Genomic DNA, 57,671 nt, shown 5'->3' on the forward strand with positions numbered 1-57,671 from the left:
GCGGGCGAGCAGGACAGCGATGAGCGCGGAGACGGCGACGACGAGCGCCACGGTGACGTAGCCGGTGGCGATGCCGGTGGCCCGGCGCAGTTCGTAGCGCAGGGGGCGCAAGGGGCCGCGTGCGGGGCGGACTGTGATGGGGGGTGGCAGCGCCGCGGCGGACGCCGGAGGGCTGCCCGCACCCTCTTCCCTGCGTTCGCCGACGGTCGCCGCGGTCTCGGTGCTCGGGGACGGCGCTTTCGTGTCGACGAGCGGCACGAAGGTGCTGGTGGTTCCGGCGGTGGCGTGGGACGGCTCGGTCGCGGGAGTGAGGGGGCGGTCGTGCACGCGGGTCTTGCCCTCGACCTCGGCCTCCTGACCGAAAGATGCGGGCGGGGTGCGATGCGTCGGGCCGCCGACGGCGCCATCGGCATCGGCATCGGCATCGGCATCGGCATCGGCATCGGCATCGGCAAGGGGAGACAACGCCACCAGGGGGCCCGCGTCGCCGGTCTCGTCGGCGAGTTGGTGTACGAGGATGTTGTGCCGGAACGCGGTCTCGCCCACGTCCGCGCAACTGCTGCCGTAGACCGACAGCCGGCTGCCGTCCTCGGTGACGACCTCGACGGAGCGTTTCGCGGTGCGGGCCTCCTTCGCCAGCAGGACGCCGAGCCGCGCGGCGTGCGGGCTGCGGACGGCGACCCGGGGCCGCAGCCTCGTGCGCGCGAAGGCGGCGACGTCCTGGTCCGCGATCACCTTGCCGTCGTCGAGCGTGACGACCCGGTCGGCGGTCCGCGCCGCCTCCTTGGCGTCGTCGGTGGTGAACAGCACCGTGCCGCCGACGGTCGCGTGCGCCCGCAGGATCCCGTGCAGCCACTTGCCCTCACGGATCGACAGACCGTCCGCCGGGCCGTCGAGGACCAGTGTGTGCGGATCGGCGAGCAGCGCGCAGGCCAGGCCGAGCCGCCGGTCCATGCCGCGCGACAGGGTGCCGAGCCGTAGATCGCGCAGGCTGACGAGCCCCACGACCTCCAGCACCTCGTCCGCACGCTGGACGGGGACGCCGGCCGCGGAGCAGAGCATGCGCAGTTGGCCGCGGACGGTACGGGCCGGATGCCCCGGCACATCGCCGAGAAGCACCCCCACTTCGCGGGCCGGGTGGTTGATGCGGTGCAGGGGGCGCCCTCTGAAGTAGGTGATGCCACGGCCGTGTTGGAGTTCGAGCATCAGCCGCACCACGGTCGTCTTGCCCGCACCTCGGGCGCCGAGCAGGGCTGTCACACGGCCCGTGGCGGCCTCGAAGGACACGTCGTAGACCGCGGGCGGACTCTCCTTGCGGGCGGTGCTGGTCAGTCCGATGGCCTGGATCATCGCTTCTCTCGCAGGATGGGCGACCGCTCGGCGGCCGGGGCCCGTCCGCCGGTTCCCTGGCAGGCGAGACCCGTGGGTACCACAGCAAGATAACGCGACATTTCTGTCATTTAGGGCAGGATGACGGCTCAGGTGCCCGAAAAAACGACGCCCAGAATCCCGCCCCCGCCCTCGCGGTATCGACCCGTCACCGAACAAGGTTGCCGAGCCAGCGAGTTGGTCAGACCTCGGGTCGCAGCATCGGCGGATTGAGCAGCGTGGCACCGCCCGCGCGGAAGAGCTGCGCGGGACGACCGCCCTGGCGCGTCGTCGTACCGCCGGTGGGCACCAGGAAGCCGGGCGTCCCCGTCACCTTGCGATGGAAGTTGCGCGGGTCGAGCGCGACGCCCCACACCGCTTCATAGACCCGGCGCAGCTCGCCGACGGTGAACTCCGGCGGACAGAAGGCCGTGGCGAGCGAGGAGTACTCGATCTTGGAGCGAGCCCGCTCCACCCCGTCGGCCAGGATCCGGGCATGGTCGAAGGCGAGCGGCTCGGTCTGCTCGCCCTCGCGCCCGTACCCACTCTGGTGCAGCAGTGCCTCGACCGGCGCCCAACGGGCGCTGTGCGCGTCTCCGCCGGCCCGCGGCGCCGGCAGGTCGGGCGCGAGCGCCAAGTGGGCGACACTGACCACACGCATCCGCGGGTCCCGCTTGGGATCGCCGTAGGTGGCCAGTTGCTCAAGGTGCGCGCCGTTGTCCTGCGCGGGCACGTCCGGGTCGTGGGCGCGCAGGCCCGTCTCCTCGGACAGCTCACGCGCGGCCGCCGCGGTCAGATCCTCGTCGTCCCTCACGAATCCGCCGGGCAGGGCCCAGCGCCCCTGAAACGGCGGCTCCCCACGCCGCACCGCCAGCGCGCACAGGGCGTGACGGCGCACGGTCAGCACGACCAGGTCGACGGTGACTGCGAAAGGCGGGAAGGCCGACGGGTCGTAGGGCGACATGGAACGATCATAGTCGTCTGCCTGACGATAAACACTCCCTTCGCCTGTGGTTCCCCGCCAAGTCGGCGCCCGCTGTAGGACGTGGCCTTCAGGGGTGCCTGAGGCGCCCCCGGAGTCGTCACACCCCCAATTGCAGACTTTCCGCCGCCTCCTCGACCATCCCGAGGCCCAGTCGGCTGACCCGCGCGGAAAAGGCGTGTCCACCGACGCTCAGCCCCGTCAGGCCCAGCTCACCGAGCGGGGCCCCACGCACGGGCGACAGCGCCACCGTCCCGGCGGGCACATCCGGACGGATGCCGACGAGAGTGGCCAGCAGATGGACGCCCGCGGCCGCAGCGACGGCGGCCGGTCTGCAGGCGGCGGGGTGCGCCAGCGGGGCACCGCCGTCCACCCGCTGCTCCCCCGCGTACATCTCGGGCAGTCGGAGAGCGAACGCCTCCGCCGCCGCCAAGGTGCCGATCAACAGGGACGCGGCCTCCTTCTCGTATCCGGCAGCGGACAGTCCCGCGACCGCCACGGCGGTCTCGTGCACCCGTACGGCGCCGGTCCGGTGCCCGAACGGGTTGTACAGCGGCTCCTTGACCTCAAGGGTGCGCAGTCCCCATCCCGAGTCGAGTCCGGGGCTGCCGAACAGCCGCGCGACCTGCTCGGTCTGCACCTTGTCCAGGAGGCCGGGTGCGTAGGTGCCCGCGCCGAGCAGTCCGGTGTCCAGCAGATGCGCGGCGCCGCTGCCGAGGTGCGGGATCGGACTGCCGGAGCCGGTGCGGGCCGCCGCCGGCCGACCGCCGCCCCGGTCGTCCACCCAGAAGTCCTCTCTGAACCGCCGTCTCAGCTCCTCCGCCCACTGCCGCAGCTCCCCGGCTCCGGGTCTGCCGTACGCGTCGAGCAGCTCCGCGCCGAGCAGCGCGGCACGATGCGCGTGCGCCTGCGTCTCACAGCGCAGCGGTCCGCCCGGGCCCGGGTCCGGCACGTACAGCCCTTGGCGGGTGCTGGTGCGCAGCCACTCCAGGCACCGCTCGGCGGCGGGCAGCAACTCGGCCGTCTCCTGCTCGGCGAGGCCCCATCGTCTGGCCTCCGCGAGGAGCACCGGGAACAGCAGAGTGGCTTCGATACCGGTGCAGCTGGGCGGGATCCGGGGGCCTGCCTGCCGCAACGGGCCGGGAAGGCGGCCGAATTCCGGTCCGGGCCGGGTCAGTTGCGTGCGGGCGAGTGCGCGCAGCGTGCCGGCGGCCAGTCGGGTGCCCAGTGGGAGCGCCATCCTGGCGGCGGCCAGCGATTCCGCGGGAGCCGGGCCGCACCGCCAGGGCGCACCCGCGGCGAGGTGGACGTCCGACGGATGTGCTGGATCGCGCACGAGGAGTGCCTGAAGGTCGTCGACACAGGTCCGCAGCAGCGGCTCCACCCGTGGGTCGTCGCCGTGTGCCTTGGCTGCGGCGAACGGCCGCACCGTGCTGTGGCCCGGGCTCCTGCCGCTGTCCGCGCCGTCTGCACGAATCCGCAGTTCCACGGTGCGGGAGCCGCCGGGTGGCAGTTCGAATTCCCAGCGGAGCAGGCCTGCGGAGGCGAGGGCGTCCGTGGGTGCCGGTGCCGCGGTGACCACGGCGTGGCCGGTGGGCGAGGACCAACGCAGGCCGGCGTCGTGGACCGTCGCGGGCAGCTCGCGTCCGGGCTGCCCGACGGCCACCGCTCCGAGTTCCGCCAGGTCTGTGCCGAGCGACACCTCCAAGGGGATCCGCAGGGGCCGCAGCGACGAGCTGTGCAGTGTGATCCGCTCGGTGCCGTCGGCGTGCCGGATCCGCTGCACGACGATGTCCGGGTCGGGTCCGGCGTCGGGGGACGCCCGCACCACGGCCACGAAGCGAGCGCGATCGGCCGAGACCATGCGGGCCTGAACGGCCACCGGCTCACGGCCGCACACGCGGATCTGGCAGCGGGACAGGAGTCGACGTCCCGCGCGGTAGAAGCCCTCCAGTCCCTGTGCGGTCAGTTGGCCCTGTTCCGACGAGATCGCGAGCCCGGGCAGGGACACGCAAATCAACGACCGGTGCGTGGGCGGCAGTTCACCGCTGCGACGCGGGGCGGATGTGGAAGCGGGCGCCGGAGACGGCGGCCGCGCGGGTCCGCACGGGACCGCGTCCGGCCTGGCATGGGCCTGAGACTGGGGCACTGCGCGCGCCTCGGCAAGGCGGTCGAGGCGGTGATCGTCGTCCGGTGCCGAGCCCGTGAGCGGCCGTGCCGCGTCGGACGTCACCGCCTGCCTCCCCCTGCTTCCGGCTTCCCACGTGCCGGTCTGCCGCCGTCCGAGGGATGTGCCGCAGCACCCACCGAACCGGGAACGTCTCCGGACGCGGCGGTGAACACGGCTCGGAATATGGGGCTGTCGCCGGGGGTGATGGGCCATGGCTTCAACTCCCGCATGGGGCGCCTCCTTTCGCGCGCGGCCGCGCGAGGCGCCGGCATGCTGCCGAGCGACTGAACCTGAGGAGAGAAGCGGTGCGGCCCGGCCGTCGCTCCCGCTCCTCAAGTGAACGGAGCGCCCCCACCCCAAGTAACGCCACAGCGCCATGAACCACCGCCGCCCACCCGCGGCCGCGGCCCTCTTCATCCGTCGCCCCTGGTATGCGGACGTCCCGTGCGACGCCTGGAGGGCCGCCGTGACGCCCGCGTCCCCGCCCGGGCGGGTCGGGTGCCCGCGCCCGAACGTCGCTCACCCCTGCGGCGCAGCGCCGCCGCCAGGCCACGGGCCGCCCGGGAGATCCCCGGGTCCGCCGCACCGCCCGGCACCACGACAGCCGGGTCCCCGGCCTCCTCGCCCTCGTTCTCCGGAACAGGACAGGGGGCTACCGCATCGTCGGTCCCGCCTTCCACGGACGTGAGGTCGTCGGCAGCAGCGCCGACCGTCACATCCTCGGCCTCGCGATCCGCCCGGACCCGGCGCAAAGACCGCCGCACCGGTTCCGGGTCGACGCCCTCGGAGCGGGCCTGGTTGAGCAGTCGGGCGAACTTGTAGTGCGGATCGACGCCGAGCGCCATCTCCAGCGCATGATCCGCCTCGACGGTGTCGCCGAGCGACCAGGCCACCCAGCCCGCCAAGGTCAGCGGCGCCGCCGCGTGCTCGCCGTACCCTCCGACACACCGCCTGGCCAGGGCCCGCCACAGGCGCAGCGCCGCGGGAGCCTCCTCGCCCTCCATCCACTCGGCCGCGCGATCCCTGGTCTGCCTGTCCTGGAGGCCCAGGATCAGGGCGGCGGCCTCGTCGTGCGCCAGCAGCTCGTCGTCCCTGAGATCTGCGTCCAACGTGTCGTCGTCGACACCCGGGGCCTCCGCGAAGCGGCGCAGGACGAGCCGGGCGAGGCCCAGGGTCTGCGTCTCCACCTCCTCACGAGGGGTGCCCGCGAGGATCCGCGGTACGAGATCCATCGCCGCCGCATCCAAGGCGCGGATCTGCTCCGGGACGAGGGCCGTCTCCAGGGGCGCCAGCCGCGCCCTCAGCTCGGCCACGGACTGGCGCACGTGGATGCCCGCATAGGCGGCCGTCGCCGCCATCACCGACGTGCCGTCGGCCGCGATGGCGTTCCCCTGGGGCGGACAGCAGTCGGGGCGTGGGCAGCAGTAGCTCCAGTACCGTCCGTCGGAGAGGCACAGCGCCTCGGTGACCGGTACGTCCAGCACACCGCACTCGGTCCGCAGGAGCTGGGCTAGCGGTCGCAGGCGCTCCACGACCGGCGGTCCGGACGCTCCGATGCGAGCCGACGCGTCCTGGCAGAGGAACGCGACGACGCTGTCCGGCCTCCCGTCCCTTCGCTCGCATCCGCCGACCAGACAGCGGGCCAGCTGCTGCGCGACCGAGGGCCAGTCCTCGGAACGCTCGGGGATCCCCAGTCGCACCCGGCCGCCGAAGCGCCCCTTGTTGAGGGCGACGAGAACGATGCTGTCGTCGGGCCGGAACCCGAGCAGGTAGGGCAGCGCCTCCGCCAGTTCGCCGGCAGTGCGCAGGGTGATCTTGGCCGCGCCGGAAGTTCCGACGGGCTCGATGTGATTCGTCATGCGACGACCATGCACCGGATCTCAAGATTCCGTTTTGGCCTGTGGATAACCTCGATCAGGGACACGACACGAGTTGTCCACAGGTCGCCGGACTCATTCGCGCGATGTCAGTGCCATCGGGTTGCATGGGGGCATGAGCAACGAAGATCTGCGGACGGCGGCCGACACCGTGCTCGCCCGCCTCGTCGGCGACCCGAGCGGTACGGCCCGGCTGCGCGAGGACCAGTGGCGGGCGATCGAGGCGCTGGTCGCCGACCACAGACGCGCTCTGGTCGTGCAGCGCACGGGCTGGGGCAAGTCCGCCGTGTACTTCGTCGCGACGGCTCTGCTGCGCGAGCGGGGCAGCGGTCCGACGGTGATCGTCTCCCCGCTGCTCGCCCTGATGCGCAACCAGGTGGAAGCCGCGGAACGGGCCGGCATCCGCGCCCGGACGATCAACTCGTCCAACACGGAGGAGTGGGACTCCGTGCGGACCGAGGTAGCGGCGGGCGAGGTGGACGTGCTCCTCGTCAGCCCGGAGCGGTTGAACAACCCCGACTTCCGGGACAACGTGCTGCCTCAGCTGGCCGCGGCGACCGGCCTGCTGGTCGTCGACGAGGCGCACTGCATCTCCGACTGGGGTCACGACTTCCGCCCCGACTACCGACGGCTGCGCACGATGCTCGCCGACCTGCCGCAGGGCGTTCCCGTACTGGCGACGACCGCGACGGCGAACGCGCGGGTGACGGCCGACGTAGCCGACCAGCTCGGCACGGGCGGCGGCTCGGACGCGCTCGTGCTGCGCGGTCCGCTCGACCGCGAGAGCCTCAGCCTCGGAGTGCTGCAACTGCCCGACGCCGCGCACCGGCTGGCCTGGCTCGCCGATCATCTGAACGATCTGCCGGGGTCCGGGATCATCTACACCCTTACGGTCGCCGCCGCCGAGGAGGTCACCGCCTATCTGCGTCAGTGCGGGCACGTCGTGACCTCGTACACGGGAAAGACCGAGAACGCGGACCGGCAGCAGGCGGAGGAGGACCTGCTGGCGAACAGGGTGAAGGCACTGGTCGCGACCTCCGCGCTCGGCATGGGATTCGACAAGCCGGACCTCGGCTTCGTCGTTCATCTCGGTTCCCCGTCGTCGCCCATCGCGTACTACCAGCAGGTCGGACGCGCCGGGCGCGGGGTCGAGCACGCCGAGGTGCTGCTGCTGCCCGGCAAGGAGGACGAGGCGATCTGGCGCTACTTCGCCTCCCTCGCGTTCCCGCCGGAGGAGCAGGTGCGCCGCACGCTGGACGTGCTGGCCCAGTCCGACCGGCCGCTCTCACTGCCGGCCCTCGAACCTCTGGTGGAGCTGCGCCGCTCGCGTCTGGAGACCATGCTCAAGGTCCTGGACGTGGACGGCGCAGTGCATCGCGTGAAGGGCGGCTGGATCGCCACGGGACAGCCCTGGGTGTACGACACCGAGCGCTACGCGTGGGTCGCCAAGCAGCGTGAGGCCGAGCAGCAGGCGATGCGTGAGTACGCGACGGCGACCGGCTGCCGGATGGAGTTCCTGCGCCGGCAGTTGGACGACGAGGAGGCGGCTCCCTGCGGCCGCTGCGACAACTGCGCGGGGGCCCGGTTCACGGCCTCGGTCTCGTCGGCGGCGCTGGACTCGGCGCGCGGCGAACTCGGGCGCCCCGGCGTGGAGGTGGAGCCCCGCAAGATGTGGCCCACAGGGCTCGCCGCGGTCGGCATCGACCTCAAGGGACGTATCCCCGCGGGCGAACAGGCGGGGCCCGGCCGGGCCCTCGGCCGCCTGTCGGACATCGGCTGGGGCAACCGGCTGCGGCCCATGCTCACGCCGCAGGCCCCGGACGGGCCGGTCCCCGACGACGTGGCGCGGGCCGTGGTGGAAGTACTGGCCGACTGGGCCAAGGGCCCCGGCGGCTGGGCATCGGGCACCGCGGACGCACCACCGCGCCCGGTGGGAGTCGTCACCATGGCATCGCACACCCGACCGCAGCTCATCGACTCCCTCGGCGCGGGCATCGCCCAGGTCGGCCGGATGCCGTTGCTGGGGCGCATCGAATACGCACCGGGCAGCGACACCGCACACATCCCCCGGAGCAACAGCGCACAGCGGCTGCGCGCTCTCGACGGCACACTGACGCTCCCGCCCGAGCTGGCCGAAGCCCTGGCACGCGCGGGCGGCCCGGTGCTGCTCGTGGACGACTTCATGGAGACCGGCTGGACGTTGGCGATGGCCACAAGGCTGCTGCGCCGGGCCGGTGCGGAGGGGGTGTTGCCGCTGGTCCTCGCGGTACAGGGCTGACACAGGCATCCATGGCACCACCTTTGGGCAGGGATATTGGCGACGCATCGCCAAATACCGGTCTCGAGCCCTAATTGCTCGTTGCCGTGCGCCAGTACGACGGGAAGAATTGGAGCTGCTCCCCGCGCGGCTCCCCCGTGGCCCGGATAGAGCTGTGCCGCGGTGCGCTCCCCCAGTCCGACCCCGCCTGCCCTCACGGGTGGCGTGTAGCCGAAGGGAGGATCGTGACCTTCGGATTCGCTCCGTCCTCGGCGACATCGATGCCCGCGTCCTCGATGCGCGCCGAGAGGTCCGCAGATTCCATCGACCGACCGACCAGGCTGCTGGAACCCGCGGAGTGGGCGGCGGCCGGAATCCCCCTGCTGCGCAATCCGCGCGAGGTTGTCAGCGGACTGCACGCCCGCCACCGACCGAACCCCCGCACCGCCGTCGTGGCGGTGCTCGATCCGGAGGAGCGACTGCGCGCCAGCGCGTCGTTCACCAGACGCGAGAACGGCACCGACGGCTGGACGTTCCGCAACGCCCTGCTGTCACAGCTGCGCCGGGTCATCCCGCACGATCTGCGCCGCCGCACCCCGGTCCGGACAGCCGTCCTGCTCTACTGCCGCGAAGGCGACATCCACTGGACGGAGGAGGACGGTGCGTGGATGTGGGGGCTGCGCGACGCCTGCACGCTGCACGGCCTGCGCTGTGGCGCGTACATCACGATGACACGTGACGGCTGGCAGGTCCTAGGCGAGGGCCGCGGCGGACGCCGCCCCGGCATCGGGTCCGTGGCCGAGGCGCTCGGCGGCAACGAGCAGTCCGCGCCGCGCACCGGAGGCGCCGCGACGGAGATGCTCCGCCGCGCCGCGGCACGCTAGAACCGCACGGCCGAGACCGCGCATAGGCCTGCCGGGCTCCCCGGTCACCGCCGAGCGGTGCGGGCAGCCGGCAAGCCGCGCGTCAGACTCCGGCGCCGAGCAGCGAGTTGATGCGCTGCGGGTCGCCACAGACGACCAGCAGGGCACCGGCCCGGCCGAGCGCGAGCGGCAGTGCCGTCGCGGCCGTCTCGTCGACGCCACCGTTCAGTGCGACCACGACCACGGGGCGCGCGGTGGCACGGCTCAGGGCAGCGGCATCGGCGTAGAAGACGTCGTCTCCCGCGTCGTGCTGCGCCCAGTAGGCGGCCTCGCCGAACGACAGCTCGTGCGCGGCCCACGGGTGCGGGTCACCCGTGGTGATCACCAGCACCTCGCCCGGCGCGCGACCGGTGTCGAGCAGCAGGTCGACAGCTTCCTCAGCGGCATCCAACGCACCCTCGACCGAGGCCGGAATGAGCTGGATCTGCGGCTGGGCGGCCGAAGTCGAAGGGACGGCGGGGACCTTCGGCCCCGACGTCGGGGACCCGGCCGACTCGCGCGAGGTGCGCTGCGCGGGCGGTGCGGGCCTTGCGGGACCCGGACGACCGGGTCGCGACGGCACCGCGGGACGCGGGCCGGGAACAGGACGGGGGGTCGGCGCGGTGCGGCTGCTGGCCGGCGTGGCGCGGGGACCCTGGGCGCTCTCGTGAATCTGAGGCTCCTCGGGAATGAGAGGCATGAGTTGATATCTATCAAACGTGGGTGTGGTTCGCGCCAGCGGGTGGCACATCAGTGCGAACGCAAGGGTCAGAAGTCGAAGCCGAGCTGACCTTCGATCTCCGGAGCGCTTGCCTCCGCCCAGCTGCGGGCCTTCTTGAGGTGCCGCCACTGGGGCAGCGCATCAAGATACGCCCACGAAAGCCGGTGGTACGGGGTGGGGCCCCGCTCCTCCAGCGCGGCGCGATGCACCGGCGACGGGTATCCGGCGTTGGCCGCAAACCCGAAGTCTGCATGGTCGAGACCCAGTTCGGCCATCATTTTGTCGCGACGAACCTTGGCGATCACCGACGCCGCGGCGACGGAGATGCAGGAACGGTCCCCCTTGATCACCGTCCGGACCTGCCAGGGAGCACCGAGATAGTCGTGCTTCCCGTCGAGGATGACGGCGTCGGGTCGCACCGGCAGGCTCTCGAGAGCACGCACGGCGGCGAGGCGGAGGGCCGCCGTCATCCCGAGTTCGTCGATCTCGCCATGGGACGCGTGCCCCAGGGCGTGCGCGGTGACCCAGCCCTCCAGCTCGTCCGCGAGCGCTTCACGGCGCTTCGGACTGATCAGCTTGGAGTCGGTGAGTCCTTCCGGCGGGCGACGCAACCCCGTGACGGCGGCGCAGACGGTGACCGGTCCGGCCCAGGCTCCGCGGCCGACCTCGTCGACACCGGCAATGATCTTGGCACCGGTAGTGGCGCGCAATGAGCGCTCGACGGTGTGGGTGGGGGCTTCGTACGGCATGGCGCCAGACAGCGTACGCCGCCGAGCCTCCGGCGCGACACCCGGCTCGCCTCAGTCCGCGTGCCGCACCAGGAGCGGGACCATGACCTGGTCGATCAGCTCCACCAGGTCCTCGTCCCGCCATTCGCTTCCGCACACCTTGGACCGGTACATCATCATCGCCGGGATGACATCGCAGACCGCGGCGTCGGTGGCATCCTGCCGCACATCCCCGCGCTTGATTCCGCGGCCGACAACCTCTTTGATCAGCTCCACGCCAGGCTCGATCACCCCTTGGATGATCACGCCGTGGAAGCGTTCCGCGGTGAGGGTGTCGCATTCGTGAATGACGGAGAGGAGGGCAGAGCCGGGGCGCGAGAACATGGCGTCGCGCATCTGCCGGCACAGTTCCAACAGGTCCTCGCGCACGCTGCCGAGATCCGGCACGGAGTCCACCTGCGGGAGCCCGGCCTGGAGGGCGTCGATCACGAGGTCCTCCTTGGAGGGCCAGCGTCGGTACACCGCGGCCTTGCCGGTCTGCGCGCCGGCGGCGACTCCCTCCATGGTGAGGCCGTTCCACCCGACCGTGCTGAGCTGGTCGAGCGTGGCTTCGAGGATGGCCCGCTCCAGCACGGGGCCACGCCTGCGCAGGGAGGCGGACGACCGGGAGGGGTCGGCAGTCCAGCGCGAAGTAACCATCTTCTTCTCTCCGTTGAGCGGTTCGGGAGCGGTCCGGACGCGGGTGGCGGGTTCGGCGAACGATCAAGTCCGGCGAAGGGGACCCACCACCGTCGAGGCGCAACGGACGGGCACGTTCAGCAGCGCTCCCGTGGGGGATCCATGGTGACAACCTCTCCGTCGACACGAGATCACTGGGCCCGGCCGAGCCTCGCCCTGCCACCAGGATGTCAGGCGAGGGAGCTTCTTTCGACGGCCCGGGCATGGAAATCACCAGGCCGCACCACCGGCCCGAGCAAGCCTGCATCAGACATCCAGCGAGCCCCTCAACCCCGGACCACTCATGGGAGTCAACTCCGTTAGAGAACGCTTGTGTTCACACGGGGCGGCTCGCTATGGTCTCGATTAGTGAACGGTCACGTTCACTACTTCGCCTCTGGGGGACATCCTGTGACGCACGATCAAATCCAGACGCACGACCCCATGCCCACCACGCCGAAGCCGACCGCACGCTCACCACGGCCCGGCATCGCCCTCGCGGTGATCGCCGCCTGCCAGCTCATGGTGGTGCTCGACGCGACCATCGTGAACATCGCCCTCCCGCACATCCAGACCGCACTCAACTTCTCGACCACCAACCTGACGTGGGTGGTCAGCGCCTACACCCTCACCTTCGGCGGAATGCTGTTGCTGGGCGGCCGGGCCGGAGACATCCTGGGGCGCCGCCGGGTCTTCATCACCGGCATCCTGCTCTTCACCTTCGCCTCACTGCTCGGCGGACTGGCCCAGGAACCCTGGCAGTTGCTCGCGGCGCGCGTGCTCCAGGGCGTCGGCGGCGCGATCGCCTCGCCGACCTCGCTCGCCCTCATCACCACGACCTTCCCCGAAGGCCCCGAGCGCAACAGGGCGTTCGGCATCTTCGCCGCCGTCTCCGCGGGCGGCGGTGCCGTGGGACTGCTGGCCGGCGGTGTCCTCACGGACTGGCTGGACTGGCGCTGGGTGCTGTTCGTGAACGTGCCGATCGGCATACTGATCGCCGCCCTCGCCCCGCGCTACATCAAGGAGTCCGAGCGCCACCCCGGCCGCTTCGATCTCACCGGCGCGCTGACCTCGACCCTCGGCATGGTCGCGCTCGTCTACGGGTTCATCAGGGCCGCTTCCGACGGCTGGCGCGACGGGCTCACCCTGGGCGCGTTCGCCGCGGCCGTGGTGTTCCTCGTCGCCTTCGTCCTCGTCGAGTCCCGCGCCAAGGAGCCGATCACCCCGCTGCGGATGTTCGCCGACCGCAATCGCTCCGGCACCTACGTGATCATGATCAGCCTCGCCGCGGCGATGTTCGGCATGTTCTTCTACATCGTGCTCTTCGTGCAGAACGTACTGGGGTACTCCCCCATCCGCGCCGGCCTGGCCTTCCTGCCGGTCACCGTCGTGATCGCCCTGGGTGCGGGGATATCCCAGCGGCTGCTGCCGACGCTCGGTCCGAAGCCGTTCCTGATCACCGGCGCCACGATGGTCACCATCGGGCTGGCGTGGCAGTCGATGGTCGACTCGGGCAGCTCGTACGTGGGCGGTGTGCTCGGGCCGATGCTGGTCTTCGGCTTCGGCATGGGACTCAACTTCGTCACCGTCACGGTCACAGCCGTCTCGGGAGTGGCGCCGCACGAGGCGGGCGCGGCTTCCGCCCTGCTCAACACGACGCAGCAGGTCGGCGGCTCGCTCGGGCTGTCCATCCTGACCACGGTCTTCGGCACCGCCAGTCGCGACGAGGCGACCAAGCAGGTCGCGACGTTCATGTCCCAGGCGAGCCCTGAGCAGAAGGCCGCGTTCGCCAAGACGCATCAGGTGCCGGCCCCGTGGAGCCACGAAGTGCTCTCCCACGGGATATCGACGGCCTTCATCCCCGCTGCCGCCATGGGTGTGCTCGCCCTGGTGGTCGCCACGGTCGTCATCCGCGTACGCAAGAGCGACATGGAGTCGCTCAGCGGCGTTCCGGCCCTGTAGGCATAGGCGGCGGCACGTCCCCCGATCACGGCCGCAAGGTCCGGTCCCGCTCCTGTCATCGGGGGCGGGACCGGCCCCGTGGTCACCGTGACGCAGGTCGCTGAATGCGTGGGAGAGGGCCGCTCACCGGGAGGGCGCGGCGAGAGTCCACTGCGGCAGCGACTCCGTGCGCTCGATCCACTCGGGCGAGGGCTCCCCGCCCTGGCCCGAGGCGACGATTCCGCCCACGATCGCACAGGTCGTGTCCAGGTCTCCGCCCACCTGGGCGGTGCTCCAGAAGGCGTTCTCGAAGTCTCCGAGCCCACGCGCCGCCGACCAGAGGGCGAACGGCACGGTGTCGTGCGCGGTCGTCCGCCGCCCGCAGCCGAGCACCGCGGCGACCGTGCCCGGATCGCCGTAGTCGAGCATGTCCCTGGCACGGCGCAGACCGGCCTGCACCGCGCTGCGCGGCACCAGCGCGATCACTCCGTCGAGCAGGTCGTGCGGGGTGGCCGGCGGCCCCTGTGGGGCAGCCGCCAACGCCGCCGCGGCAGCCACGGCCATCGCGCCGACGACGGCCTCACGGTGCTGGTGCGTCGGGTACGCCGAGATCTCGGCCTGATGAGTGGCCTGCTCGGGGTCGTCGGCGTAGTAGGCGCCGAGCGGGGCGATCCGCATCGACGCGCCGTTCCCCCACGACCCCTGTCCGTTGAACAGGGCGGACGCCAGCGCTCGCCAGTCGCCGCCCTCCCGGACCTGTCGCAGCAGCCGGTTCACCGCGGGGCCGTAGCCACGGTCGAAGTCATGGTGTTCGGCGAAGGAGCGCGCCAGGTCGTCCTGGTCGATCCGGCCGTGGGCAGCGAGGACGGCGACCACGGAACACGCCATCTCGGTGTCGTCGGTCCATTGCCAGGTGCCGTCCGGCAGGGCGCGGCGCTTGAGCAGCGGATAGTTCGCGGGGACAAAGAACTGGGACCCCAGCGCGTCTCCCACGGAGAGTCCACGCAGGCTGGCCAGGGCGCGGTCCATGCGCCGGTCGGGAGAGGAGTCAGCGATCATCGCTCCACCACTCTATCCGGTGACCCCGTAGGGCCGCGGTTCGCACCAGCGCTCGAATTCTCTGTCGAGTGCGTACTTACCGTTCTCCCCGAGAACGAGCGACCGGGTCTCACCGTTCCCCGGATTGGACAGCGACTCGAAGTCCTGGACGGTCCAGTGGAACCACCGCATGCAGAAGAGCCGCATGGTCAGGCCGTGCGTCACGAGGAGCACGTTCGGCGGATGGTCGGGTTCCTCGAAGCTGCGGTAGAGGCTCTCCAGGAAGGCGCCGACCCGGTCGTACACGTCCGCTCCGGACTCGCCCTGCGCGAAGCGGTAGAAGAAGTGCCCGTAAGCGTCGCGGTACACCTTCTGGAGCCGCACGTCCTCGCGGTCCTGCCAGTTTCCCCAGTCCTGCTCCCGCAGGCGCGGCTCTTCCCGCACCCGCACCAGATCGGGGTCGAGGCGGAAGGCCCGGAACGTCTCGTGCGTGCGCCTGTAGGGCGACACGTAGACGCTCACCCGCTCACGGCCGAACAGGTCACGCAGTTCCTTTCCGGTCTCCTCGGCCTGCCGCCAGCCGGTCTCGGTGAGCGCCAGAGCGTGGTCCGGCTCGCGCTCGTAGACGGTGTCGTCGGCGTTCCCCTCGGATTCGCCGTGCCGGACAAGAACGATGCGCCGCGGTCGTGCCATACCTCGACCCTAGATCGGATCCGTCCGGTTCGAGCACTCGTACGGCCCGTCCGGCGTAGATCGTGCGGCACGCGCGCGTGGCGGCACGTTCAGACCGTCCAGGCCGGCTCCAGTCGCACGATGTCGCCGGAGACCGCGGAGACGTCGGCGTCCGTCTCGGCCCGCAGGGACAGCCGCTCCACTCCGCCCACCTGGTATTTGCCGCGCTCGGCCGCCGACTGCCACATGGACAGGACCAGGAACTCCTCGTCGGACGCCGCGCCGAAGAGCCCCCGGACCATACCGGGCGAGCCGGCCATCGCCGGGTTCCACACCTTCTGCTGCATCAAGGTGTAGTGCTCAGCCCGCTCGGCATGGACTCTGCAGTGCGCCACCCGCACCACGTCCGCGTCCGTGAAGTGCGGTTCGAAACCGGTCTTCACATCGAAGCGGTAGTCGAAGAGCCTCACCTGCATGTCCTTGTACGTGCCGGACTGGCCGGCCGCGAGCCGGTCGTGGGCGCGCGCCATGAAGGAGTCGTAGAAGGCGCGGCTCTCCCAGAAGCCGAAGACATGGGCCACATCCGGCCGCTGCCTGCTCCATCCCCCGCCCTGCCCCCGGAACCCCGGCTCCCCGAGGAGCCCCGCCCATTTCCGCTGCCCCCGCTCGAACCCCCGACGGTCCACCACAGTGCAGCGAATCCACTTGACCAGCACCGCGCCATCGTACGGCGCGGTACGTGACATGGGGTCACTCTCTGCTGCAGTGCTTTTTCTTGGCCCAGGGACGAGCGGTTTGAGGCGACGGAGCATCGAACCCACGACCGATCACAGAGCGGAACTCGCTTGTCTGAACGTCTCGTTCGCGACGGGCCTCGTGGACGGAGACCGGCTCACTGTTGTCGGTGGGACGACGTAGCGTATGAGGAGCACTCAATATCGCACCGTGAAGGGGGAGTTCGGTGAGCAGTCTCCGCAAGGGGATCGAGAAGGTCGAGATCGGTCTGAAGTGGGACCCGAGCCCGATCGGCTCGCCACCCGACGACCTGGACCTGGTCGCGGCCACGTACACCCGTGAGGATCCGCGCGGCACCCCGGCCTATGTCGTCCACTTCGACAGTCGTTCCCCGGACGGGACGATCGTCCTGAACCGGGACAGCCGGAACGGTCAGGGGTTCGGGTTCGACGAGGTCATGACGCTCGAACTGGACCGCCTGGGCTCGCAGTACACGCGCGTGGTGGTGGGGGTCGCCCTCCAGCAGAACGAGCAGCCGTCCGGCAGGCCGAAGACGTTCTGGAACGTGGCGAGCACGGCCGTGCGCATACGCGAGGGGTACACCGATCTGTCGGAGCACGATCTCTCCGCGGTGGCAGCACACTCGGCGACCACCGTTGCGGAGTTCACCCGGGACGCCGACGGCGAGTGGACGTTCCAGGAGGTCGTCCACGGCTTCGACGGTGACCTGAACGCCTTCGCCTCGGCGATGGGCGCCCTGTAGCGCGGTCGCAGGCCACTCATGCCTGAGGGCGGCGGAACCACCGGGGTTCCACCGCCCTCAGATAAGGCGACCGGTCCGGCCTCTCGGTCGGACCGGGTCCTCAGATCAGCTGCAGCCGCTGGTCGAGCCGCAGCCCTCGCAGATGTAGCAGGAGCCGGCGCGCTGCATCTTCGTACCGCAGGAGAAGCAGAGCGGGGCGTCGGCCTGGATGCCCAGCTGCATCTCCACGAGCTCGGCGCTGGTGTGCGCCTGCTGCGGAGCGGGCACCACGGCGGCGGCCTCGGCCTTCGGCGTCTCGACAGCCTTCAGCTCCTGGGCGAGCGGCGCCGACTGGGCCAGGCCCTCGACGTCGACCTCTTCCTCGGACGGCTCGTACGAACCCGTCTCCAGGTGGCGCTGACGCTCGTCGGCCGAGTGGATGCCGAGCGCGGAGCGCGTCTCGAAGGGCAGGAAGTCGAGCGCCAGGCGGCGGAAGATGTAGTCGACGATCGACTGCGCCATCCGCACGTCCGGGTCGTCCGTCATACCGGCCGGCTCGAAGCGCATGTTGGTGAACTTCGAGACGTAGGTCTCCAGCGGCACACCGTACTGGAGGCCGACCGAGACGGCGATGGAGAAGGCGTCCATCATGCCCGCGAGGGTGGAGCCCTGCTTGGACATCTTCAGGAAGACCTCGCCCAGACCGTCGTCCGGGTAGGAGTTGGCGGTCATGTAGCCCTCGGCGCCGCCCACCGTGAAGGAGGTGGTGATGCCGGGACGGCCCTTGGGGAGGCGCTTGCGGACCGGGCGGTACTCGACGACCTTCTCGACGGCCTCGCGGATCGTCGCCTCGGTCTTCGCGGTCACCTCGGTCTTCTCCTGCTCCTTCTTCTTCGCGGAGAGGGGCTGACCGACCTTGCAGTTGTCGCGGTAGATGGCGAGTGCCTTGACGCCCATCTTCCACGCCTCGAAGTAGACCTCTTCGACGTCCTCGACCGTCGCCGTCTCCGGCAGGTTGACGGTCTTGGAGAGGGCGCCGGAGATCCAGGGCTGGATCGCGGCCATCATGCGCACGTGGCCCATCGCGGAGATGGAGCGCTCGCCCATCGCGCAGTCGAAGACCTCGTAGTGCTCGGGCTTGAGGCCGGGGGCGTCGATGACGTTCCCGTTCTCGGCGATGTGCGCGACGATCGCCTCGATCTGCTCCTCCTGGTAACCCAGGCGGCGCAGGGCCTGCGGGACGGTGCCGTTGACGATCTGCATCGAGCCGCCGCCGACCAGCTTCTTGAACTTGACCAGGGCGAGGTCGGGCTCGAGGCCGGTGGTGTCGCAGGACATCGCGAGACCGATGGTGCCGGTCGGCGCGATGACGGACGCCTGGGCGTTACGGAAACCGTTCTTCTCACCGAGGCGGACGACGTCCTGCCAGGTCTCCGTGGCGGCGGCCCAGATCGGGTTGTCCAGGTCGTCCATGCGGACGGCCGTGGTGTTGGCGTCGGCGTGCTGCTTCATGACGCGCTGGTGCGGGGTGGCGTTCTTGGCGTAGCCGTCGTACGGGCCGACGACCGCGGCCAGCTCGGCGGAGCGCTTGTACGACGTACCCGTCATCAGCGACGTGATGGCGCCGGCGAGGGCGCGGCCACCGTCGGAGTCGTAGGCGTGGCCGGTCGCCATGAGCAGGGCGCCCAGGTTCGCGTAGCCGATGCCGAGCTGACGGAAGGCGCGGGTGTTCTCACCGATCTTCTCGGTGGGGAAGTCCGCGAAGCAGATCGAGATGTCCATCGCGGTGATGACCAGCTCGACGACCTTGGCGAAGCGGTCGACGTCGAAGGACTGGTTGCCCTTGCCGTCGTCCTTGAGGAACTTCATCAGGTTCAGCGAGGCGAGGTTGCAGGACGTGTTGTCCAGGTGCATGTACTCGCTGCACGGGTTCGAGCCGTTGATGCGGCCGGACTCCGGGCACGTGTGCCAGTGGTTGATGGTGTCGTCGTACTGGATGCCGGGGTCGGCACAGGCCCAGGCAGCCTCGGCCATCTTGCGGAAGAGCGACTTGGCGTCGACCTCCTCGATGGTCTCGCCGGTCATGCGCGAGGTGAGGCCGAACTTGCCGCCCGCCTCGACCGCCTTCATGAACGTGTCGTTCACGCGGACCGAGTTGTTGGCGTTCTGGTACTGGACGGACGTGATGTCGTCGCCGCCCAGGTCCATGTCGAAGCCCGCGTCGCGCAGGGCGCGGATCTTCTCCTCTTCCTTCACCTTGGTCTCGATGAAGTCCTCGATGTCGGGGTGGTCGACATCCAGGATGACCATCTTGGCCGCGCGGCGCGTGGCGCCACCCGACTTGATCGTTCCTGCAGAGGCGTCGGCACCGCGCATGAAGGAGACCGGCCCCGAGGCGTTGCCGCCCGAGGACAGCAGTTCCTTGGAGGAGCGGATACGGGAGAGGTTCAGGCCGGCGCCGGAGCCGCCCTTGAAGATCATGCCCTCTTCCTTGTACCAGTCGAGGATCGACTCCATGGAGTCGTCGACGGCAAGGATGAAGCAGGCGGAGACCTGCTGGGGCTGCGGCGTGCCGACGTTGAACCACACCGGGGAGTTGAAGCTGAAGATCTGGTGCAGGAGCGCGTACGCCAGCTCGTGCTCGAAGATCTCGGCATCGGCGGGCGACGCGAAGTACTTGTAGTCCTCGCCGGCCTTCCGATACGTCTTCACGATGCGGTCGATGAGCTGCTTGAGGCTCACCTCACGCTGCGGAGTACCCACAGCACCGCGGAAGTACTTGCTGGTGACGATGTTGACCGCGTTCACCGACCAGAACTCGGGGAACTCGACGCCACGCTGCTCGAAGTTGATCGAGCCGTCGCGCCAATTGGTCATGACGACGTCGCGATGCGCCCACTCCACCTCGTCGTACGGGTGCACGCCGGGGGTGGTGTGGATGCGCTCGATCCGCAGACCCTTGGTCGCCTTGGATCCCTTGGTACGGGAACCTCGTGCCGGGCCGCTCGCCGTCTCTGTCATGCCGCCTCCCATATCAGGCTAAAACGCCTTAAAGTGCCTCGATCTTCCCGTGGCACTGTGTGTGTCTTGTGCTGCGGACGCCGCTCTTGCCGCCCGCAACAGGTCTGTGGTTCGCCGCCGCCCGGCCCCTGCCGGTCAGTCGGCGGCGTGCGCGGGCACTGGGACCACGGGGACACCGCCAGTCCCTCCGGGTCCGCCGTCACCCTCTGCGCACTCTCCGCCCGGGCCGTCCGCTCCCGCGCCGGGCGTATGTTCCCTCAGTTCCGCGATCGCCGACTCGAAGTCCTCCAGCGAGTCGAACGTCCGGTACACGGACGCGAAACGCAGATAGGCGACGAGATCGAGCTCCTGAAGCGGGCCCAGTATGGCGAGGCCCACGTCATGAGTGGTCAGTTCGGCGCTGCCGGTGGCCCGCACCGCTTCCTCGACCCGCTGGCCGAGCAGGGCGAGGGCGTCCTCGGTCACCGGCCGGCCCTGGCACGCCTTGCGTACGCCGTTGATGACCTTGGTGCGGCTGAAGGGTTCGGTCACGCCACTCCGCTTGACCACCATCAGTGAGCAGGTCTCCACCGTCGTGAAACGACGGGAGCAGTCCGGGCACTGACGGCGCCGGCGGATCGATGTGCCGTCGTCGGTGGTGCGGCTGTCGACGACACGGCTGTCGGGATGCCTACAGAAGGGGCAGTGCATTACTCCCAACCCTCCTTCAACGGCACGACGCGATAGCCCCAAGAGGCTGGTCCCGCCTCTCGAAGCAGCCCCCAGCATAGGTGATGGCCACGGCCTCGGAAGACCAGGGACCACAACTTCTGGGCTGCTGCCGCAATCCAACCACTACATCTGGGGTTTGGCCGCTTTTCCGGCCCTAGCGCGTGTCGTGGGCCTCAAGGCTCCTGGCGCGCCACGGGCCCATCCCGCAGAACACAGGCCCCAGCGGTGCGACGCACGCGAAAACAGGGGCGGTGCCCGATCGGCGGGGCGGTGAATGGCAGACTGGGCGAGCCCGCTCGGCGGGTCTCGGTCCCGGCGGAGAATCGTACCGGATTAAACCGAATTGCCGCTCTCCCGCGAGGGCAGCCATACACCTATGCGCATGATCACAACAAGTAATCTGCGATTTTTCACTCGAACGTGTGTTTGGCGCAACCTTTCGAAAGGAACTACCGTTGGCTAGCTAGGGAGACATTCTCGAGAGGGGCCGACCGACGTGACCACGACCGCAGACAGTGCCACCATCACTGCCCAGGGCCGCGCCCAGGGCCGACTCGAGCCGGTGCATGCCATGAATGACGCAGCCATGAGCCAGGAGGGGCCCAAGCCGGGTCGCTCCCTGCCCGGCCGACCTCCAGGAATCCGCGCGGACAGTTCGGGACTCACGGACCGCCAGCGCCGCGTGATCGAGGTCATCCGGGACTCGGTGCAGCGCAGGGGGTACCCGCCGTCCATGCGCGAGATCGGCCAGGCGGTGGGCCTGTCCAGCACGTCGTCGGTCGCTCACCAGCTGATGGCGCTCGAGCGCAAGGGCTTCCTGCGCCGTGACCCGCACCGCCCCCGGGCGTACGAGGTCCGCGGCTCGGACCAGCCCAGCGCGCAGCCGACGGACACGACCGGTAAGCCGGCCGCTTCGTACGTGCCCCTGGTCGGCCGGATCGCCGCCGGTGGGCCGATCCTCGCCGAGGAGTCGGTCGAGGACGTCTTCCCGCTCCCCCGGCAGCTGGTCGGGGACGGCGAGCTGTTCGTGCTCAAGGTCGTCGGCGACTCGATGATCGAGGCCGCGATCTGCGACGGCGACTGGGTCACGGTCCGCCGCCAGCCGGTCGCGGAGAACGGGGACATCGTCGCGGCGATGCTCGACGGCGAGGCCACCGTCAAGCGGTTCAAGCGCGAGGACGGCCACGTCTGGCTGCTCCCGCACAACTCCGCGTACCAGCCGATTCCCGGTGACGAGGCGACCATCCTGGGCAAGGTGGTGGCCGTTCTGCGGCGCGTGTGACGCTCCTCCCTGACCGGGCCCCGGAACCAACTGCGCCGGTTCCGGGGCCCAGCGCTGTCCGCGCCGGGCCCCGGATCGTGGGTCACTTCTCGTCGGTCTTGGCGACCGCGTCGATCGCAGCCAGGGAGCGGCGCACCTGATTGCGGTCCGTCGTGTACCAGAAGTTCGGCATGGAGGCCCGCAGATAGCTGCCGTAGCGGGCCGTCGCCAGACGGGGATCGAGGACCGCGACGACACCCCGGTCGCCCGTCGCACGGACCAGACGTCCCGCGCCCTGGGCCATCAGCAAGGCAGAGTGGGTCGCCGCCACCGCCATGAACCCATTGCCGCCGGCGTCCTCCACAGCCTTCTGGCGAGCGCTCATCAGCGGATCGTCGGGACGGGGGAACGGGATCTTGTCCATGACCACCAGCTGACAGCTGGCGCCCGGCACGTCCACGCCCTGCCACAGGGAGAGCGTGCCGAAGAGACAGGTCTTCGGATCCGCGGCGAAGGCCTTGATCAGCTCTCCGAGGGTGTCCTCGCCCTGGAGCAGGATCGGGAATTCCGGAATCCTGCTGCGCAGTTCCTCGGCAGCGGCCTGCGCGCCCCTCATGGACGAGAAGAGCCCGAGGGTGCGGCCGCCAGCGGCCTGCATCAGCTCGGTCAGCTCGTCCATCATGTCGCTGCGGGTGCCCTCGCGCGCGGGGCGGGCCAGGTGCTTGGCGACGTAGAGGATGCCCTGCTTCGGGTAGTCGAACGGCGAGCCGACGTCGACGCCCTTCCATACGGGCAGGTCGTCACCCGTGGTGCCCTCGGGGGCGAGGCCGAGCGAGGCCCCCACCCCGTTGAAGTCCCCGCCGAGTTTCAGGGTCGCCGAGGTCAGCACCACCGAGCGGTCCGTGAAGAGCTTCTCGCGCAGCAGTCCCGATACGGACATGGGGGCGACGCGCAGCGAGGCGCCGAAGCGGTCGTGGCGCTCGTACCAGACGACGTCCCACTCCGAGCCGTTCGTCACCCGCTCCGCCACGTCGTGGATCGTCTCGACCGACGCGAGGGCCTGCTTGCGCACCGCGTCCTCGTCCTGCACGGACTTGTCCCGGGTGGTGCCGAGGGCTGTGATCACGGTGCGGGCCGCGTCGCGCAGGGCCATCAGCGCGTATCCCAGGTCCTCGGGGATCTCTTCGAGGCGGCCCGGCAGAGCCAGCTCCATGATCCGCTCGAAGCCTTCGGCAGCGGTCTGGAGCTGGTCGGCGGCCTTCTCGTTCACGAGCTTGGCGGCGCGGCGCACCGCACGGTTGACCTGCCCGGGTGTCAGCTCGCCTGTGGCGACACCGGTGACCCGGGAGACCAGCTCATGGGCCTCGTCCACGATCAGCACCTCGTGCTGGGGCAGCACCGGGGCGCCCTCGATCGCGTCGATCGCAAGGAGCGCGTGGTTGGTGACGATGACATCGGCGAGCTTGGCGCGCTCGCGGGCCGCCTCGGCGAAGCACTCCTGCCCGTACGCGCACTTCGACGCCCCGAGGCACTCGCGCGAGGAGACGGACACCTGCGACCACGCCTTGTCGGAGACGCCAGGGGTGAGATTGTCGCGGTCCCCCGTCTCCGTCTCGTCCGCCCAGTCGCGCATCCGCAGCAGGTCCTGGCCCAGCTTGCTGGTCGGCGCGGCCGCCTCGAACTGGTCGAACAGGCCCTCTTCCTCTTCCTGCGGCGCACCCTCGTGGAGCCGGTGCAGGCACAGATAGTTCGACCGGCCCTTGAGCATGGCGAAGTCGGGGCGGCGCCGCAGCAGGGGATGCAGGGACTCGACCGTGCGTGGCAGGTCCCGCTCCACGAGCTGGCGCTGCAGTGCCAGGGTGGCGGTCGCCACCACGACGCGCTCCCCGTGAGCCAGGGCCGGCACCAGATAGCCGAGCGACTTTCCGGTGCCGGTGCCCGCCTGGACGAGGAGATGGGAACCGTCGTCGATCGCCTCGGCGACGGTCTCGGCCATGGTGACCTGGCCAGGCCGCTCGGTGCCGCCGACAGCGGTCACGGCGGCGTGCAGGAGATCGGGGAGAGAGGGCTTCGTCATAGCTCGACCACCCTAAGGGGCCCCACTGACAATCCTGCGATCACAGCTGGTGCAGGGGATTGTCGACGGTGCCCTCCACGGCGGCGTGCGGGCGGTGGGCGCGGTCGCGGTATCCGTCGAGGTGCAGCCGGTTGCGGTTGAGACACAGGCGCTCGATCTGCGGGGTGAGCAGGTCGAACATCTCGTAGCGGTCCTTGAGCTCGGGGAAGCGGGCGTGATGGTGGAGGATCTCGGCACGCAGCAACGACCAGAACTCGTCTTCCGGCACGCCGAGTTGCTCCTCGTACAGCGGAGCAAGGTAGCGGAAGACGCCCACGAACAGACCGGAATGGATGAACTGCGTGAGGAAGTCGGGACGCTCCGTGAGCAACACATCGCGAACCTCTTGCGGCATGGCGTCGTGCTCCGGGAGGGGGACCGCGCTGATGTTCACGTCGTCCACGAAGTCCTTGACCGCGAGCCGCTCGGGGACGTCCTGGTCGTCGAAGACGACGATGGCGTTCTCCCCGTGGGGCGAGAACACCGTTCCGTAGCGGTAGAGGAAGCGCAGCAGGGGTGGCAGCAGGGCCGCGAAGAGCCTGCGCAGCCAGGTCCTCGGGTCGAGGCCGGAGCGGGTGACCAGTTCCGCGGTGAACGCGCGCCCCTCGGAGTCGGTGTGCAGCAAGGAGGCGAGCGTCCGCGCGCGTTCCCCCGGGGCGAGCTGCCGGGACACCGGCTCCCGCCAGATCGCGCCCAGCAATTCCTTGTACTGGTAGGGAACTTCGTCGAGTCCGTCGTAGAGGGGATGGCTGACGGCCACCGAGGCCACTTCTCCGAGCAGGACGACCCGGCATTCGTCCCGCAGGAAGGGATCCGCGTCGCGCAGTGCGTGCATCCAGGTGGTGACGGCGGGTGCCGCGAGGGTGCGTTCGGTGGGAAGCCCGCGCCAGACAAGGGTGTTGAGAATGGACAGGGGCAGCTTCACCGTCAGCCGCTCGGGGTGGGTGGCGTTGAGGAACGTACGGATCGACTGCTGCGGAAGGCGCAGGTCGCCGTCGGCGGGAAGTGGGACGATCTCGCCCGCCGCGACGGCCGACGCAAACAGCGGCAGCACGACGTCGTCCCACTGCCAGGGATGAACGGGGAGATAGAGGTACGACGTCGGGTCCAGGCCCCGCTCGCGCAGTGTCGCGGCGAACAGTTCCCGTGTCTCCGCGTCCAGTTCACGGGCGTAGAGGACGTCGGAGGACTCCAGACCCGCGCCCGTCGCACCGCGGTAGGCGGCCAGGTCGGTGTGGACGGCGATCCACGGGAGCCTGGTGGGGCGGCGGGCCTCGGGGGCCCAGAGCGCGGTGTCGGTCGCCGAGAAGCCGAGGCGTCCCTTGTTCAGGACGAGCCACGGATGGCCGGTCTGGTGTCCTTCGAGTTCCGCATAGCCGAGGTCGGCGAGCTGGGCCGCGGTCAGGGCGGTGTGATCGAGCCGGGCGTCGGCGGCGAGCGTGACGGTGAGTTCGCGGATGATGTGGCCGAGGGTGATGCCGTCGAGGCGGAGGGCGTCCTTGGCGCGGACGAGGAACGCGAGGGGGTCGGTGAGGGGCCGGGCCTGGGGCTCGGGGTCCGACTGCGTGGTCGGCGCCGGTGTCCAAGTGATGCTCGTCGGGTCGACCTGCCAGCTGCCGTAGGCGCCACGGCGGGACCGGAATCGGAGCACTCCGCCGTCCGCGGTTCCGTCTCCGGGATCGTCGGCTCGGGGCTGCCCGCCGCCGGGGACGGCCAGGGCATAGCCGGTGTGTGTGGTCTCCACCGACGGCTCTATGCCATCGGCCACCGGGCGAAGGATGTCCTCGTAGGCGAACTCGCCGATCAGCTTGGCCAGCAGCCGTGCGCCTGCCCGGTTCCAGGCGTCGGGGGTGAGTTCGGGCGGGGTGTAGAGGACGGGCGGCTCTCCGGAACTCGGGACGACGGACGGATTCAGCACGGGGACTCCTCGGGCGGGAACCGGATGAGGTCGAGCATCGTTACTGAGAGTGACTGGGCTGAAGCACGGCGCGCAAGGCCCGGTCGCGGACCATGAGCGCGGCCCGTTTGTCGGGGAGGTCCACCTCGGCGGAGAAGCGGAACCCGGCGCTCAAGAAGGCGGACACGGAGGGGGTGTTGCGAAGGTCTGGTTCTGCTACGACGCGTGCGCATTGCGGGCGATGGTCGAGCACGAGGTCGGACACGGCCGTGAGCAGCTTGGTGCCGAGTCCTCGGCCGCGATGGGCGACACCACCGATGAGGAGATGGACACCGGTGTCGTGCGGGCGGGCTGGGTAGTGGCGGGCCAGCGGGTCGAGGTCGGCCCGATAGATCTCCCAGTAGCTCATGGGCTTGCCGTCCAGGACGCCCAGGCAGGGCACGCTGCGTCCGTCGCCCTCGACCTGGGGTCGCAGATGGTGCTCGGTGACCTCGTCGGGGCCGGCCAGTTCCCAGAACGCGGCCACGGCCGGGTCGTTCATCCAGCGGCTGATGAGCACCAGGTCGCGGTCGATGCGGGCGGGGACGAGTTGGAAGACGCCCACGCCGGTGGTGACGGGGCCCCACTCCCCCACGTCGTCGAGGAGATCGTGCTCGGCATGGGCTGTCGTGACGGGGGTCTTGGCCAAGGACGCTCTGGCCACCGGGGCCGAAGCAGGGGCCTGAGCTTCGAGCCTGGTGTCCCCGGAGGCTTCGTGGTGGGCGCCGTCCGGGCTGGTACGGGCAGGGCGGGACGTGTCCTGCTCGGCGATGAGCGCGATCAGTTCGTCGGGCAGGCGCAGGTCAAGGGTGTCCTGGCAGTCGCTGCTCTCCGGGCGGTGTGCGGGTTCGGGTGAGTCCGCGGAGCTGCCGTCGGGGGCTGCGACAGGAGTGGTGCCGGCGTCGGTGCTCGCGTCGGTCGGGGGCACGGCGACGCTCCTCTCAGGATGTCGTGTCGGGCGTGGTCCTCAGGTACATGGGGCTCAGGAATGAAGGGGGTTGGCGATGGTGACGTAGACGGACTGGGTGTCGACCGGGCCGACGAGTTCGTCGAGGCCGTGCAGCCGGGTGAGCAGGTTGGCCTTGCAGCGCAGCGTCGGGGTGTCGAGGAGCCGGGCCGGCAGCGGGCTGCGCAGCCGGGTGGGGCCGGTGGCGGCCTCGGTCAGGAAGCGCCTGAACGCCGCGAGCAGCACCCGCTCGTCGGCCAGCTGTTGGGATCCGAAGGCGCCGATCAGGCCGAGGACGTTGTTGATGGCGAGGTAGTAGGCGAACCGCTCGTCGGTGACCTCGTCGGAGACGAAGGTGTCGCTCTGCGTGCCGATGCCGGGAAGCCGGCGGTCGAGTTCGGCGCGGTGGGACTCGCGGAAGTAGTAGCCCTGGTTGTCGCGGTAGCGGCCGCCGGTGGGCCAGCCGTCGGGGTCGAGCAGCAGCAGCGTGTTCTGCTGGTGGGCTTCGAGGGCGATGCCTGCCTCGCTGTCGAGCCAGAGCACGGGGCGCACGACGTGTTCGAGATAGCGCAGGAACCACTCGGCGGAGACGGCGCCGCAGGAGCGGCCGGTGCGGGCCGCGAGGCGGGTGATGACCGCTTCGAGCCGGGAGGCCACCGGTGTGCGGCCGAGCGGACCGGCGGCGTCGATGTCGACGGGCGGCCTGGGCGAGACGAACCCGGCGATGCAGGAGGCGTCGTCGGCCGGGCCGAAGGGGTTGTTGCGGATCATCACGTCGAGGCCGGGGGCCGCGCTGCCGTCCGGGAGGTCCACGGCGAGCCAGGCCGGGTCGCGGACGATGTCGAAGCCCGGGTGGGCGGCGCGCCATCGCTCGGCGATGCCGCTGCGCAGCAGGCGGTGGACCTCCACGCCGCGGTGGAGTTCCTTGCGGAGGTTCTCGCGGCGGGAGTTGGTGATGCGCAGGCCGAGCGACAGCTTCAGCATGGCGGGCACGCCGGACCGGTACAGGGTGCGGACGGAGGAGGTGGGGAACCAGGGGTCGCCGTGCGGGCCGAGATCGATCAGCAGACCGGCGTCGAGGAGTTCGGCGACGGGCGGGCGGTGCTTGAGCTCGCGGATCTGCCAGGGGTGCAGCGGCAGCGCGGTGTGTCCGGCGGGCACGGCGAGGCCCGGGCCGGCGAGCCGCGCGGTCAGGTCGGCGGCGGGGACAGTACGACCCCGTTCGGTCCAGGCGGAGTCGTGGGCGAGGACGTCGGGTGCGACAGCGAGCCAGTGCAGGGGGAAGGAGCCGCGCAACTCGGGTGAGTAGAGGCGCGCCTCGGCTTCGGAGAGGCCTTCGCGGCTCTTCGGTGTCGGGTGCAGCGGGTGGCCGAGGAGGAGGGACTGTTCCGCGGCGAGGAAGGTGTCGGGGGCGTCGGTCGGCCTGCGACGGCGGTCGGCGATGAACTCGGCGGTTCGGCGCACCGAATCGGCGACCCGGCCGACCAGGTCGCCACTGTCGCCGGACGGGCCCGGGTCGGAGTCGGAGGAGGTGGGGCCGGACTCCGGGGCCTGAGCCATGGTCGACGTCGAAGCCGACGTCGGGTCCACGTCCGAGGCCATGACCGGGTCGGCGGCCGGGACCGGGGCCGGGGGGTACCGACGGCTGCCGTGGGCGTCGGTCGGTGCCTCGTCCGCTCCGGTGCGTGCCGACTCCCGGCTGAGCAGGGCGGCCAGGGTCACGGCGTCCACGCACGGAGCGCCGCGGGGGCCGTTCTCGAAGCGGGGCAGGCCGAAGCGGTGCCATCCGGTGGGCGACCAGTAGTGGATGGGGACCACGAGCGCGGTGCCGCTGGCGGGAAGCGGGATCCGTAGGAGATCGAGGGAGGGAGGAGCCATGTCGTTCTCGCGCACCCAGCAGCGCAGGAGATTCTCGATGGCCGCCACCTGGGCGGCGATGTCGGCGTCCGGATGGTCCAGGAGGTCGACGGTGGACGCGCGACGCTCGGCCTCTTGGCCGCCGCCCTTCTGCCGGGGAACCGTTTCGCGTTCCTGCGCCTCCGGGGTCTGCGTGTCACAGCTTCCGCCGGCGGTGGGACGGGGACGGCCGTCGGATGCGGGAGTGGCGTTCAAGAGTGCTTCCTTGCTCGGTGTGGTGGGCTCCGTGCGGCGGTGGTCCGGCTCTGCTCCGGTGAGCCACCGCGTGCGCCGGTGGTGCCTGGGGTGGGGCGTGGTCTGGGGCGGGTTGCGGAGCGCGCCGGTGGCTCCGGTGCGGCTGTCGGCGCCGGGCTCACCTGGCGACGGCACCGGCCGGGACCGGGGTGCGGGGGCGCGGAAGGCCGGGCGTCGCCGGTCCCCCGGTCTGCGCTCCGTACGGGACGGGCGGCGTGGGCACCGGTTCGCTCGCAGGCACAGCTGTTGGTCCTCCCGCTGGGACGAAGGGTCGGCAGCACGCGCCGACTCACCTGTGGGCGGGACGAGCGGGCAGGCACAACCCCGAGAAACCGTCCGGGCGCGCACCAGGACAGGCCGAGCGCTGAGCGCCGACAGCAGATCCCCCGTAGGTACGCAACGATGCCGCGCCCCGAAGGACACGGGCACGCCGAGGACTCGCCGGACACAGGGCGGAACTCTTGTCGTCGCCCGGCCGGCGCCAGGGCCCCGCGAGGGCCCGCGGGTCTACGGACAGTGCGCCGCCCGGGACACGGCGGCGAGGGCGTCCGTGAGCCGGTCGACAACGGCCGCGGCCTGTTCGTCGGTGAGGGTGAGCGGCGGCAGGAGCCGTACGACGCTGGAGTGTCGGCCACCCAGTTCGACGATCAGCCCCCGGTCCAGACAGGCGTCGCGCACCGCGGCGGCGAGGGCGGGAGCCGCGGGCAGCGGCGACGTCGACGGGGCGCCGAGGAGGGCGTCGTCGGCCGGGTCCACCGCGGCGGCGGTCTGCCCGGACGCCTCCCCCTCCGGGTCGACGAGTTCGATGCCGATCATCAGGCCGCGTCCGCGGACGTCGCCGATGATGGCGAACTCCTTGGCGGCCTGTCCCAGTTGGCCGAGGATGCGGGCGCCGAGGTCGGCGGCGCGCTGGTCGAGCCGGTTCTCGCGGACGTGGGCGAGGGTGGCGGCGCCGGCCGCCATGGCGAGCTGGTTGCCGCGGAAGGTTCCGGCGTGGGCGCCGGGGCTCCAGACGTCGAGGTCCTCGTGGTAGACGATCACGGCCAGTGGCAGGCTGCCGCCGACCGCCTTGGACAGGACCATGACGTCCGGGACGATGCCGCTGTGGTCGACGGCCCAGAAGGCGCCGGTGCGGCCGACGCCGGTCTGCACCTCGTCGGCGATCAGCGGGATCGAGCGCTGCTCGGTGATGGTCCGCATGCGGCGCAGCCAGGTGTCCGGGGCGGGGTTCACGCCGCCCTCGCCCTGGACGGGTTCGAGGATCATGCCCGCGGGCTGCGGCACCCCGGATTTGGTGTCGTCGAGCAGCGACTCGGTCCAGCGGGCGGCGAGTTCGGCACCGCGCGCGCCGCCGATGCCGAAGGGGCAGCGGTAGTCCTGGGGGTAGGGCAGGCGCGTGACCCGGACGTCCTGCGCGCCGCCGGACGCCTCGAGGGCTCCCGCGGTCATGCCGTGATAGGCGCCGGTGAAGGCGAGGAGGCCGGATCGGCCGGTGGCGGTGCGGACCAGTTTGAGCGCGGCCTCCACGGCATCCGTCCCGGCGGGGCCGCAGAACTGGATGCGGGCCCGGTCGGCCAGCCCGGGCGGCAGGGTGCGGAACAACTCGGTGGTGAACGCGTCCTTGACCGGAGTCGCCAGGTCGAGGACGTGCAGCGGGGCGCCCGAGTCGAGGACCTTGCGGATCGCTTCGAGCACGACGGGATGGTTGTGGCCGAGCGCGAGGGTGCCCGCGCCGGAGAGGCAGTCCAGGTAGCGGCGGCCGTCGGCGCCCTCGATGGTGAGTCCGCGGGCCCGCACGGGGACGATCGGCAGCGAGCGCGCGTAGGTGCGGGCCGCCGACTCCCGCGCGGACTGGCGACGCAGGATCCCTTCGTGCGCGGCGCTGTCGCATGCGGAGGCCTCGCGGGCCGCCCCGTCGAGCGGGGTGGGCAGCGCCACGGGGGCAGGATCGGTCACGGCCACGGCTGTTGGTCCTCCCGCTGGGATGTACGGCCGGCAACGGCTGCCGACTCACCTCTGGGCGGGGCGATGCCACGCGGGCGCGACCGAGGCCCGCCGTGGCCGTGAGCCAGGACGGGTCGAGGACTGAACGCCTGATGCGGATCCCCCGTACGTACCAACGACGGCAGGAGCGGGGGGCAACGGTGGCGTGGATACTCGTGCGACACATGACGAGACCTTTGCCTGGAGGCGAGTACCAACGAACGGCGTCGCGTCCAAGATCCCGCCGTGACGGAACCGTTGCCCTTCCGTCGGTCGTCCCCGACGGCATCGGCATAGTGTGGGATGCCGTTCGGACGCGGAGGGGGCGAAGGATCACGCCGCTCGCCCGGCGACCCCGTTCGGCGGCACAACCACCGAGAAGCCCAGGGGGATTCACGACATGCGACCCATACGCCCGTTGTTCGCCGCTCGCCGCGCCCGGAGCACGCGCGGCAGGACGTCCCCGGTGGCGGCGGCGGTCGCACTCGGTGCGGCGCTCGTCCTGACCGCCACGGCCTGTGGGCCGAGCGACGACAACGCGGACGGGAAGCCGACGGCCTCCGCGACCGCGGGCGGGGACAAGATCCAGATCCCGGACGACATCAAGGAGCGGCTCAAGGAGCACGGGTTCGATCTGGACAAGTGGAAGGACGGCGAGTGGAAGAACTGGGACAGGGACAAGTGGCTGCGTGAGGCGCAGGACTTCGTCAACCCCATCATCGCGGGCCTGTGGGACACGGACCGGATGCGCGACGCCGACAAGAACCCGGGCGGTCGGGTCGACGCCGGTGATCTCTCCGGCGACCAGGGAGTGACCGACCCGGAGCCGCCGCCCGTGAGGGCGGCGGCCGTCCCTGCCACGTACCACCAGAACGTCCCGTATGCGGGCAAGTTGGTCTTCGACACCCCCGAGGGCCAGGCCCAGTGCTCGGCGACCGTGGTCACCGACCCCGCGCACCCCGGCAAGTCCGACATGGTCTGGACGGCCGGCCACTGTGTGCACGCGGGCAAGAACGGCGGCTGGTACCGCAACCTCGCGTTCGTCCCCTCGTACAACGACAGCGCCAGGTCCTCGGCCCAACTGGAGGGCGCCACGCGGGAGGAGATCGCTCCGTACGGCGTCTGGTGGGCCGACGCGGCGCAGACCTCCGAGCAGTGGATCGCGCAGGGCGGTCCGACCGGCGGCGCCGGAGCCTCGTACGACTTCGCGGTGCTGCACGTGAAGCCGGAGAGGGGCACCACCGACAAGTCCCTCGAGGAGACGGTCGGTTCGGCCCTGCCGGTGGACTTCAACGCGCCGGCCGTGCCGAAGATCTCCCGGCTGACGGCGAAGGGTTACCCGGCGGCGGCGCCGTTCGACGGGCAGAAGCTCTTCCAGTGCGCGGACAGGCCCGGGCGCCTCTCGCTGGCCGAGACCGACCCGACGATGTACCGCATCGGCTGCACCATGACCGGCGGTTCCTCGGGCGGCGGCTGGGTCGGGCAGGGTTCCGACGGCAAGCCGGTCCTGGTGTCCAACACCTCGATCGGCCCGGTGACGGCGGGGTGGCTCGCCGGTCCGCGGCTGGGCAAGGAGGCCAAGGCGGTCTACGCATCGGTGAGCGAGAAGTTCGCCGGGCAGTAGCGGCAGGACCGTCGTACGTGAGTGGGCCCGCCCCGGATGCCCGGGGCGGGCCCACTCACGTACTGCTCACCGCAGCCGGTGTCAGCCGGCGGCCGCCGTCGGAACGTACGGCGCGAGCTCCGCCGCCAGTTCCTCGTGCACGCGCGCCTTGAGCAGGGTGCCCTCCGGGGTGTGCTCCTCGGAGATCACCTCGCCGTCGCTGTGCGCCCGCGCGACCAGCTGGCCGTGCGTGTACGGCACGAGCGCCACGATCTCGACCTCGGGCCGCGGCAGTTCGGCGTCGATGAGCGCGAGCAGCTCGTCGATGCCGGCGCCGGTGCGGGCCGAGACGGCGATCGCATGCTTCTCGTTGCGCAGCAGCCGCTGGAGGACCAGGGGGTCCGCCGCGTCCGCCTTGTTGACCACCACGATCTCCGGTACGTCGGTGGCGCCGACGTCCCGGATCACCTCGCGCACGGCGGCGAGCTGCTCCTCCGGCACGGGATGCGAGCCGTCGACCACGTGCAGGATCAGGTCGGAGTCGCCGACCTCCTCCATGGTGGAGCGGAACGCCTCGACGAGGTGGTGCGGCAGGTGCCGGACGAATCCGACGGTGTCGGCCAGCGTGTACAGCCGGCCGCTCGGCGTCTCGGCCCGGCGCACGGTCGGGTCGAGGGTGGCGAACAGTGCGTTCTCCACCAGGACGCCCGCGCCCGTGAGGCGGTTGAGCAGCGAGGACTTGCCCGCGTTGGTGTATCCCGCGATGGCGACCGAGGGCACCTTGTTGCGCTTGCGCTCCTGGCGCTTGATGTCGCGGCCCGTCTTCATCTCCGCGATCTCACGGCGCATCTTCGCCATCTTCTCGCGGATCCGTCGCCGGTCCGTCTCGATCTTGGTCTCACCGGGACCACGGGTGGCCATGCCGCCACCGCCGCCGCCACCCATCTGCCGGGACAGCGACTGACCCCAGCCGCGCAGTCGCGGCAGCATGTACTGCATCTGCGCGAGAGCGACCTGCGCCTTGCCCTCTCGGGACTTGGCGTGCTGGGCGAAGATGTCGAGGATCAGGGCGGTCCGGTCGACCACCTTGACCTTGACGACGTCTTCGAGGTGGATGAGCTGGCCGGGGCTGAGCTCACCGTCACAGACGACGGTGTCGGCTCCGGTCTCGAGGACGATGTCGCGCAGCTCCAGCGCCTTGCCGGAACCGATGTACGTCGCCGCGTCGGGCTTGTCCCGGCGCTGAGTGACGCCGTCGAGGACCAGCGCGCCCGCCGTCTCGGCGAGGGCGGCCAGCTCCGCGAGGGAGTTGTCCGCGTCCTGCACCGTGCCGGACGTCCACACACCGACGAGGACCACGCGCTCCAGACGGAGCTGCCGGTACTCGACCTCGGTGACGTCCTCCAGCTCGGTGGACAGACCGGCGACACGGCGCAGCGCCGCACGCTCGGAACGGTCGTACTGATCACCGTCCCGGTCCGAGTCGATCTCGTGGCTCCAGGCGACGTCCTCTTCCATCAGGGCATCGGCCCGAAGACCTTCGGTGTGGTTCTGCGCGAAGCTCTGCGCGTCCTGGGAAGGGGAAGAAGAGGAGGTCATTGGATCCTTTACGTCGCTGGGATTCGAAAGCGGGTCCGGAGTGCTTCCGGGGGCGGCGGCACGTGACCTGGGTCTCGGCCGTCACTGCTGACAACGTTCGGAACTCCCCCGGGATTCCCGGGCGGGGTCCCGCGCCGTCGGCCTGAAGATGGTCGCACGGTACGGGCCGTCTCGTCACCCGGGTTATTTCCCGTGCCGCACGGGTCCAAGCCCGTACGGCCGGGCCGTTTCCCCGCGCTACCCGCGGGCCTTGCTCTTCTGCACCGGGGCGGACTTCCAGTCCGGGTGTCCGGGCATCGGCGGCGTCTTCTTCGCGTACAGCCACTGCTGGAAGAAGCCGCTCAGGTCGCGTCCCGCCACCTGGGAGGCGAGGGCGGTGAAGTCCGCGGTCGTGGCGGTGCCGTCACGGTGCGTGGCCACCCATCGCCGCTCGATGCGCTCGAACTTCCGTTCGCCGATCTCCTGACGCAGCGCGTACAGGACCAGCGCGCTGCCGTCGTAGACGACCGGACGGAAGATGCTGATCTTCTCGCCGTGCGTGGGGCCCTTGGGGGCGGCCGGCGCTCCGCCGGAGGCGCGCCAGCCGTCGGACTCGCGGTAGGCGTTGCGCATCCGGGTCTCCATGGGCCGGTCGGCCTTCTCCTGCGCGTACAGGGCCTCGTACCAGGTGGCGTGCCCCTCGTTGAGCCACAGGTCGGACCAGGTGCGGGGGCTGACGCTGTCGCCGAACCACTGGTGGGCCAGCTCGTGCACCATGACCGACTCGACGTACCAGGCGGGGTACTCGGTGCGTACGAAGAGGTCCCGTTCGAAGAGGGAGAGGGTCTGGGTCTCCAGTTCGAAGCCGGTACTGGCCTCGGCGATCAGCACCCCGTAGTTCTCGAAGGGGTAGCGGCCGATCTTGTTCTCCATCCAGGCGAGCTGTGCGGGCGTCTTGTCGACCCAGGGGCGCAGCGCCTTGACGTCCTTGGTCGGCACGACGTCGCGTACCGGGAGGCCGTGCGGGCCCTTCTGGTGCAGCACGGTGGAGCGTCCGATGGAGACCTGGGCCAGTTCGGTGGCCATGGGGTGGGCGGTGCGGTACGTCCAGTCCGTGGTGTCGCCGGCGCCGGGGGTGAGGGAGGTGGGCAGACCGTTGGCGACGGCCGTGTACTTCTGCGGCGTGTTCACGCGGAAGGTGAACATCGCCTTGTCGGACGGGTGGTCGTTGCAGGGGAACACGCGGTGCGCGGCGTCGGCCTGGTTCGCCATGGCGAGCCCGTCCTTGGTGCGGACCCAGCCCACTTCCTCCTTGCCGGGCCTGGGGTCACTGGTGTGCCGCACGGTGATGTGCATCCGCTGACCCTCCACGAGGGGCCGGGCGGGCGTGACGACGAGGTCCTCGCCGCCGGTGGCGAAGTCCGCCGGCGCGCCGTTGACCTCGACGGACCGCACGGTGCCGTGCGAGAAGTCGAGATTGACCCGGTCGAGCCGGGAGGTGGCGCGCGCGTCGATGCGGGTGACGGCGTCCAGCGGCTTGTCGTTGTCGCCCTTGTACGTGAACGAGATGTCGTACGCGCGGACGTCGTAGCCCGGGTTGCCGAGGGTCGGGAAGAGCCGGTCGCCGACGCCGAGCGGCGTGACGGGCCCGGGCGGCGCCGCCGCGGCGAGCAGCGCGACGGAGGCACCGGCGGCGAGCAGCGCGACGGTGCGGGGGGTTCGTGAGCTGAGCAGCATGAACTACGGCTATCAGCGCGGCCCCCGGTGGGTCCGGCGGCACGCGCCGCACCCACCCGAACGGGGTCTCCGAGGGTCTAGGGCGTGGCCGCCGCGTGCTGGGCGCGTCCCACGTCGTACACGCCCGGGACATTGCGCATGGCCCGCATCAGGCCCTGGAGGTGGGCGGAACCGGGAAGTTGGAGGGTGTAGGTGTGCCGGACCCGGCCCTGGACGGGGGGTTCGACGGTCGCCGAGACGATGGCGACGCCCTCGAGCGCTATGGCTTCGGTCAGGTCGGCGAGCAGGTGCGGGCGGCTGAAGGACTCGGCGATCAGGGTGACCCGGTACTCGGCGGCCTCGGCGTCGGCCCAGCGCACGCCGACCTCGGGACGTCCCGCGCCGGTCATGCGGGCCACCGCGAGGCACTCCACGCGGTGCACGGTGACGGCGCCGCCGCGGACGGCGAAGGCGGTCACCTTGTCGGGCGGTACGGGCGTACAACAGCCCGCGAGGCGGACGGTGGCACCCGGCTGGTCGACGACGGCGTTCGCCGCCGAGGGGCGCGCCGAGGGGCCGCTGTAGGGGGCGCGGGGCGCGGACTCCGGCGCGCTCGGCCCTTCCGGATGCGTGGCCAGCCAGCGGCGGATGGCGATGCGTGCGGCGGGCGTACGGGCGTGGTCGAGCCAGTCGCGGGACGGCTCGGAGGCGGCGGCGCCCTCCATGCGGTCCATGAGCGGCTGGACCGTGTCGCCGTCCTTGAGGACGGTGCTGAGCGTCGCCAGGCGGCCGTTGACCCGCGCGCCGATGACGGCGTGGGCGTCCTCGCCGTACTGCGCGTAGGCGGCGTCCACGCAACTGGCGCCCGCGGGCAGGCCGATGGTGCCGCCGTCGGGCCGGAAGACGGTGATCTCGCGGTCCTGGGCGAGGTCCTCGCGCAGGGCCGACCAGAAGGTGTCGGTGTCGGGCGCTGACTGCTGCCAGTCGAGGAGGCGGGAGAGCCAGCCCGGCCGGGTGGGGTCGGAGCGCTCGCCCTCGGTGTCCAGGTGTTCCTCGGCGGAGGGCGCGTACGGGTTGCCGAGCGCGACGACGCCCGCCTCCGCCACCTTGTGCATCTGGTGGGTGCGGATGAGCACTTCGGCGACCTCGCCGTCGCCCCGCGCCACCGCGGTGTGCAGGGACTGGTACAGGTTGAACTTCGGTACGGCGATGAAGTCCTTGAACTCCGAGACCACCGGCGTGAAGCAGGTGTGCAGCTCACCGAGGACGCCGTAGCAGTCGGCGTCCTCGGAGACGAGGACGAGCAGACGGCCGAAGTCGGCGCCGCGCAGCTCGCCGCGTTTGCGCAGCACCCGGTGGACGGACACGGCGTGCCGGGGCCGGATGAGGACCTCGGCGCTCAGCCCGGCCTCGCGCAGCACGCCGCGCACCTCGTCGGCGATCTCGGCCAGGGGGTTCTCGGCCCGGGCGGTGTCGGCGGCGATGAGGGTCTGCGTCCGCCCGTACTCCTCGGGGCGCAGGATGGCGAAGACGAGGTCTTCCAGCTCGGTCTTCAGGGCCTGCACGCCGAGGCGCTCGGCGAGCGGGATGAGGACGTCGCGGGTGACCTTGGCGATGCGCTCCTGTTTCTCCTGGCGCATGACGCCGAGGGTCCGCATGTTGTGCAGGCGGTCGGCGAGCTTGATCGACATGACGCGGACGTCGTTGCCGGTCGCGACCAGCATCTTGCGGAAGGTCTCGGGCTCGGCGGCGGCGCCGTAGTCGACCTTCTCCAGCTTGGTCACGCCGTCGACCAGATAGGCGACCTCGGTGCCGAACTCGGTGCGCACCTGGTCGAGCGTGACCTCCGTGTCCTCGACGGTGTCGTGGAGCAGGGAGGCGGTCAGCGTCGTGGTCTCCGCGCCCAGCTCGGCCAGGATCAGCGTCACGGCGAGGGGGTGGGTGATGTACGGCTCGCCGCTCTTGCGCATCTGGCCGCGGTGCGAGGACTCGGCCAGTACGTAGGCACGGCGAAGCGGCTCCAGATCGGCGTCCGCGAAGTGGGCCCGGTGCGCCTCGGCCACATGGCCGATCGCGTCCGGCAGCCGGTCCCGGCCGGCCGGTCCGAGCAACGCGGCGCGGCCCAGACGCCGCAGGTCGATCCGGGGACGGCCACGCCTTCGCTGGGCTCCGGGCGTGATCGGCCCCGGGGTCGCGGGGTTGGTCGCCTCCGCACTCATGAGCACCTCCGGCTGCGTCGACCGGTGGCGGGCTGGCGGGGGCACCCGTCCGGACCGGTGCTTGATGCTACCGAGCCCATCACGTGGCGCAGTCCAGCTCTCGCCCAGCGTGAAACGGATCACCCATTCGAGCGACGGTTCACGGGTTTACGGTTTCGATTGCAGCGAACCAGTCCGTGTCGATCTCGCCCTGGGCGACGATCACGGCCGGTCCGGTCATCTCGATCTCGCCGTCGGGCCGCTCGGTGATGGTGAGCCGGCCGCCGGGCAGATCGATCTCGTACGTCACCGGGGTTCCGGTGACGGTGGGGTCGGCGCCGTCGCGGCGGGCCGCGGCGACGGCCACCGCGCAGGCGCCGGTGCCGCAGGAGCGGGTCTCGCCGGAGCCGCGCTCGTGCACGCGCATGGCGACGTGCCGCGGGCCGCGGTCGACGACGAATTCCACGTTCACCCCCTGCGGATAGGCCTCCGCCGGGGCGAACGGCGGCGGGTCGAGCAGGCGGCCCGCGTGCGCGAGGTCGGCCACGAAGGCGACGGCGTGCGGGTTGCCCATGTTCACGTTCCGGGCGGGCCACGAGCGGCCGTCGACCGTGACGGTGACCTCGCCCTCGGGCAGCACGGCCCGGCCCATACCGACCGTGACCAGGCCTTCCTTGTCGATGTGGACCTTCTTGACGCCGCCGCGGGTGGCGACGGCGAGATCGCCCTCGCCGACGTGTCCGGCGTACTGGAGGTACCGGGCGAAGACCCGGACGCCATTGCCGCACATCTCGGCGACCGACCCGTCACCGTTGCGATAGTCCATGAACCACTCGGCCTCGTCGGCCAGGTGCTTCGCCTCGGGGTGGGCGGCGGAGCGCACGACGTGGAGGACACCGTCGCCGCCGAGACCGGCGCGACGGTCGCAGAGCGCGGCCACGGCCGCCGGGGGCAGCTCGATCGCGTTCTCCGGGTCCGGGATGATCACGAAGTCGTTCTCGGTCCCGTGGCCCTTGAGGAAGGTCGTCATTCGTCGATCGTACGAGATCGGTCCGGCACCCCGGGAAGCGGTGCGGCGGGCAGCGGTGCGCTCAGCGCAGCCGGGCCACGCGCCAGACGGCGAGGACGGTCACGGCGGCGACCACGACCACGTACGCGCCCACGACCCGCCAGTCGGGGCGGCGGCCCGAGCCGCGCGGCGGGAAGCCGGGCAGCGCGTAGCCCACCCGGCGGGCGGCCATCAGGCCCCAGCCGGCCGCGCAGGAGCTGATCAGGAGCCCCAGCATGGCCACGACCGCGCCGCCGTCGCCGAACTCGAAGAACAACGGGAAGGCGAACATCAGGGAGCCGAGGGTGGCGAGCATCACGATGGGGGCGAGCTGCCAGATCCGGAGCCTGCGCTGCGGGCGCAGCTCGACCTCGACCTCCGCCGCTTCGTCCTGCGCGGCGATCTCGTCGGCCGTGGGGCCGTCGGCGATCACGCCGTCGGGGGTCGTCTCAGGCCCGTCGGAGCTGAGCTGCTCCCCGCCTGGTGCGGTGTCACGAGGGCCGGCCTCCATCGCCACGCGCCCTCCCACTCCGGACTGTCTCGGTCGATCGAGGTCGATGATGGCACGGCCGCGGGGGCCGGGATGACCGCCCGGGCGTCCCGATGCCATCACGTGATCAGGCTGTTATGGCCCCGCTTGAGGGTTCCTGCAGGTCAGGTGACTGCTACTGGTCGGCGGGTCAGCGAAAGGTCAGCAATAACCCCAGGTCAGCGCCCGATTACAGGTGCGGACCCCGCCCGAAGAGGGGACCGAAACAATCGTGCCGAACAAGCTTGCGCGTGGCATGGGCAGCTTCTTCAAGTCCTGCGCGTGCCGCCGCCCTTCCGGCTGCCCGCATCTCTACACCATCCGCTTCCGCAACTCCCGAGGCAGGCAGGCCGAGGAGTCCGGCTACGCCGACCAGGACGCGGCCATCGAACGTCTGATCGCGCTCTACGCAGCCCGCAAAACCACGCCACGGAGCGTCGCCGAACAACAGGAGACTCTCGGTGAGATGACCTTCGAGGAGTACGCGAAGGCATGGTTCGCCCGTAAGCGCGGCCTCACCGGCAGCACGAAGGCCACGACCGAGTCCCGGATGCGCACCCACGCCTATCCCGAGATCGGCTCGCGGAAGATGCACACCTTCGACAGCTTCGCCGTGGAACGCTTCATCACCGCCATGGAACGCAGCAACGTCGGCGCCGCGACCCAGGCGCAAGTCTTCCTGCGCGTGAAGGGCATCCTCAGGGACGCACACCGACGCGGAATAACCCCCCCCCGGACCCCCTGCTCGATGTCAGCCCGCCGGAATACCGCCCGGGCCCGACCGTGATCCCTACCAAGGAACAGGTCGGCCTGCTGCGCGTCGCCCGCGACGACGATGCCTTCCGCCTCATCGTCGACCTCATGGCCGGCATGGGCCTACGCAACGGCGAAGCCCTCGCCGTCAACGTGAACAACATGGTCGTCAAAGACGTCTACCGGGTGCACCAGCAGGTCCACGACCGGACCGTCACCCTGGAAACCCTCAAGCACAGGAAAACCGGCGAGTTCCGCGAAGTACCCCTGCCCGCCTTCGTCCGCGAAAGCATCGAGCACTACGCCGCCACCCACAAAACCTTCCAAGGCGGCCACCTCCTCAAAACCATGCGCCCCCACACCGGAAACGCCTTCCTCTCCCCCACCACCCTCCGAAAATGGTGGACCAACCTCCAACAGCAGAAGCCCGAACACATCCCCCAGGGGATGACCATGTACAGCTTCCGCTACTACTTCGCCTCCAACGCCCTCGGACAAGGCATCCCCATCACCGACGTCGCAGACTGGATGGGACACTCCGACATCAACATCACCTTCCGCACCTACCGCCACCTCCTCCCCGGATCCGTCTCCAAAGCCGCCACACTCCTCAACCACGGCCTCAACTTCAACACCCCCACCGCAGAAGAGCCCGAGACCGCCCCAGCCTGAAGCATCGACCGATTCGACACCCGCCCACCGCCCGTCGCCAAGAGAACCACTCCGGGGCGCCACGCCTCAAAAGGCGACGGGTCTGTCGGTCTCGTAGCTGAGTCACACTCAAGGAGCATGGGGCAGCCGGTCGACCTGAGCACGCAACAGTGAGTTCAGTGAGTTGCGGACATCCCGTACGGACTTCGCTTGATCGTCGACAGACTCTCCGTACGCGATCACCACCACGGAGCCGGACCGAACGACACCAACCACAACGTCCTGGGCGCGACGGTGCACTTCGTCCGCCGCGCTCCTGATGCGATACGCCACAGCCTCCTCGCCCAGCCGCTTCGGCGCAGCATCCAGCGAGACCTTGTTGCTGCGCCCGGCCATGTCTTTATAGTCGGAGCATTCGGCGACGTCAGACCGGAACTTACTCAGGGTCGCCCGTGCGTCGGTGTAGGTGTGGGCCTGTACCAGAAGTCGCAATAGCCCAATTCTCGACGTCGCCGGCATGCGTAGGTCGACGCCCGCGGATGTCAACTGGGACGCGGCCCTCGGCTCTGTCCTGCCCGCGAGTACGCCACCAACGGATCCGCAGGCCCCTTTACCCACTGCCATCGCGCCCTCAGGGAGCTCACGCGGTCCCGTGACGTTGAAGCGCTTGGAATCGCCGTCACCGAGCGCGACCTTTTCTAGCTCAGCCTGGGAGAGTTGCTTGCGGGTCACCCCTCCCGGTGGCCCGGATGCCTTCGCTCCTTGCCCGCAGCCCGCCGCGAGCGCGCACACGACAATCGCGATCGCCACCACCGGGACGCGTCTGACACCAGCACCACGCTTCAAGTTTCCCACCCCTGTCTCCCACGCCCCTGCGCAGGCGGACAAGTAAGATAACCCGGCCTTCCCCGTAGAGGCTGGCCCTCCCCCGGAGGCGCCCTGCCGCTCCCGTCGCGGCAAGAGACGGCAAGCCGTCGGGGAAAGCCGTGCGGCCGGCTCCGCCGCCTATGACGGTGGGCTCCGCCGCATCCCGCCGCCCCACCCCCGACGCCCTCCTCGACAGCTACCAGACGGAGCGCCGTGCCGCGAGCTTTTGCGTAGGCGGGCGGCCTGGCTATCGGTCTTCTCCGGGATCGTGTGCCGGATTCCGCATCGCCTCAGGTATGCGCGGATGGGGCCGTTGCCGTAGGCCTTGTCGGCGGTGAGGCTGTCAACGGCGACGGGTCGGGGCCGAACGACACGACGACCCGGACCTGGTGTACGGGAGGAAGTCGCCTCGGCGCCGGGCAGCTGCGGACTCGGTTCGGACTCTGAGGTTTACCCGCGGCGGGGCCAACGACCAGCCTCGGGCCCCGACCAGCGCAAGTAATGGACAACGCACGGCCTCAGGCAGTCTTTCGCCCGGGGCTGTGCTGCGGTCGGTTCCGCAGGAAGAAGCCACCGTTCATGCGCCGGGGTCGCCTCACCCGTATTCCGAGACATACTCGGCGAATGCCTGGTCGTCATAGTCCACAGGCAGCAGCTCGGACTGGAACAGGTCACTGTCCGGGTCGAGCGCTTCGGAGTGCGCCATCAGCTGGACCAGGAACGTCTGGGCGGCTTTCAGGGCCTGCGGGTCGTCGAGCCACATACCGAATTCCAGGCTGCTCCTGGAACGATGGGTGGCGTTCGCGCTGCCCACCCACAGCCGCTCCGGACGGAAACCGACGACATCGGCGACGTCGCCCAGGGCGTCCTCGTCGTGCCACCACATCTCGCCGAGTAACATGATCTTTGTGTGAAGGAAGGGCACCATGTCGCCCTTTGGCTGACGGCGGAACCCGATGGTCCGCAGCGGTGGGATCACCAGGTTAGGCATCGACGAGCCTGGTCCCACCACCCTGGCGCGGTTGTTCTCCCGCCAGTCCAGGCCGGTCAACTCGGCGAAAGCACTGGCCAGCATTCCGTTGTCGCCGTCGGCAAGCGGCTTGATCTTGCCGAGCTTCTCAAGGTCGCGCTTGCTGCGCCCCTGCTTGGAGACGACCACACAGGTGTGAGAGAAGCGCGCGAGGCAGGCAGCCAGTTTCGGGTCGTCGAGCCAGAGGAACCCACCCAGCGCCACTGACCCCATGCTCCGGAACCCTGGCGTGCGCCGCGTCTCCTCTAGGAAGCCCTCCATCCATCCACCAGCCCCTGCAGCACGTTCCTGCCGAAGTAGCCGTGGTGTCCGTCTTTCAGGACGAACTCCTGATCGAACGCCACGGGAAACTCCGGTCCGGCTTCCTTCATTGCTCTCCCCCCTAAGCGGTCCGGGTACTCAACCACGGCGCGTGCCAGCGGGTCGGTCCATCCACCCCTGCAGCACCTTGACCATGACATCCACCCCCTAGCCACCCCTGCCCTTGGATCAGCCTTCCGGCAGCCACGTGCGCGACTCCCCCGCTCCTGACATGCGATCAGGCTGTAACCGGTCGTTCGACCAACGCCATTGCGCGAGCCGGGAGTTCCGTGCGATCGGCCACGGCCCCACTGAGCCAATGCACACGCGGGTCACGGCGGAACCACGAGTCCTGGCGGCGCGCGAAGCGCTTGGTGGCGCGGACGGTCTCGGTGCGCGCCTCTTCCTCGGTGCACTCTCCGGCCAGCGCGGCGAGGACCTGCTGGTATCCGAGAGCGCGGGACGCGGTGCGGCCCTCACGCAGCCCCTGGGACTCCAGCGCACGCACCTCGTCGACGAGACCGGCGTCCCACATGCGGTCCACGCGCGTGGTGATGCGTTCGTCGAGTTCGGGCCGCTCGACGTCGACCCCGATCTGGACGGTGTCGTAGACGGAGTCGTGTCCCGGCAGGTTGGCGGTGAACGGCTTTCCGGTGATCTCGATGACTTCGAGGGCGCGCACGATGCGCCGGCCGTTGCTCGGCAGGATCGCGGTGGCGGCCTCCGGGTCGGCGGCGGCGAGGCGGGCGTGCAGGGTGCCGGAGCCGTGTTCCGCCAGCTCGGCCTCCAGGCGGGCGCGGACGTCGGGGTCGGTGCCGGGGAACTCCATCTTGTCGACGGCGCCACGGACGTAGAGCCCCGAGCCGCCGACGAGGACCGGCCAGCGGCCCTCGGCGAGGAGACGGTCGATCTCGGCGCGGGCGAGCCTCTGGTACTCGGCGACGCTCGCCGCCTCCGTCACGTCCCAGATGTCGAGGAGGTGGTGCGGGACTCCGGCGCGCTCCTCGGGCGTCAGCTTGGCGGTGCCGATGTCCATCCCTCGGTACAACTGCATGGAATCGGCGTTGACGACCTCGCCGCCGAGTTCTCTGGCCAGGAAGACGCCGAGATCCGACTTTCCCGCCGCGGTGGGACCGACGACGGCGATGACCCGCGGGGCGGGAGCTGCGCTACTCACCGCCCCAGTCTCGCAAACCGGGGCGCCACTTCTCGAACGAGCTACGTGACGGGGCAGGAGCGGGGTCGTTGCCTGTTGCGAGGTTCCAGCCGCCGGTCGTGCGAACCGGTGACCCGGGCGACGCAATGGGACGCACCGGGCAGGGCGGGATTTCGCCCGCACGAGTACCACATGGAGTTGTAATGGGCGTTTTTGCCATGTTTCGCCGTAAGGCCAAGGACACCGAGGCGACGTCGACCGCCGAGGGCGGAGCTGCCACTCTGACGGCCGAGCCCGAGGCGGAGGGCATCTCGGACGCCGCCCCGGCCTCCGAGGCCGCTGAGGCCGCCTCGGACGCCACGGAGGAGCCGCAGAGCGCGGAGGCCGGGGCCGCCGACGCGGAAGAGCACGCCGGGGCCGGGGAGACCACCGAGGCGGCGGCCGCCGTGGAGATCCCGAAGCAGCAGTCGGCGGAGCAGGCGGCCGACAACGAGGCCGGCGAGGCCGCCCGCAAGTAGTCCGGTCACACCTGGCGGACGGCCGTGAAGCCCTCGGGTTTCGCGGCCGTCGCCGTGTGCGGGCCGGTGCGGGGCCGCCGCTACGTCCAGGAGGCGACGAAGTAGCCGACTCCGTAGGGGGCGTCCTCGTAGAGCAGCTCGCCGGTGCCATGGTCGTCGCCCCAGGCGGCCGAGAGGATCTGCCAGGGGTCGCGGCCGGAGATCTTCAGCTCGCGGGACAGGCCGGCGTCGAGCCGCGCGAGCGAGCCGTCGCTGTCGCGGTCGCGCAGGGCGGCGGCGATCAGCGCGTCCACGCCCTCGGCGCGCTCGTCCAGATAGCCGGGGGCCTTGACCGTGCGGCAGGCCGTGCCGTCGCCCATGACGAGCAGGCCCACCCGGTCGGCGAGGGCCGCGAGGTTCACCCCGTCCTCGCCGTTGACCGGCCAGGACCGGCCGCCCTCCACCTCGTAGCCGCGTACGGGGCCGTTCCAGCCCGCGCGCGTGAGCAGCCACGCGCCGACCGCGAGGGACGGCGGCAGCGTGGCCTCCGGAGCGCCGGAGGGCGTACCGAGGACCACGTCGGCGTTGACGCCGAAAGGCCGGAAGGAGCCACGGGCTCCGGCCTCGTGGAAGGTGGTGCGCGCGCCCGTGCCGACGACCACGATCAGCTCCGGGGCGGCGGCGACGACCCTGGCCAGCGCCTCGTCGCAGGCCGCACGCGCGGCGTCCAGCTCCGGGGCCGCGCCCGCGGCGACCTCGGGCACGAGCAGCGGCGGGCAGGGGCAGACGGCTGCGGCGACAAGCATGATCGTCAGCCTACTGCGCGGGCGGGCGCCAGGGATCGCCCGGGACGGCGTCCCTCGGTTCCTCCGGCCGGGGGTCGGGCAGCAGCGCCTTGTCGGTGCTCCAGACCAGCTCGGCGAGGCGGTACCGCAGGTGGTGGCCGGACAGGGCGCCCCGGATCTGCACGTAGTAGGCGTGGTCGTCCTGCCGGAACACATGACGGGTGCGCTGGCGCAGCCCGTCGCGGTGCTTGTGCTCGCACGCGTACGTGTACAGGCGGCGCCGGGCCTCCTCGCGGCTCGCCGTGAACCGCGTGAGCGCCTCGAGACGGTGCCCTTCCCCCTCCCCGTACTCGAGAGTGATCACCCAGTGCGTCGTCATGCCCTCGTCCCCCGTCCGCCGGCTCTCCGTCTTGGGTGCCTCAGTCGACCGCGCAGCCGCCGGTGACCACCGGCAGCGGCTCGGGGACGCCCACCTTGGGCAGGCCCAGCAGGACGCCCTGCTGCGTGTCCCGGGTCTCCTTGGTGCGCTTCTCCCAGGCGTCGCCCGCGCGCGTGGGTCGCACGTTCAGCACCGCACCCTCGGCGAGGAGGTGGTGCGGGGCGGCGTAGGTGATCTCGACCGTGACCACGTCGCCGGGGCGGACCTCCTGGTCGGGCTTGGTGAAGTGGACCAGGCGGTTGTCGGGGGCGCGGCCGGAGAGGCGGTGCGTGGCGCCGTCCTTGCGGCCCTCGCCCTCGGCGACCATCAGGTCCAGGGTGCGGCCGACCTGCTTCTTGTTCTCCTCCCAGGAGATCTCCTCCTGGAGGGCGACCAGACGCTCGTAGCGGGCCTGCACGACCTCCTTGGGGACCTGGTTCTCCATGGTCGCGGCCGGGGTCCCGGGGCGCTTGGAGTACTGGAAGGTGAAGGCGGCGGAGAAGCGGGCCTCGCGCACGGCGTGCATCGTCTGCTCGAAGTCCTCCTCGGTCTCGCCGGGGAAGCCCACGATGATGTCGGTGGTGATCGCGGCGTCCGGGATGGCCGCGCGGACCTTCTCGATGATGCCCAGGTAGCGCTCCTGGCGGTACGAGCGGCGCATCGCCTTCAGGACGGTGTCCGAACCGGACTGCATCGGCATGTGGAGCTGGGGCATCACGTTCGGCGTCTCGGCCATGGCGGCGATCACGTCGTCGGTGAAGTCGCGCGGATGCGGGGAGGTGAAGCGGACCCGCTCCAGGCCCTCGATCTCGCCGCAGGCGCGCAGCAGCTTGCTGAAGGCCTCGCGGTCGCCGATGTCGCTCCCGTACGCGTTGACGTTCTGGCCGAGCAGGGTGATCTCGGAGACGCCCTCGCCGACCAGGGCCTCGATCTCGGCGAGGATGTCGCCGGTCCTGCGGTCCTTCTCCTTGCCGCGCAGCGCGGGGACGATGCAGAAGGTGCAGGTGTTGTTGCAGCCGACCGAGATGGAGACCCAGGCCGCGTAGGCGCTCTCACGCCGTGTGGGCAGCGTGGAGGGGAATGCCTCCAGGGACTCGGCGATCTCGACCTGCGCCTCCTCCTGGACGCGGGCGCGCTCCAGGAGGACGGGCAGCTTGCCGATGTTGTGCGTGCCGAAGACGACGTCCACCCAGGGCGCCTTCTTCACGATGGTGTCGCGGTCCTTCTGGGCGAGGCAGCCGCCCACGGCGATCTGCATGCCGGGGCGCGAGGTCTTGCGCGGAGCGAGCCGGCCGAGGTTGCCGTAGAGCTTGTTGTCCGCGTTCTCCCGCACCGCGCACGTGTTGAAGACCACGACGTCGGCGTCGCCGTCGGAGCCCTCGGGGGCGCGGACGTATCCGGCGTTTTCCAGGAGGCCGGACAGGCGCTCGGAGTCGTGGACGTTCATCTGGCACCCGTAGGTGAACACTTCGTACGTCTTGGGGTCCGCTACGTCCACTGCCTGGCTCCGGTCGCTGCTGCTGGTCATGCACACAAGGGTAGGCCGTTGCGGGCACGCCCCCGTCGCCGAGCCCGCCCGGCCCCTGCCTCACGGCCCGACCTCGGCGCCCTCCGCCCGCTCGGCCTCGTGCCCGTCGACCAGGAAGCCGCCCGACTGGTGCAGCCAGAGCTTCGCGTAGGTGCCCCGGGCGGCGAGGAGGTCGTGGTGGGTGCCCTGTTCCACGACGCGGCCGCGGTCCAGGACGACCAGGCGGTCCATGCCCGCGACGGTGCTCAGGCGGTGGGCCACCACCAGCGCGGTGCGGCCCTCCATGAGGCGCCACAGGGCCTCCTGGACGAGTCGCTCGCTCTCGGAGTCCAGGGCGCTCGTCGCCTCGTCGAGGAGCAGGACCGGGGCGTCGCGCAGGATGGCGCGGGCCAGGGCGACGCGCTGGCGCTGGCCGCCGGAGAGCTTGACGCCGCGCTCGCCGACCAGGGTACCGAAGCCGTCCGGCAGGGTGTCGGCGAACTCCGTGACGTGGGCGGCCTCGGCCGCGCGGCGGATCTCCGCGTCGGTGGCGTCCGGGCGGGCGAAGGCGATGTTGTCGCGCAGGCTGCGGTGGAACATGGCGGGGCTCTGGGGCACGTACGCGATCAGCTCACGGAGGTCCCGCTGGCGCAGCCCGCTGATGTCCTGGCCGCCGATGCGGATCCGGCCGCCCTGGATGTCGGACATGCGCAGGAGCAGCCGGGTCAGGGTCGTCTTGCCGCCGCCGGACCGGCCGACGAAGCCGATCTTCGCGCCGCCGGGCACCTCCAGGTCCAGGCCGTCGAAGAGCCGGGGCGCGCCCGCGTGGGCGAAGCTCACCTTCTCGAAGCGGACGTCGGTGCGGCCGGGGTGCGCGGGCCGGGGCACGGGCGGGTCCAGGACCGTCGCCGGCACCATGAGCAGCTCGGTGAACTGGGCGGCCTCGGTCGTCGAGCTCTCCAGGCGGCGGTAGATCTGGTTGAAGTCGAACATGATCCGGGTCGCGTTCGAGAAGTACGTGAACGCCACCACGACTCCCTCGACGCCGTGGCCGCCGCCGAGCGTGACCGCGAGCAGCAGGCCCAGCGCGTTGGTGAGCACGGACAGCGGGGCGACCAGGGTGTCGATGCGCAGATTGCTGTAGTCCCACGACTTGAGCATCCAGCGCTGCGACTCGGCGACCCGGACGCGGTGCTCGGCGGCCTCCCGGTCCTCGGCGGCGAACGCCCGGATCGTCTCCATGTTCGACAGGCTGTCGGCGACATGGCCCGACACCCGGGCGATCGCCGCCTCGCGCGCGTCCACGATCCGCTGCCTGCGACGGATCAGGGGTGCCACGGTCAGCCCGGTGAGGACGATCATCGTCAGCAGGGCGACGACGAGCCAGGGTTCGTAGGTCCAGAGCACCACCGAGCCGAACATCAGCGGGACCAGGCTTCCGGTCACCTGGAAGACGAGGGTGTCGGCGAACTCCTCGAAGCGGACGGCGAAGCTGGAGACCCGCTTGGTCAGCGATCCGGCGAAGTTGTCGTGGAAGAACGTGGCGTCCTTGGCGTACAGCTCGTCCATGCCGTACACGTACAGCCGCTCGACGCCCCGGGCGTCCACCCGGTTGAGGCAGTGGATGCCGAGCCGCCACAGCGTCTCGGAGAGCAGAAGGACGCCCGCGAAGACCGCGACGTACGGCAGCGCGCCCCGGGCGTCGACCGTGCCCTCCCCCGCGAAGCGGCCGACGAGATGGGCGACGACCAGGGGCGCCAGATAGTTGATGCCGATGTTGCCCAGCGCGGGCAGCAGCATCGCGGGGACGGCCAGCCGGCGCTGTCGGGCCATCTCTCCGATGTACATGCGCCAGGCGAGCAGCACCGCGCTGCGGCGCGGTGCTGTGCTCGGCGCTCCGGGCGACTCCAACGTCCCACCCCTGTCCGGTAGAAGGGAGACCCCGGCCGGTACACGGGGTCGGCAGGGTGGGAAGTGTCCCGCGGCCGGGACGACGGGAGCCAAGGGTTTTTTCGAGCCCCTTGTCCGGCTTGTTCCGGACCGTGCGTCACTGCGTCGCTGGCAGCGCCGTGCTTGCGGCCCGCCGGGCAGGACCCACCGCTCCCCCGCTCGCACCCCGGGCGTCCAGCACGCTATTTTGAACGTGTTCAACTCGCTGCGGATCGCTCAGCGGGTGACTAAAGGGGGCGCCATGAAGGTCGTACTGCCAGGTGGCACGGGACAGGTGGGCGGTGTGCTGCGCCGCGCGCTCACCGCGGCGGGACACGAGGTCGTCGTGCTGAGCAGGCGCCCCACGCGCGCGGGCGAAGTGGAGTGGGACGGCCGCACGCCCGGCGCCTGGGTCAAGGAGATCGACGGCAGCGACGTCGTCGTCAACCTGGCCGGGCGCAGTGTCAGTTGCCGCTACACGACCGAGAACCTGCGCGCCATGATGGACTCCCGGGTCGACTCGGCCCGCGCCGTCGGCGAGGCCATCGGCGACGCGGTCCGGCCGCCCGCGCTGTGGCTCCAGATGAGCACGGCCACGATCTACGCCCACTCCTACGACACCGCGCACGACGAGGCGTCCGGGGTCATCGGCGGCACCGAGCCGGGCGTCCCGGGCTACTGGGCGTACAGCGTCGGCATCGCCCGGGCCTGGGAGCGTGCGCAGCGGGACGCAGACACCCCGCAGACCCGCAAGGTCGCCCTGCGCGCGGCGATGGTCATGAGCCCCGACCGGGGCGGCGTCTTCGACGTGCTGTCGTGGCTCGCGCGGCTCGGCCTCGGCGGGCCGGTCGCGGGCGGTCGGCAGTACGTGTCGTGGATCCACGAGGAGGACTTCGTGCGGGCGGTCGAGTTCCTGATCGCCCACGAGGAGCTGACCGGCCCAGTGAACCTGGCGGCTCCGCATCCCCTCCCCCAGCGCGACTTCATGCGCACCCTGCGCCGGGCCCACCGCGTCCCGCTGGGCCTGCCGGCCACCCGCTGGATGGCGGAGGCGGGCGCCCTCGCGCTCCGCTCGGACACGGAGCTCCTCCTCAAGAGCCGCCGGGTCGTGCCGGGCCGGCTCCTCGACGCCGGGTTCCCCTTCGGCCACGAGCGGTGGGCGACGGCGGCGTGGGAGCTGGCGCGGCGGCGACACCTGCGGTGACACCGGCGACGCGGGGAGCACGTCACCGGGTGTGACCGTCGGCGAACGCTTCGGCCCTGGTCAGCCCCGGCCCCAGCTGGCAGGATCGCGACATGCCGCAGGCCCCCTTCCGACCGTTCCCGCTGACCCGCCGCCGTGCCCTCACCGGCGCCGCGTCGGCGCTCGTGGTGTTCGGACTGCTGCTGTGGTGGCTGCTGCCGCTCGGCCAGAAGTCGCCGTCCGGCGAGGTCACCTTCAGCACGGGCGCGAAGAACGGCGTGTACGTGCGCTACGGCAACCTCCTCGACGATGAGCTGGCCCACGATCTGCCCCGGCTCGACGTGACGCTCAAGGAGAGCGAGGGCTCGTGGGACAACGTCACCCGGGTCGCCACCGGCCAGGCGGACTTCACCATCGCCGCGGCGGACGCCGTCGCCAAGTACCAGGAGGAGCACAAGGCCGGCGCGGACCGGCTGCGCGGCTGCGCCCGCCTCTACGACGACTACATGCAGCTCGTCGTGCCCCGGGACTCCAGCGTGGACAAGGTGGCCGATCTGAAGGGCATGAAGGTCGCCGTGGGCGGGCCGCGCTCCGGGGTGCGGCTCATCGCCGAGAAGGTGCTGGCGGCGGCGGACCTGGACATCCACAAGGACGTCGTGCCGGTCGACCTCGGCATCAGTGACATGGCCGACGCGCTGAAGTCGGGGAGGATCGACGCGTTCTTCTGGTCGGGCGGCCTGCCCACCAACAACGTGAAGACCCTGTCCGAGCACTTCCCGGTCCGCCTGGTCGAGATGGGCAGCCTGCTCGACCGGCTGCGCAAGATGAGCGATCCGTCGGCGCGCTACTACCGCGCCGCCGTGATGCCCGCCGACACCTATCCGGACGCCCAGCAGGGCAAGGCCGTCAGCACCCTGGCGGTGGCGAACCTCCTGATCACGACGGACCGCACGGCCCCGGCACTGACCGAGGCCGTGACCCGCACGGTCATCGACAGCCGCGACTCGATCGGCAACGCGGTGCACGCCGCGCAGCTCGTGGACCTGCGCACGGCCGTCTACACGGACCCCCTCGCCCTGCACGAGGGCGCGCGCCGCTACTACCGCTCGGTGAAGCCCTGAGCCACCGCTCGGTGAGGCCCTGACGGCATCTGCGCCCGCCGGAGCCCGCCCGCGCCGCCACGCTCACCCGCGCCACGTCCCCGGCGCAACGCTCACCCGGCCGAGCCGCTCCCCGGCCGCGTCCGGGGCACCCGCACGGTCACCTTCAGGCCGTGCGGCTCGTGCGGGGCGTAAGCGATCGAGCCGCCGCCCGCCGTCAGCAGGGCGTGGGAGATCGACAGACCGAGGCCCGAGCCCTTGATGTTCTGGTGGCGGCCGCTGCGCCAGAAGCGGTCGCCGATGCGGGACAGCTCCTCCTCGCGCAGGCCGGGGCCGCCGTCGGCGACCTCGACGGCGGTACTGCTGCCGTTCGCGGTCACGGTGACGCGGACCGCCTCGCCCCGCGGGGTGAACTTCAGCGCGTTGTCCACCACGGCGTCCAGGGCGCTGGAGAGCGCGACCGGATCGGCCCAGCCGGTCGCCGCCGGGCAGTCCGCGACGAGACGCACCCCCTTGTCCTCGGCGGTCAGCCGCCACGCCTCGACGCGCTCGGCCGCGAGTTCACCGATGTCGGTCAGCTGCAGGTCGGCGGCCGCGTGCTCGGCGAGCGCCAGGTCCAGCAGGTCGTCGAGGACCCGGGCCAGCCGCTTGCCCTCGGCCTGTACGGACGCGATCTCCTCGTTCCCCTCCGGCAGTTCGTAGGACAGCACCTCGATGCGCAGCAGCAGTGCGGCGAGCGGATTGCGCAGCTGGTGCGAGGCGTCGGCGACGAAGGCGCGCTGCTGCTCCAGCACGTCCTCGACGTTGTCCGCCATCTCGTTGAACGACCGGGCCAGGCGCCTGAGTTCCGGCGGACCGCCGGCGGCCGCGACCCGTGACTTCAGCCGCCCGGTGGCGATGTCGTGCGTGGTCGCGTCGAGCACCCGTACGGGCCGCAGGACCCAGCCCGTCAGTCGCAGCGCGGCCCCCACGGCCAGCAGCATCGCGGCCACCTCGCCCACGGCGATGACCGCCCAGCCGCGTACCGTCTTGGCCCGCATCGCGCCGGTGGGCGAGTCCGTGACGACGACGGCGACGACATCGCCGTCCCGGATGACGGGCGAGGCGACGACGATGCGCCCCTGCCGCTGCCACGGCCAGACCTGCGGCGGATCGTGGCTCCCGCGCGAGTACAACGCCTCGTCGAAGGCCGCCCGCAGCTGACCGTCGCCCGGCACCCGGAACGCGCCGGGCGCCCGCCCCATGGGAGGCAGGTCCAGATCGCGGTAGAAGACCCCGGCCCGTATCCCGTAGACGTCGTAGTAGCGGGCGAGTTCCTTCCGCAGGGTCTGCCGCCGCTCGTCGGTCTCGGCCTCGCCGCTGCCCTCGGAGCGCGTGGTGACGAACTGGGCGAGGGAGGCGAAGCGGGCGGTGTCGTCGATGCGGTCCACGACGACCTTCTGCTGCTGCGCGGAGGCCAGGCTCACCGCCAGCGGGAAGCCGAGCGCGAGCAGCACGCCCGCCATGAGGACGATGAGCAGCGGAAGCAGCCGTGCGCGCACCCGGACGTCCTGTCCGCGCTACGCGGCCGGGGCGACGAGCCGGTACCCGACGCCGCGCACGGTCTCGATGAGGGCGGGCATGCGCAGCTTGGAGCGCAGGGACGCCACGTGCACCTCGAGCGTCCGCCCGGTCCCCTCCCAACTGGTCTGCCACACCTCGGAGATGATCTGCTCCCTGCGGAAGACGACGCCCGGCCGCTGCGCGAGGAGCGCCAGCAGGTCGAACTCCTTGCGGGTGAGCTGCACGGCGGCCCCGTCCACCGTCACCTGCCGCGTGGGCAGATCGATGGCGACGCCCCCGAACCGCACCTCGTGGCCGACGGACACGGCGGCCTCCTCCGACACGCTGCGCCGGCTGACGGCGTGGATGCGCGCGAGCAGCTCCCCGGTGTCGTAGGGCTTCACCACGTAGTCGTCCGCGCCGAGGTTGAGCCCGTGGATGCGGGACCGCACGTCCGCGCGCGCGGTCACCATGATCACCGGTGTCGACGTCCGCTTGCGGATCTTGCCGCACACCTCGTACCCGTCCTGGTCCGGCAGCCCCAGGTCGAGGAGGACGACTCCGAAGGCGTCGGCCTCCGGGACGAGCGCCTTCAGCGCCTCCTCGCCGCTGCGCGCGTGGTGCACCTCGAAGCCGTGCCGGGACAGAACCGCCGACAGGGCCGCTGCCACGTGATCGTCGTCCTCGACGAGCAGCAGTCTCATTCCGGCCCCCTTAGGTTCATCGTCCGTCCGGCCGCGCGACTTCGTCCCGCGCGACGCTCAAGGCATCCACGCCGATACATAAGGACGGCGTCAAGGGACTTCCGGTTACGTCCGTGTTCCGTTATGCACCCGGTACGCGGGCCCGCGCCCCCTTCACACATAGTGTCCGGTTGCAGCCGGATCGTTATCCTCAATTTCCCCTCAGATGTAATGACGCTGGTCGTACGGGGTTACTACTGTCCTCCCAACCGAGGAGGATGGAGCAAGACCCCGATGACCGAAGTTTCGGTGACCAAGGACGCCACTCCCCCCGCGGGCGACGCGCTGGTCGCGCTGAGCCAAGTCAACAAGCACTTCGGCTCGCTGCACGTACTCCAGGACATCGACCTGACCATCGCGCGAGGCGAGGTCGTGGTCGTCATCGGCCCGTCGGGGTCCGGTAAGTCCACACTGTGCCGCACGATCAACCGCCTGGAGACCGTCGACTCGGGCGCCATCTCGATCGACGGCAAGCCGCTTCCCCAGGAGGGCAAGGAGCTGGCCAGGCTGCGCGCGGACGTGGGCATGGTCTTCCAGTCCTTCAACCTCTTCGCGCACAAGACGGTGCTGGAGAACGTGACGCTGGGGCAGATCAAGGTCCGCAAGGTGTCCAAGAGCCAGGCGGAGGAGAAGGCCCGCGCGCTCCTCGACCGGGTCGGCGTCGGCGCGCAGGCGGACAAGTACCCCGCACAGCTCTCCGGCGGCCAGCAGCAGCGTGTCGCCATCGCACGGGCGTTGGCGATGGACCCGAAGGTGATGCTCTTCGACGAGCCGACGTCGGCGCTCGACCCGGAGATGATCAACGAGGTCCTCGAAGTGATGCAGCAACTCGCCCGGGACGGCATGACCATGGTCGTGGTCACGCACGAGATGGGCTTCGCCCGCTCGGCCGCGAACCGCGTCGTCTTCATGGCGGACGGCCGCATCGTCGAGGAGGCCGTCCCCGACCAGTTCTTCAGCAATCCGCGCAGTGATCGGGCCAAGGACTTCCTGTCGAAGATCCTGCACCACTAGACACGCGCCGCACACGCGCCCTCAAGTGAGGTCCCGCGCGCGCGTGTTGAGATTTCCGACTGCCGATTCTGCAGACACGAAGGATGTTCACCATGAAGCTCCGCAAGTCCGCCGCGATCGCCGCCACGGTCGCCGCCCTCGCCCTGACCGCCACCGCGTGTGGCGGCGAGTCCGGCAACGCCGGTGACAAGCCGGCCGGCTCCACCGGCGGCAAGAACCAGCCGAAGCTGCCCACCTACAAGGTCGCCTCGAACGTCAGCATCGACTCGGCGACGCTGAAGAAGGCCCAGAAGGCCGGCAAGCTCGTCATCGGCGCCAAGAACGACCAGCCGTACCTCGGCTTCGAGGACACCGACGGCAAGCGGTCCGGCTTCGACATCGAGATCGCCAAGATGGTCGCCGCCGACCTCGGCTTCAAGCCGTCGCAGATCGAGTTCAAGACGGTCGACTCCAACGTCCGTGAGACCACGATCTCCAAGGGCGAGGTCGACCTCTACGTCGGCACGTACACGATCAACGACGAGCGCAAGAAGCAGGTCGGCTTCGCCGGTCCGTACTTCAAGGCGGGCGCCGACCTCCTGATCCGCAAGGCGGACGAGAAGAAGATCACCGGCACCGACTCGATCAAGGGCAAGACGGTCTGCTCCATCAAGGGCTCGACCCCGCTGCAGGAGATCAAGAAGCCCAAGTACGGCGCGAAGACCATCGAGCTGTCCAAGTACTCCGAGTGCGTCCAGCAGCTGCTGAACAACGAGGTCGACGCCGTCACCACCGACGACGCCATCCTCAAGGGGTACGCGGCCCAGCGTCCGACCAAGCTGCACGTCGTCGGCAAGCCCTTCACCGAGGAGCCGTACGGCGTCGGCATGAACAAGGACGACAAGGCGCTGCGCGACGCGGTGAACGACGCCATCGAGGCGCACGAGAAGAACGGCGACTACAAGAAGGCGTACGACGCCACGCTCGGCCTGTCCAACGCCGCGTACACCGAGCCGCCGGCCCTCGAGCGCTACTGATCACCCTCTTCAGTCCCTGAGGAGCAGGTCCGGGTCACGGGCACACCCCACCGGTGTGCCCGTGGCGCGGCCCCAGTCGCCCGTCCGCCGCCGCCCACGAGGACATCCCCGTGAACGTATTGCTCGACTATCTCCCGGAGTTCCGCGAGGGGTTCATAGGCACCGTCCTGCTGACCCTGGCCAGCGGGGTTCTGGCGATGGTGCTCGGCGTTCTCATCGCCGGGTTCCGTGTCTCCCCCGTCCCTCCGCTGCGCCTGTTCGGCACCGCGTGGGTGACGCTGTTCCGCAACACCCCGCTGACGCTGCTCTTCCTCATCGTCTGGTTCGTCATTCCGCCGCTGTTCGGGCTGAGCATCAGCCCGTGGGCCAAGGCGCTGCTCGCGCTGGGCTGCTACACGTCGGCGTTCGTCTGTGAGGCCGTGCGGTCGGGCATCAACACGGTGCCGCTGGGCCAGGCAGAGGCCGCCCGGTCGATCGGCATGACCTTCTCGCAGACCCTGCGCATGATCATCCTGCCGCAGGCCACCCGGACGGTGCTGCCGCCGCTCAGCTCGATCTTCATCGCGCTGACCAAGAACTCCGCCATCGCGGGCGCGTTCAGCGTCGCCGAGCTCTTCGGCGTGCAGAAGCTGCTCAGCGACAAGGGTTTCGCGATCGGCTGGATCTTCCTCTGGGTGGCTCTCGGCTACCTGATCATCACCTTCGCCATCAGCGGTCTGTTCCGGCTGCTCGAGCGCCGCATGGGGGTCGCACGATGAGTGGTTCGAGCGTCCTGTACGACGCGCCCGGCCCCAAGGCCCAGGTGCGCAACTGGATCTATACGATCGTCGGCTCCCTCGCGGTGCTCGGCCTGATCGGTTTCACGCTCTACCGGATGAACGAGACGGGCCAGCTGAAGCCCGAGGTCTGGAACATCTTCAACAACGCGGGCGTGCGCGCCAGCATCCGCGACGGAGTGCTCACCACCCTGAAGGTGTTCGCCGTCGCCGGAGTGCTCTCCCTGGTGCTCGGCCTGCTGCTCGCGGTCGCCCGGCTCTCCGAGCACAAGCCGGTCAGCTGGGTCGCCACCGGCTTCATCGAGCTGTTCCGCGCCATCCCGCTGCTGATCACCATCTACGCCTTGTGGGTGCTTTTCCTCACCTATAAGGACAGCCTCGGGGCCGTCGGCGAGAACGCGGCCTTCTGGGCCCTCGTCATCGGTCTGACCGTCTACAACGGCTGTGTGCAGGCCGAGGTCATCCGGGCCGGCATCAACGCCGTACCGCGCGGTCAGGTGGAAGCGGCGTACGCACTGGGTCTGCGCAAGACCCAGGTGATGACGATGCTGCTGCTGCCGCAGGCCGTCCGCGCGATGCTGCCGACGATGATCAGCCAGCTCGTGGTGACCCTGAAGGACACCTCGCTCGGCTACATCATCACCTACAGCGAGCTGCTGTTCGCCGCTCGCACCATGGCCAACAACATCATCGTCAACGGCGAGAACCCGATCACCGCGGTGGTCATCGTCGTCGGCGCGATCTACATCGCGATGTG

Annotated in this window: 46 protein-coding genes (2 of these 46 only partly in view); 15 read left to right on the top strand and 31 right to left on the bottom strand. The window is 70.6% G+C overall.

Annotation, left to right across the window (positions count from 1 at the left end):
- From ABT127_RS28420 to ABT127_RS28435, 4 genes are all read right to left on the bottom strand, one after another.
- Positions 1–1,350 carry the 5' portion of an ABC transporter ATP-binding protein gene (locus ABT127_RS28420; RefSeq protein WP_351455835.1) on the bottom strand. The gene continues 648 nt to the left of window position 1, outside the view, so only the first 1,350 of its 1,998 coding nucleotides appear in the window; the start codon lies at positions 1,348–1,350; the stop codon falls past the left edge of the window.
- 220 nt (positions 1,351–1,570) lie between these two features.
- On the bottom strand, positions 1,571–2,332 hold the full coding sequence (locus ABT127_RS28425; protein WP_351455838.1) for an NUDIX hydrolase: 762 nt from the start codon (positions 2,330–2,332) through the stop codon (positions 1,571–1,573).
- 118 nt (positions 2,333–2,450) lie between these two features.
- The gene (locus tag ABT127_RS28430; RefSeq protein WP_351455840.1) at positions 2,451–4,370 is read right to left on the bottom strand and encodes a glycogen debranching N-terminal domain-containing protein; all 1,920 of its coding nucleotides are present in this window, start codon (positions 4,368–4,370) and stop codon (positions 2,451–2,453) included.
- A gap of 563 nt (positions 4,371–4,933) precedes the next feature.
- The gene (locus ABT127_RS28435) at positions 4,934–6,379 is read right to left on the bottom strand and encodes a DUF4192 domain-containing protein (RefSeq protein WP_351455843.1); all 1,446 of its coding nucleotides are present in this window, start codon (positions 6,377–6,379) and stop codon (positions 4,934–4,936) included.
- A 133-nt stretch (positions 6,380–6,512) separates the two neighbouring features.
- On the opposite strand from ABT127_RS28435, the gene ABT127_RS28440 reads away from it, so the two are divergent.
- Positions 6,513–8,675, top strand: a complete 2,163-nt coding sequence (locus tag ABT127_RS28440) for a RecQ family ATP-dependent DNA helicase (RefSeq protein WP_351455846.1) — start codon at positions 6,513–6,515, stop codon at positions 8,673–8,675.
- A gap of 224 nt (positions 8,676–8,899) precedes the next feature.
- The gene (locus ABT127_RS28445; protein WP_351455849.1) at positions 8,900–9,538 is read left to right on the top strand and encodes a hypothetical protein; all 639 of its coding nucleotides are present in this window, start codon (positions 8,900–8,902) and stop codon (positions 9,536–9,538) included.
- Between the two features lie 82 nt (positions 9,539–9,620).
- On the opposite strand, the gene ABT127_RS28450 is transcribed toward ABT127_RS28445, so the two are convergent.
- The 3 genes from ABT127_RS28450 to ABT127_RS28460 all read right to left on the bottom strand — a co-directional run bounded on the left by ABT127_RS28450 (position 9,621) and on the right by ABT127_RS28460 (position 11,704).
- Positions 9,621–10,256 carry a hypothetical protein gene (locus ABT127_RS28450; RefSeq protein ID WP_351455852.1) on the bottom strand — a complete coding sequence of 212 codons (636 nt, stop codon included), beginning with the start codon at positions 10,254–10,256 and terminating at the stop codon, positions 9,621–9,623.
- A gap of 68 nt (positions 10,257–10,324) precedes the next feature.
- Positions 10,325–11,026 carry a ribonuclease HII gene (gene rnhB, locus ABT127_RS28455; protein ID WP_351455855.1) on the bottom strand — a complete coding sequence of 234 codons (702 nt, stop codon included), beginning with the start codon at positions 11,024–11,026 and terminating at the stop codon, positions 10,325–10,327.
- Between the two features lie 51 nt (positions 11,027–11,077).
- Complete coding sequence (locus ABT127_RS28460) at positions 11,078–11,704, bottom strand: TetR/AcrR family transcriptional regulator (protein ID WP_351455857.1); 627 nt, start codon at positions 11,702–11,704, stop codon at positions 11,078–11,080.
- 462 nt (positions 11,705–12,166) lie between these two features.
- Here ABT127_RS28460 and ABT127_RS28465 point away from each other — a divergent pair, with 462 nt between their 5' ends.
- The gene (locus ABT127_RS28465) at positions 12,167–13,684 is read left to right on the top strand and encodes an MFS transporter (RefSeq protein WP_351455860.1); all 1,518 of its coding nucleotides are present in this window, start codon (positions 12,167–12,169) and stop codon (positions 13,682–13,684) included.
- A gap of 123 nt (positions 13,685–13,807) precedes the next feature.
- Here the strand turns inward: ABT127_RS28465 and ABT127_RS28470 are convergent, their stop codons facing one another.
- The 3 genes from ABT127_RS28470 to ABT127_RS28480 all read right to left on the bottom strand — a co-directional run bounded on the left by ABT127_RS28470 (position 13,808) and on the right by ABT127_RS28480 (position 16,089).
- Entirely contained in the window at positions 13,808–14,722 is a 915-nt protein-coding gene (locus ABT127_RS28470; protein ID WP_351455863.1) for an ADP-ribosylglycohydrolase family protein, read from the bottom strand.
- Positions 14,723–14,734: 12 nt separating this feature from the next.
- Positions 14,735–15,394, bottom strand: coding sequence for a histidine phosphatase family protein (locus ABT127_RS28475; protein ID WP_351455866.1), 660 nt, complete (start codon positions 15,392–15,394; stop codon positions 14,735–14,737).
- A gap of 89 nt (positions 15,395–15,483) precedes the next feature.
- The gene (locus tag ABT127_RS28480) at positions 15,484–16,089 is read right to left on the bottom strand and encodes a YdbC family protein (protein WP_351456022.1); all 606 of its coding nucleotides are present in this window, start codon (positions 16,087–16,089) and stop codon (positions 15,484–15,486) included.
- A gap of 245 nt (positions 16,090–16,334) precedes the next feature.
- Here ABT127_RS28480 and ABT127_RS28485 point away from each other — a divergent pair, with 245 nt between their 5' ends.
- On the top strand, positions 16,335–16,871 hold the full coding sequence (locus tag ABT127_RS28485; RefSeq protein WP_351455868.1) for a TerD family protein: 537 nt from the start codon (positions 16,335–16,337) through the stop codon (positions 16,869–16,871).
- 105 nt (positions 16,872–16,976) lie between these two features.
- On the opposite strand, the gene ABT127_RS28490 is transcribed toward ABT127_RS28485, so the two are convergent.
- Positions 16,977–19,871, bottom strand: coding sequence for a vitamin B12-dependent ribonucleotide reductase (locus ABT127_RS28490; protein ID WP_351455871.1), 2,895 nt, complete (start codon positions 19,869–19,871; stop codon positions 16,977–16,979).
- 135 nt (positions 19,872–20,006) lie between these two features.
- Positions 20,007–20,561 (bottom strand): transcriptional regulator NrdR, encoded by a 555-nt coding sequence (gene nrdR, locus ABT127_RS28495; protein WP_351455873.1) that lies wholly within the window; start codon positions 20,559–20,561, stop codon positions 20,007–20,009.
- 517 nt (positions 20,562–21,078) lie between these two features.
- Here nrdR and lexA point away from each other — a divergent pair.
- Complete coding sequence (gene lexA / locus ABT127_RS28500; protein ID WP_351455876.1) at positions 21,079–21,864, top strand: transcriptional repressor LexA; 786 nt, start codon at positions 21,079–21,081, stop codon at positions 21,862–21,864.
- 82 nt (positions 21,865–21,946) lie between these two features.
- Here lexA and ABT127_RS28505 read toward each other — a convergent pair whose 3' ends face one another.
- The 5 genes from ABT127_RS28505 to ABT127_RS28525 all read right to left on the bottom strand — a co-directional run bounded on the left by ABT127_RS28505 (position 21,947) and on the right by ABT127_RS28525 (position 30,954).
- Positions 21,947–23,920, bottom strand: coding sequence for an ATP-dependent DNA helicase (locus ABT127_RS28505; RefSeq protein WP_351455879.1), 1,974 nt, complete (start codon positions 23,918–23,920; stop codon positions 21,947–21,949).
- Positions 23,921–23,960: 40 nt separating this feature from the next.
- A complete protein-coding gene (locus ABT127_RS28510) occupies positions 23,961–25,877 on the bottom strand; it encodes an IucA/IucC family protein (protein WP_351455882.1) in 1,917 nt (638 codons plus the stop codon).
- A 40-nt stretch (positions 25,878–25,917) separates the two neighbouring features.
- Entirely contained in the window at positions 25,918–26,823 is a 906-nt protein-coding gene (locus ABT127_RS28515; protein ID WP_351455884.1) for a GNAT family N-acetyltransferase, read from the bottom strand.
- 54 nt (positions 26,824–26,877) lie between these two features.
- Positions 26,878–28,953: an IucA/IucC family protein gene (locus ABT127_RS28520; protein ID WP_351455887.1), complete on the bottom strand. Its 2,076-nt coding sequence runs from the start codon at positions 28,951–28,953 to the stop codon at positions 26,878–26,880.
- A 546-nt stretch (positions 28,954–29,499) separates the two neighbouring features.
- Positions 29,500–30,954, bottom strand: coding sequence for a diaminobutyrate--2-oxoglutarate transaminase family protein (locus ABT127_RS28525; protein WP_502971800.1), 1,455 nt, complete (start codon positions 30,952–30,954; stop codon positions 29,500–29,502).
- Between the two features lie 421 nt (positions 30,955–31,375).
- On the opposite strand from ABT127_RS28525, the gene ABT127_RS28530 reads away from it, so the two are divergent.
- A complete protein-coding gene (locus tag ABT127_RS28530) occupies positions 31,376–32,599 on the top strand; it encodes a trypsin-like serine peptidase (protein ID WP_351455890.1) in 1,224 nt (407 codons plus the stop codon).
- Between the two features lie 81 nt (positions 32,600–32,680).
- Here the strand turns inward: ABT127_RS28530 and hflX are convergent, their stop codons facing one another.
- The 5 genes from hflX to ABT127_RS28555 all read right to left on the bottom strand — a co-directional run bounded on the left by hflX (position 32,681) and on the right by ABT127_RS28555 (position 39,629).
- Positions 32,681–34,177 (bottom strand): GTPase HflX, encoded by a 1,497-nt coding sequence (gene hflX / locus ABT127_RS28535; protein WP_351455893.1) that lies wholly within the window; start codon positions 34,175–34,177, stop codon positions 32,681–32,683.
- Between the two features lie 237 nt (positions 34,178–34,414).
- The gene (locus tag ABT127_RS28540; protein ID WP_351455896.1) at positions 34,415–35,893 is read right to left on the bottom strand and encodes a M1 family metallopeptidase; all 1,479 of its coding nucleotides are present in this window, start codon (positions 35,891–35,893) and stop codon (positions 34,415–34,417) included.
- Positions 35,894–35,970: 77 nt separating this feature from the next.
- The gene (locus ABT127_RS28545) at positions 35,971–38,091 is read right to left on the bottom strand and encodes a RelA/SpoT family protein (RefSeq protein ID WP_351455899.1); all 2,121 of its coding nucleotides are present in this window, start codon (positions 38,089–38,091) and stop codon (positions 35,971–35,973) included.
- 139 nt (positions 38,092–38,230) lie between these two features.
- Positions 38,231–39,100, bottom strand: a complete 870-nt coding sequence (dapF, locus tag ABT127_RS28550) for a diaminopimelate epimerase (protein WP_351455902.1) — start codon at positions 39,098–39,100, stop codon at positions 38,231–38,233.
- A gap of 61 nt (positions 39,101–39,161) precedes the next feature.
- Positions 39,162–39,629, bottom strand: coding sequence for a hypothetical protein (locus ABT127_RS28555; RefSeq protein WP_351456027.1), 468 nt, complete (start codon positions 39,627–39,629; stop codon positions 39,162–39,164).
- 250 nt (positions 39,630–39,879) lie between these two features.
- Between ABT127_RS28555 and ABT127_RS28560 the strand changes: the two genes are divergently transcribed.
- Positions 39,880–40,434 carry a hypothetical protein gene (locus ABT127_RS28560; RefSeq protein ID WP_351455905.1) on the top strand — a complete coding sequence of 185 codons (555 nt, stop codon included), beginning with the start codon at positions 39,880–39,882 and terminating at the stop codon, positions 40,432–40,434.
- Positions 40,431–41,072, top strand: a complete 642-nt coding sequence (locus ABT127_RS28565; RefSeq protein ID WP_351455908.1) for a tyrosine-type recombinase/integrase — start codon at positions 40,431–40,433, stop codon at positions 41,070–41,072. Before ABT127_RS28560 ends, ABT127_RS28565 begins: the two co-directional genes overlap by 4 nt.
- Positions 41,073–41,180: 108 nt before the next feature.
- On the opposite strand, the gene ABT127_RS28570 is transcribed toward ABT127_RS28565, so the two are convergent.
- The 3 genes from ABT127_RS28570 to miaA all read right to left on the bottom strand — a co-directional run bounded on the left by ABT127_RS28570 (position 41,181) and on the right by miaA (position 44,425).
- The gene (locus ABT127_RS28570) at positions 41,181–41,783 is read right to left on the bottom strand and encodes a hypothetical protein (protein ID WP_351455911.1); all 603 of its coding nucleotides are present in this window, start codon (positions 41,781–41,783) and stop codon (positions 41,181–41,183) included.
- 730 nt (positions 41,784–42,513) lie between these two features.
- Positions 42,514–43,152, bottom strand: a complete 639-nt coding sequence (locus tag ABT127_RS28575; protein WP_351455914.1) for a hypothetical protein — start codon at positions 43,150–43,152, stop codon at positions 42,514–42,516.
- Between the two features lie 334 nt (positions 43,153–43,486).
- Positions 43,487–44,425: a tRNA (adenosine(37)-N6)-dimethylallyltransferase MiaA gene (gene miaA, locus ABT127_RS28580; RefSeq protein ID WP_351455916.1), complete on the bottom strand. Its 939-nt coding sequence runs from the start codon at positions 44,423–44,425 to the stop codon at positions 43,487–43,489.
- A 197-nt stretch (positions 44,426–44,622) separates the two neighbouring features.
- Here miaA and ABT127_RS28585 point away from each other — a divergent pair, with 197 nt between their 5' ends.
- Positions 44,623–44,922 (top strand): hypothetical protein, encoded by a 300-nt coding sequence (locus ABT127_RS28585; protein ID WP_351455919.1) that lies wholly within the window; start codon positions 44,623–44,625, stop codon positions 44,920–44,922.
- Positions 44,923–45,002: 80 nt separating this feature from the next.
- Here the strand turns inward: ABT127_RS28585 and ABT127_RS28590 are convergent, their stop codons facing one another.
- From ABT127_RS28590 to ABT127_RS28605, 4 genes are read right to left on the bottom strand one after another with little or no spacing between them, the layout of a single operon-like run.
- A complete protein-coding gene (locus ABT127_RS28590; protein WP_351455921.1) occupies positions 45,003–45,707 on the bottom strand; it encodes a class III extradiol dioxygenase subunit B-like domain-containing protein in 705 nt (234 codons plus the stop codon).
- Positions 45,708–45,717: 10 nt separating this feature from the next.
- A complete protein-coding gene (locus tag ABT127_RS28595) occupies positions 45,718–46,065 on the bottom strand; it encodes a hypothetical protein (RefSeq protein WP_351455924.1) in 348 nt (115 codons plus the stop codon).
- 40 nt (positions 46,066–46,105) lie between these two features.
- Positions 46,106–47,632, bottom strand: coding sequence for a tRNA (N6-isopentenyl adenosine(37)-C2)-methylthiotransferase MiaB (gene miaB / locus ABT127_RS28600; RefSeq protein WP_351455927.1), 1,527 nt, complete (start codon positions 47,630–47,632; stop codon positions 46,106–46,108).
- Between the two features lie 60 nt (positions 47,633–47,692).
- A complete protein-coding gene (locus tag ABT127_RS28605; protein WP_351456030.1) occupies positions 47,693–49,444 on the bottom strand; it encodes an ABC transporter ATP-binding protein in 1,752 nt (583 codons plus the stop codon).
- Between the two features lie 358 nt (positions 49,445–49,802).
- Here ABT127_RS28605 and ABT127_RS28610 point away from each other — a divergent pair, with 358 nt between their 5' ends.
- Positions 49,803–50,744, top strand: a complete 942-nt coding sequence (locus ABT127_RS28610; protein WP_351455930.1) for a TIGR01777 family oxidoreductase — start codon at positions 49,803–49,805, stop codon at positions 50,742–50,744.
- Between the two features lie 92 nt (positions 50,745–50,836).
- On the top strand, positions 50,837–51,844 hold the full coding sequence (locus ABT127_RS28615) for a TAXI family TRAP transporter solute-binding subunit (RefSeq protein WP_351455934.1): 1,008 nt from the start codon (positions 50,837–50,839) through the stop codon (positions 51,842–51,844).
- A gap of 92 nt (positions 51,845–51,936) precedes the next feature.
- Here ABT127_RS28615 and ABT127_RS28620 read toward each other — a convergent pair whose 3' ends face one another.
- Positions 51,937–53,364 carry a sensor histidine kinase gene (locus ABT127_RS28620; protein ID WP_351455937.1) on the bottom strand — a complete coding sequence of 476 codons (1,428 nt, stop codon included), beginning with the start codon at positions 53,362–53,364 and terminating at the stop codon, positions 51,937–51,939.
- A gap of 18 nt (positions 53,365–53,382) precedes the next feature.
- Entirely contained in the window at positions 53,383–54,069 is a 687-nt protein-coding gene (locus tag ABT127_RS28625) for a response regulator transcription factor (protein WP_351455940.1), read from the bottom strand.
- A gap of 273 nt (positions 54,070–54,342) precedes the next feature.
- Between ABT127_RS28625 and ABT127_RS28630 the strand changes: the two genes are divergently transcribed.
- The 4 genes from ABT127_RS28630 to ABT127_RS28645 all read left to right on the top strand — a co-directional run.
- Positions 54,343–55,122 (top strand): amino acid ABC transporter ATP-binding protein, encoded by a 780-nt coding sequence (locus ABT127_RS28630; protein WP_351455943.1) that lies wholly within the window; start codon positions 54,343–54,345, stop codon positions 55,120–55,122.
- 92 nt (positions 55,123–55,214) lie between these two features.
- Positions 55,215–56,138: a glutamate ABC transporter substrate-binding protein gene (locus ABT127_RS28635; protein ID WP_351455946.1), complete on the top strand. Its 924-nt coding sequence runs from the start codon at positions 55,215–55,217 to the stop codon at positions 56,136–56,138.
- 110 nt (positions 56,139–56,248) lie between these two features.
- The gene (locus ABT127_RS28640; protein WP_351455949.1) at positions 56,249–56,896 is read left to right on the top strand and encodes an amino acid ABC transporter permease; all 648 of its coding nucleotides are present in this window, start codon (positions 56,249–56,251) and stop codon (positions 56,894–56,896) included.
- Positions 56,893–57,671 carry the 5' portion of an amino acid ABC transporter permease gene (locus ABT127_RS28645; RefSeq protein WP_351455951.1) on the top strand. Its footprint extends 160 nt past the window's final position, so the window shows 779 of its 939 coding nt (coding positions 1–779); its start codon is at positions 56,893–56,895; the stop codon falls past the right edge of the window. The genes ABT127_RS28640 and ABT127_RS28645 overlap by 4 nt, the downstream gene beginning before the upstream one ends.

It is taken from the genome of Streptomyces sp. NPDC001904 (genome assembly GCF_040297005.1).
Taxonomy (GTDB): Bacteria; Actinomycetota; Actinomycetes; order Streptomycetales; family Streptomycetaceae; genus Streptomyces.

Bases quoted from the DNA above. Each gene is read 5' to 3' on its own strand.
- ABT127_RS28590 (WP_351455921.1), bottom strand. From the start codon at position 45,707: ATGCTTGTCGCCGCAGCCGTCTGCCCCTGCCCGCCGCTGCTCGTGCCC.
- ABT127_RS28630 (WP_351455943.1), top strand. From the start codon at position 54,343: ATGACCGAAGTTTCGGTGACCAAGGACGCCACTCCCCCCGCGGGCGAC.
- hflX (WP_351455893.1), bottom strand. From the start codon at position 34,177: ATGACCTCCTCTTCTTCCCCTTCCCAGGACGCGCAGAGCTTCGCGCAG.
- ABT127_RS28505 (WP_351455879.1), bottom strand. From the start codon at position 23,920: ATGACGAAGCCCTCTCTCCCCGATCTCCTGCACGCCGCCGTGACCGCT.
- ABT127_RS28555 (WP_351456027.1), bottom strand. From the start codon at position 39,629: ATGGAGGCCGGCCCTCGTGACACCGCACCAGGCGGGGAGCAGCTCAGC.
- ABT127_RS28625 (WP_351455940.1), bottom strand. From the start codon at position 54,069: ATGAGACTGCTGCTCGTCGAGGACGACGATCACGTGGCAGCGGCCCTG.
- ABT127_RS28470 (WP_351455863.1), bottom strand. From the start codon at position 14,722: ATGATCGCTGACTCCTCTCCCGACCGGCGCATGGACCGCGCCCTGGCC.
- ABT127_RS28540 (WP_351455896.1), bottom strand. From the start codon at position 35,893: ATGCTGCTCAGCTCACGAACCCCCCGCACCGTCGCGCTGCTCGCCGCC.
- ABT127_RS28440 (WP_351455846.1), top strand. From the start codon at position 6,513: ATGAGCAACGAAGATCTGCGGACGGCGGCCGACACCGTGCTCGCCCGC.
- ABT127_RS28490 (WP_351455871.1), bottom strand. From the start codon at position 19,871: ATGACAGAGACGGCGAGCGGCCCGGCACGAGGTTCCCGTACCAAGGGA.
- ABT127_RS28465 (WP_351455860.1), top strand. From the start codon at position 12,167: ATGCCCACCACGCCGAAGCCGACCGCACGCTCACCACGGCCCGGCATC.
- ABT127_RS28615 (WP_351455934.1), top strand. From the start codon at position 50,837: ATGCCGCAGGCCCCCTTCCGACCGTTCCCGCTGACCCGCCGCCGTGCC.
- ABT127_RS28610 (WP_351455930.1), top strand. From the start codon at position 49,803: ATGAAGGTCGTACTGCCAGGTGGCACGGGACAGGTGGGCGGTGTGCTG.
- ABT127_RS28425 (WP_351455838.1), bottom strand. From the start codon at position 2,332: ATGTCGCCCTACGACCCGTCGGCCTTCCCGCCTTTCGCAGTCACCGTC.
- ABT127_RS28595 (WP_351455924.1), bottom strand. From the start codon at position 46,065: ATGACGACGCACTGGGTGATCACTCTCGAGTACGGGGAGGGGGAAGGG.
- ABT127_RS28545 (WP_351455899.1), bottom strand. From the start codon at position 38,091: ATGAGTGCGGAGGCGACCAACCCCGCGACCCCGGGGCCGATCACGCCC.
- ABT127_RS28460 (WP_351455857.1), bottom strand. From the start codon at position 11,704: ATGGTTACTTCGCGCTGGACTGCCGACCCCTCCCGGTCGTCCGCCTCC.
- ABT127_RS28530 (WP_351455890.1), top strand. From the start codon at position 31,376: ATGCGACCCATACGCCCGTTGTTCGCCGCTCGCCGCGCCCGGAGCACG.
- ABT127_RS28605 (WP_351456030.1), bottom strand. From the start codon at position 49,444: ATGGCCCGACAGCGCCGGCTGGCCGTCCCCGCGATGCTGCTGCCCGCG.
- miaB (WP_351455927.1), bottom strand. From the start codon at position 47,632: ATGACCAGCAGCAGCGACCGGAGCCAGGCAGTGGACGTAGCGGACCCC.
- ABT127_RS28475 (WP_351455866.1), bottom strand. From the start codon at position 15,394: ATGGCACGACCGCGGCGCATCGTTCTTGTCCGGCACGGCGAATCCGAG.
- nrdR (WP_351455873.1), bottom strand. From the start codon at position 20,561: ATGCACTGCCCCTTCTGTAGGCATCCCGACAGCCGTGTCGTCGACAGC.
- ABT127_RS28435 (WP_351455843.1), bottom strand. From the start codon at position 6,379: ATGACGAATCACATCGAGCCCGTCGGAACTTCCGGCGCGGCCAAGATC.
- ABT127_RS28585 (WP_351455919.1), top strand. From the start codon at position 44,623: ATGTTTCGCCGTAAGGCCAAGGACACCGAGGCGACGTCGACCGCCGAG.
- dapF (WP_351455902.1), bottom strand. From the start codon at position 39,100: ATGACGACCTTCCTCAAGGGCCACGGGACCGAGAACGACTTCGTGATC.
- ABT127_RS28635 (WP_351455946.1), top strand. From the start codon at position 55,215: ATGAAGCTCCGCAAGTCCGCCGCGATCGCCGCCACGGTCGCCGCCCTC.
- ABT127_RS28450 (WP_351455852.1), bottom strand. From the start codon at position 10,256: ATGCCTCTCATTCCCGAGGAGCCTCAGATTCACGAGAGCGCCCAGGGT.
- rnhB (WP_351455855.1), bottom strand. From the start codon at position 11,026: ATGCCGTACGAAGCCCCCACCCACACCGTCGAGCGCTCATTGCGCGCC.